The sequence below is a fragment of the Marinobacter sp. E2 genome (assembly GCF_055755345.1).
The window spans coordinates 519,045-576,715 of sequence record NZ_CM146911.1 but is presented as its reverse complement, the minus strand read 5'-3'; the positions used below and the strand labels follow the sequence as shown (position 1 = coordinate 576,715).

The 57,671-nt window shown below is 60.5% G+C and carries 49 protein-coding genes, 1 tRNA gene and 1 pseudogene (2 of these 51 cut by a window edge); 34 read left to right on the top strand and 17 right to left on the bottom strand.

Annotated elements, in window-relative coordinates; translation table 11 throughout:
• The 7 genes from AC0J1C_RS02525 to pgi all read left to right on the top strand — a co-directional run.
• Positions 1 to 2,592, top strand: the 3' portion of a protein-coding gene (locus AC0J1C_RS02525) for an ATP-binding protein (protein ID WP_473045492.1). Its footprint begins 372 nt before the window's first position; only the last 2,592 of its 2,964 coding nucleotides appear in the window; the start codon falls outside the window, past its left edge; the stop codon is at positions 2,590 to 2,592.
• Between the two features lie 7 nt (positions 2,593 to 2,599).
• Positions 2,600 to 4,003 (top strand): sigma-54-dependent transcriptional regulator, encoded by a 1,404-nt coding sequence (locus AC0J1C_RS02520; protein WP_473045491.1) that lies wholly within the window; start codon positions 2,600 to 2,602, stop codon positions 4,001 to 4,003.
• Positions 4,004 to 4,755: 752 nt separating this feature from the next.
• Positions 4,756 to 6,087: a polynucleotide adenylyltransferase PcnB gene (pcnB, locus tag AC0J1C_RS02515; RefSeq protein WP_375192541.1), complete on the top strand. Its 1,332-nt coding sequence runs from the start codon at positions 4,756 to 4,758 to the stop codon at positions 6,085 to 6,087.
• Positions 6,084 to 6,581: a 2-amino-4-hydroxy-6-hydroxymethyldihydropteridine diphosphokinase gene (gene folK, locus AC0J1C_RS02510; protein WP_473045490.1), complete on the top strand. Its 498-nt coding sequence runs from the start codon at positions 6,084 to 6,086 to the stop codon at positions 6,579 to 6,581. Before pcnB ends, folK (AC0J1C_RS02510) begins: the two co-directional genes overlap by 4 nt.
• A 61-nt stretch (positions 6,582 to 6,642) precedes the next feature.
• Positions 6,643 to 7,437, top strand: a complete 795-nt coding sequence (gene panB, locus AC0J1C_RS02505) for a 3-methyl-2-oxobutanoate hydroxymethyltransferase (protein WP_375192491.1) — start codon at positions 6,643 to 6,645, stop codon at positions 7,435 to 7,437.
• Positions 7,434 to 8,282, top strand: a complete 849-nt coding sequence (panC, locus tag AC0J1C_RS02500; RefSeq protein WP_473045489.1) for a pantoate--beta-alanine ligase — start codon at positions 7,434 to 7,436, stop codon at positions 8,280 to 8,282. The genes panB and panC overlap by 4 nt, the downstream gene beginning before the upstream one ends.
• A gap of 22 nt (positions 8,283 to 8,304) precedes the next feature.
• On the top strand, positions 8,305 to 9,966 hold the full coding sequence (pgi, locus tag AC0J1C_RS02495) for a glucose-6-phosphate isomerase (protein ID WP_473045488.1): 1,662 nt from the start codon (positions 8,305 to 8,307) through the stop codon (positions 9,964 to 9,966).
• On the opposite strand, the gene folK (AC0J1C_RS02490) is transcribed toward pgi, so the two are convergent.
• Together folK (AC0J1C_RS02490) and folB are read right to left on the bottom strand one after the other, a co-directional pair.
• Positions 9,949 to 10,473, bottom strand: a complete 525-nt coding sequence (gene folK / locus AC0J1C_RS02490) for a 2-amino-4-hydroxy-6-hydroxymethyldihydropteridine diphosphokinase (RefSeq protein WP_473045487.1) — start codon at positions 10,471 to 10,473, stop codon at positions 9,949 to 9,951. The two genes, pgi and folK (AC0J1C_RS02490), sit on opposite strands and share 18 nt — an antisense overlap.
• A complete protein-coding gene (gene folB, locus AC0J1C_RS02485) occupies positions 10,473 to 10,829 on the bottom strand; it encodes a dihydroneopterin aldolase (RefSeq protein ID WP_473045486.1) in 357 nt (118 codons plus the stop codon). The genes folK (AC0J1C_RS02490) and folB overlap by 1 nt, the downstream gene beginning before the upstream one ends.
• A gap of 140 nt (positions 10,830 to 10,969) precedes the next feature.
• On the opposite strand from folB, the gene plsY reads away from it, so the two are divergent.
• Positions 10,970 to 11,560, top strand: coding sequence for a glycerol-3-phosphate 1-O-acyltransferase PlsY (gene plsY, locus AC0J1C_RS02480; protein ID WP_473045485.1), 591 nt, complete (start codon positions 10,970 to 10,972; stop codon positions 11,558 to 11,560).
• Positions 11,561 to 11,571: 11 nt separating this feature from the next.
• Here the strand turns inward: plsY and tsaD are convergent, their stop codons facing one another.
• Positions 11,572 to 12,627 (bottom strand): tRNA (adenosine(37)-N6)-threonylcarbamoyltransferase complex transferase subunit TsaD, encoded by a 1,056-nt coding sequence (gene tsaD / locus AC0J1C_RS02475; RefSeq protein WP_473046491.1) that lies wholly within the window; start codon positions 12,625 to 12,627, stop codon positions 11,572 to 11,574.
• Positions 12,628 to 12,863: 236 nt separating this feature from the next.
• Between tsaD and rpsU the strand changes: the two genes are divergently transcribed.
• The 9 genes from rpsU (at position 12,864) to AC0J1C_RS02430 (ending at position 25,797) form a co-directional block, all read left to right on the top strand.
• On the top strand, positions 12,864 to 13,079 hold the full coding sequence (gene rpsU, locus AC0J1C_RS02470) for a 30S ribosomal protein S21 (protein ID WP_007153483.1): 216 nt from the start codon (positions 12,864 to 12,866) through the stop codon (positions 13,077 to 13,079).
• Between the two features lie 149 nt (positions 13,080 to 13,228).
• Positions 13,229 to 14,977 (top strand): DNA primase, encoded by a 1,749-nt coding sequence (dnaG, locus tag AC0J1C_RS02465; RefSeq protein WP_473045484.1) that lies wholly within the window; start codon positions 13,229 to 13,231, stop codon positions 14,975 to 14,977.
• A 109-nt stretch (positions 14,978 to 15,086) separates the two neighbouring features.
• On the top strand, positions 15,087 to 16,934 hold the full coding sequence (gene rpoD, locus AC0J1C_RS02460) for an RNA polymerase sigma factor RpoD (protein ID WP_473045483.1): 1,848 nt from the start codon (positions 15,087 to 15,089) through the stop codon (positions 16,932 to 16,934).
• A gap of 94 nt (positions 16,935 to 17,028) precedes the next feature.
• A tRNA-Ile gene (locus AC0J1C_RS02455) sits at positions 17,029 to 17,105 on the top strand.
• Positions 17,106 to 17,285: 180 nt separating this feature from the next.
• Positions 17,286 to 18,011, top strand: a complete 726-nt coding sequence (locus AC0J1C_RS02450; protein ID WP_473045482.1) for a choice-of-anchor N protein — start codon at positions 17,286 to 17,288, stop codon at positions 18,009 to 18,011.
• A gap of 284 nt (positions 18,012 to 18,295) precedes the next feature.
• On the top strand, positions 18,296 to 19,633 hold the full coding sequence (aupA, locus tag AC0J1C_RS02445) for an alkane uptake protein AupA (protein WP_473045481.1): 1,338 nt from the start codon (positions 18,296 to 18,298) through the stop codon (positions 19,631 to 19,633).
• Positions 19,634 to 19,645: 12 nt separating this feature from the next.
• The gene (locus AC0J1C_RS02440) at positions 19,646 to 22,867 is read left to right on the top strand and encodes an Ig-like domain-containing domain (RefSeq protein WP_473045479.1); all 3,222 of its coding nucleotides are present in this window, start codon (positions 19,646 to 19,648) and stop codon (positions 22,865 to 22,867) included.
• Positions 22,868 to 23,019: 152 nt separating this feature from the next.
• The gene (locus tag AC0J1C_RS02435) at positions 23,020 to 25,314 is read left to right on the top strand and encodes a molybdopterin-dependent oxidoreductase (protein WP_473045478.1); all 2,295 of its coding nucleotides are present in this window, start codon (positions 23,020 to 23,022) and stop codon (positions 25,312 to 25,314) included.
• A gap of 15 nt (positions 25,315 to 25,329) precedes the next feature.
• A complete protein-coding gene (locus AC0J1C_RS02430; protein WP_473045477.1) occupies positions 25,330 to 25,797 on the top strand; it encodes a DUF2489 domain-containing protein in 468 nt (155 codons plus the stop codon).
• A 349-nt stretch (positions 25,798 to 26,146) separates the two neighbouring features.
• Here AC0J1C_RS02430 and AC0J1C_RS02425 read toward each other — a convergent pair.
• The 3 genes and pseudogenes from AC0J1C_RS02425 to AC0J1C_RS02415 all read right to left on the bottom strand — a co-directional run bounded on the left by AC0J1C_RS02425 (position 26,147) and on the right by AC0J1C_RS02415 (position 30,705).
• A pseudogene (locus AC0J1C_RS02425) lies at positions 26,147 to 27,511 on the bottom strand (HDOD domain-containing protein).
• 150 nt (positions 27,512 to 27,661) lie between these two features.
• Entirely contained in the window at positions 27,662 to 29,737 is a 2,076-nt protein-coding gene (recG, locus tag AC0J1C_RS02420) for an ATP-dependent DNA helicase RecG (protein ID WP_473045476.1), read from the bottom strand.
• An 8-nt stretch (positions 29,738 to 29,745) separates the two neighbouring features.
• Positions 29,746 to 30,705 (bottom strand): hydrogen peroxide-inducible genes activator, encoded by a 960-nt coding sequence (locus tag AC0J1C_RS02415; protein ID WP_473045475.1) that lies wholly within the window; start codon positions 30,703 to 30,705, stop codon positions 29,746 to 29,748.
• Positions 30,706 to 30,781: 76 nt separating this feature from the next.
• Between AC0J1C_RS02415 and AC0J1C_RS02410 the strand changes: the two genes are divergently transcribed.
• Entirely contained in the window at positions 30,782 to 31,654 is an 873-nt protein-coding gene (locus tag AC0J1C_RS02410) for an NAD-dependent epimerase/dehydratase family protein (protein ID WP_473045473.1), read from the top strand.
• A 57-nt stretch (positions 31,655 to 31,711) separates the two neighbouring features.
• Here the strand turns inward: AC0J1C_RS02410 and AC0J1C_RS02405 are convergent, their stop codons facing one another.
• The 4 genes from AC0J1C_RS02405 to gmk all read right to left on the bottom strand — a co-directional run bounded on the left by AC0J1C_RS02405 (position 31,712) and on the right by gmk (position 35,445).
• Positions 31,712 to 32,098 carry a RidA family protein gene (locus AC0J1C_RS02405; protein WP_091990479.1) on the bottom strand — a complete coding sequence of 129 codons (387 nt, stop codon included), beginning with the start codon at positions 32,096 to 32,098 and terminating at the stop codon, positions 31,712 to 31,714.
• A gap of 78 nt (positions 32,099 to 32,176) precedes the next feature.
• Positions 32,177 to 34,318 carry a RelA/SpoT family protein gene (locus tag AC0J1C_RS02400; RefSeq protein ID WP_473045472.1) on the bottom strand — a complete coding sequence of 714 codons (2,142 nt, stop codon included), beginning with the start codon at positions 34,316 to 34,318 and terminating at the stop codon, positions 32,177 to 32,179.
• A 174-nt stretch (positions 34,319 to 34,492) separates the two neighbouring features.
• Entirely contained in the window at positions 34,493 to 34,705 is a 213-nt protein-coding gene (rpoZ, locus tag AC0J1C_RS02395) for a DNA-directed RNA polymerase subunit omega (RefSeq protein WP_305967263.1), read from the bottom strand.
• A gap of 83 nt (positions 34,706 to 34,788) precedes the next feature.
• A complete protein-coding gene (gene gmk, locus AC0J1C_RS02390; protein WP_375192509.1) occupies positions 34,789 to 35,445 on the bottom strand; it encodes a guanylate kinase in 657 nt (218 codons plus the stop codon).
• 150 nt (positions 35,446 to 35,595) lie between these two features.
• Here gmk and AC0J1C_RS02385 point away from each other — a divergent pair, with 150 nt between their 5' ends.
• A complete protein-coding gene (locus tag AC0J1C_RS02385; protein ID WP_473045471.1) occupies positions 35,596 to 36,426 on the top strand; it encodes an RluA family pseudouridine synthase in 831 nt (276 codons plus the stop codon).
• Between the two features lie 18 nt (positions 36,427 to 36,444).
• Here AC0J1C_RS02385 and AC0J1C_RS02380 read toward each other — a convergent pair whose 3' ends face one another.
• On the bottom strand, positions 36,445 to 37,311 hold the full coding sequence (locus tag AC0J1C_RS02380; protein WP_473045470.1) for a YicC/YloC family endoribonuclease: 867 nt from the start codon (positions 37,309 to 37,311) through the stop codon (positions 36,445 to 36,447).
• A 167-nt stretch (positions 37,312 to 37,478) separates the two neighbouring features.
• On the opposite strand from AC0J1C_RS02380, the gene rph reads away from it, so the two are divergent.
• On the top strand, positions 37,479 to 38,195 hold the full coding sequence (gene rph, locus AC0J1C_RS02375) for a ribonuclease PH (RefSeq protein WP_473045469.1): 717 nt from the start codon (positions 37,479 to 37,481) through the stop codon (positions 38,193 to 38,195).
• A gap of 289 nt (positions 38,196 to 38,484) precedes the next feature.
• On the opposite strand, the gene AC0J1C_RS02370 is transcribed toward rph, so the two are convergent.
• Positions 38,485 to 39,291, bottom strand: a complete 807-nt coding sequence (locus tag AC0J1C_RS02370; RefSeq protein ID WP_473045468.1) for an exodeoxyribonuclease III — start codon at positions 39,289 to 39,291, stop codon at positions 38,485 to 38,487.
• Positions 39,292 to 39,372: 81 nt separating this feature from the next.
• On the opposite strand from AC0J1C_RS02370, the gene pyrE reads away from it, so the two are divergent.
• Both pyrE and AC0J1C_RS02360 read left to right on the top strand, forming a co-directional pair.
• Positions 39,373 to 40,011 carry an orotate phosphoribosyltransferase gene (gene pyrE, locus AC0J1C_RS02365; RefSeq protein WP_375192514.1) on the top strand — a complete coding sequence of 213 codons (639 nt, stop codon included), beginning with the start codon at positions 39,373 to 39,375 and terminating at the stop codon, positions 40,009 to 40,011.
• A gap of 3 nt (positions 40,012 to 40,014) precedes the next feature.
• On the top strand, positions 40,015 to 40,671 hold the full coding sequence (locus AC0J1C_RS02360; protein ID WP_473045467.1) for a DUF4124 domain-containing protein: 657 nt from the start codon (positions 40,015 to 40,017) through the stop codon (positions 40,669 to 40,671).
• 130 nt (positions 40,672 to 40,801) lie between these two features.
• Here the strand turns inward: AC0J1C_RS02360 and AC0J1C_RS02355 are convergent, their stop codons facing one another.
• A complete protein-coding gene (locus AC0J1C_RS02355) occupies positions 40,802 to 41,224 on the bottom strand; it encodes a hypothetical protein (protein ID WP_473045466.1) in 423 nt (140 codons plus the stop codon).
• Positions 41,225 to 41,513: 289 nt separating this feature from the next.
• Between AC0J1C_RS02355 and AC0J1C_RS02350 the strand changes: the two genes are divergently transcribed.
• Positions 41,514 to 41,993: a fibronectin type III domain-containing protein gene (locus AC0J1C_RS02350; RefSeq protein ID WP_473045465.1), complete on the top strand. Its 480-nt coding sequence runs from the start codon at positions 41,514 to 41,516 to the stop codon at positions 41,991 to 41,993.
• Between the two features lie 7 nt (positions 41,994 to 42,000).
• Here the strand turns inward: AC0J1C_RS02350 and AC0J1C_RS02345 are convergent, their stop codons facing one another.
• The gene (locus tag AC0J1C_RS02345) at positions 42,001 to 42,339 is read right to left on the bottom strand and encodes a DUF2782 domain-containing protein (protein ID WP_473045464.1); all 339 of its coding nucleotides are present in this window, start codon (positions 42,337 to 42,339) and stop codon (positions 42,001 to 42,003) included.
• Positions 42,340 to 42,426: 87 nt separating this feature from the next.
• Between AC0J1C_RS02345 and polA the strand changes: the two genes are divergently transcribed.
• The gene (gene polA, locus AC0J1C_RS02340) at positions 42,427 to 45,198 is read left to right on the top strand and encodes a DNA polymerase I (RefSeq protein WP_473045463.1); all 2,772 of its coding nucleotides are present in this window, start codon (positions 42,427 to 42,429) and stop codon (positions 45,196 to 45,198) included.
• Positions 45,199 to 45,430: 232 nt separating this feature from the next.
• Positions 45,431 to 45,805: a hypothetical protein gene (locus AC0J1C_RS02335; RefSeq protein ID WP_473045462.1), complete on the top strand. Its 375-nt coding sequence runs from the start codon at positions 45,431 to 45,433 to the stop codon at positions 45,803 to 45,805.
• Between the two features lie 16 nt (positions 45,806 to 45,821).
• On the opposite strand, the gene AC0J1C_RS02330 is transcribed toward AC0J1C_RS02335, so the two are convergent.
• The 3 genes from AC0J1C_RS02330 to AC0J1C_RS02320 form a co-directional block, all read right to left on the bottom strand.
• Positions 45,822 to 47,204 (bottom strand): OmpP1/FadL family transporter, encoded by a 1,383-nt coding sequence (locus tag AC0J1C_RS02330; protein ID WP_473045461.1) that lies wholly within the window; start codon positions 47,202 to 47,204, stop codon positions 45,822 to 45,824.
• A 119-nt stretch (positions 47,205 to 47,323) separates the two neighbouring features.
• The gene (locus AC0J1C_RS02325; protein WP_473045460.1) at positions 47,324 to 48,445 is read right to left on the bottom strand and encodes a PilT/PilU family type 4a pilus ATPase; all 1,122 of its coding nucleotides are present in this window, start codon (positions 48,443 to 48,445) and stop codon (positions 47,324 to 47,326) included.
• Positions 48,446 to 48,639: 194 nt separating this feature from the next.
• Positions 48,640 to 49,674, bottom strand: coding sequence for a type IV pilus twitching motility protein PilT (locus tag AC0J1C_RS02320; RefSeq protein ID WP_058091364.1), 1,035 nt, complete (start codon positions 49,672 to 49,674; stop codon positions 48,640 to 48,642).
• 142 nt (positions 49,675 to 49,816) lie between these two features.
• Between AC0J1C_RS02320 and AC0J1C_RS02315 the strand changes: the two genes are divergently transcribed.
• From AC0J1C_RS02315 to hemW, 9 genes are all read left to right on the top strand, one after another.
• Positions 49,817 to 50,521 carry a YggS family pyridoxal phosphate-dependent enzyme gene (locus AC0J1C_RS02315; RefSeq protein ID WP_473045459.1) on the top strand — a complete coding sequence of 235 codons (705 nt, stop codon included), beginning with the start codon at positions 49,817 to 49,819 and terminating at the stop codon, positions 50,519 to 50,521.
• 61 nt (positions 50,522 to 50,582) lie between these two features.
• Positions 50,583 to 51,416: a pyrroline-5-carboxylate reductase gene (gene proC, locus AC0J1C_RS02310; protein ID WP_473045458.1), complete on the top strand. Its 834-nt coding sequence runs from the start codon at positions 50,583 to 50,585 to the stop codon at positions 51,414 to 51,416.
• 22 nt (positions 51,417 to 51,438) lie between these two features.
• On the top strand, positions 51,439 to 52,023 hold the full coding sequence (locus AC0J1C_RS02305) for a YggT family protein (RefSeq protein WP_473045457.1): 585 nt from the start codon (positions 51,439 to 51,441) through the stop codon (positions 52,021 to 52,023).
• 245 nt (positions 52,024 to 52,268) lie between these two features.
• Entirely contained in the window at positions 52,269 to 54,233 is a 1,965-nt protein-coding gene (locus tag AC0J1C_RS02300; protein ID WP_473045456.1) for a dynamin family protein, read from the top strand.
• 127 nt (positions 54,234 to 54,360) lie between these two features.
• On the top strand, positions 54,361 to 55,509 hold the full coding sequence (gene metX / locus AC0J1C_RS02295; RefSeq protein ID WP_473045455.1) for a homoserine O-succinyltransferase MetX: 1,149 nt from the start codon (positions 54,361 to 54,363) through the stop codon (positions 55,507 to 55,509).
• Complete coding sequence (gene metW, locus AC0J1C_RS02290; protein WP_473045454.1) at positions 55,506 to 56,111, top strand: methionine biosynthesis protein MetW; 606 nt, start codon at positions 55,506 to 55,508, stop codon at positions 56,109 to 56,111. The genes metX and metW overlap by 4 nt, the downstream gene beginning before the upstream one ends.
• Positions 56,108 to 56,563, top strand: a complete 456-nt coding sequence (locus tag AC0J1C_RS02285; RefSeq protein WP_473045453.1) for a DUF4426 domain-containing protein — start codon at positions 56,108 to 56,110, stop codon at positions 56,561 to 56,563. Before metW ends, AC0J1C_RS02285 begins: the two co-directional genes overlap by 4 nt.
• 6 nt (positions 56,564 to 56,569) lie before the next feature.
• The gene (gene rdgB, locus AC0J1C_RS02280; protein WP_473045452.1) at positions 56,570 to 57,181 is read left to right on the top strand and encodes an RdgB/HAM1 family non-canonical purine NTP pyrophosphatase; all 612 of its coding nucleotides are present in this window, start codon (positions 56,570 to 56,572) and stop codon (positions 57,179 to 57,181) included.
• 1 nt (position 57,182) lies between these two features.
• A protein-coding gene (gene hemW / locus AC0J1C_RS02275; RefSeq protein ID WP_473046490.1) for a radical SAM family heme chaperone HemW crosses the window boundary here: on the top strand, positions 57,183 to 57,671 show its start. The gene runs 651 nt beyond the window's last position; 489 of the gene's 1,140 nt are visible here — the first part of the coding sequence; it begins with the start codon at positions 57,183 to 57,185; the stop codon falls past the right edge of the window.

The window sequence follows — 57,671 nt, the reverse complement described above, 5'->3', positions numbered from 1 at the left end:
GGCGCCATCCTGGCGCTGCTGAGCATGCAGATACAGGCGGTGGTAACGTCGGCCAGCATCCTGGCGCCCGATACCTCGCCCAACGTTATTGGCGTTATGTTCAGCCTGATCGTGGTGCTGTTCGCCATGCTGTTCGGTGCCCGCCGGGGCCAGAACTCGGGCAACCACCAGGGCCTGGTGCTGGCCATCGCCTTTGATTCGATGGTCAAGCTTGTGGCCTTGCTTGTGCTTGGTGGCGTCATTCTCTTCGGCGTGTTTGATGGCATGGCCGGGCTTGAGCAATGGCTGGCCACCCGCACCTCACCCGCTACCACCATGACCCTGAGCATCGACGACGGCAGTTGGCGTGCGCTGATGCTGATGTCCTTCGCCGCCGCACTGGTGCTGCCCCACATGTACCACATGACGTTCAGCGAGAACCCGTCACCCAAGGGCCTGGCCAAGGCCAGCTGGGGCCTGCCCCTTTACCTGTTGCTCCTGGGGCTCCCGGTACCGTTGATTCTGTGGGGAGGCCAGCAACTGGAGGTCACCACCGGCCCGGCGTTCTTCGCCATTGGCGTTGCCCAGGCCCTGGAAAACCCCATGCTGACGCTGTTGATGTACATCGCCGGCCTGTCCGCCGCCAGCGGCCTGATGATTGTGAGCACCCTGGCACTGGCCGGCATGGCGCTTAACCATGTGGTTCTGCCACTGAAAACCCCGAAGGACCAGGGCGACATCTACCGCTGGCTCCAGTGGGTCAAGCGTGCCCTGATCGCCGTCATCATTTTCCTGGCGCTATTGTTCCATGAAACCGTGGGCCGCAACCTGGACCTGTCTATCCTGGGTGCCATTTCGCTGTCAGGCACGTTGCAGCTCCTGCCCGGGGCACTTGGCGTGATCTACTGGCCCGAGGGCAACCGGCGCGGGCTGATTGCCGGCCTGATTGTGGGGCTGACCATCTGGGCCGTTACCCTGGTGCTGCCATTTTCCCACACCGCCAACCTGCTGGCGTGGCTGGGCGCACCCCTGGTGCCGGATTACAGCAACTGGCACATCTTCACGTTTGTGAGCCTGACCGCCAACATTTCGGTCTTTGCCCTGGTGTCCATTCTCAGCACCAGCACCAGTGAAGAGAACAGTGCTGCCCAGGCCTGCTCCCTGGGCGCCCTGTCACGCCCCCAGCGCCGCGAGCTGCTGGCCACCTCATCCACCGATTTTGTGCGCCAGCTGGCGAAACCCCTCGGTTATGGTGTGGCCCGCCGGGAAGTGGAGCGGGCGCTGGCCCAGTTGAAGCTGCCCAACGTGGAGTATCGGCCCTATCAGCTGCGCCGCCTGCGCGACCAGGTGGAAATCAATCTCTCGGGACTGCTGGGCCCGTCAGTTGCCCGGGACATGGTAAAACGCCACCTCGGCTTCAAACCCATGGCCCAGGGCGGTACCGCCCAGGACATCCGCTATGTGGAGCGAGTCCTGGGCGATTACCAGAACCGGCTGACAGGCCTCGCCGGCGAGCTGGACAACCTGCGCCGGCATTACCGACAGACCCTCCAGAACCTGCCCATTCCCGCCTGCTCCGTGGGCGAGGATGGTGAAATTCTGATGTGGAACATGGCGATGGAGGCGCTCACCGGCATAACCGCAGACGACGTGGTCGGTGCCCGCTTGATGGCCCTGCCGGAGCATTGGCACGCATTGCTGGACGACTTCAACCGTGGCGAGGAACTGCACCGCTATAAGCACCGCCTGGATCTGCGCGGCAAGCCACACTGGCTGAACCTGCACAAGGCCGCCCTGAGCGGGCCGGACCATCCTGAAGGCGGCAGCATCATCCTCGTGGAAGACCAGACCGAAACCCGGTTGCTGGAAGACGAGCTGATGCACAGCGAACGACTGGCCTCGGTCGGCCGGCTTGCGGCCGGCGTGGCCCATGAGATTGGCAATCCGGTGACCGGCATCTCCTCACTGGCCCAGAACCTTAAGCTGGAAACCGACAATCCGGATATTCTCGACACCGCCGACCAGATCCAGCAGCAGACCCGGCGCATTTCCACCATCCTGCAGTCGCTGATGAACTTTGCCCGCACGGGAAACCATGCCCAGGCAAACCGGTACGAGCCCGTGCCCATCCGCCGCTGTGTCGATGAATCAATCAACCTGCTGTCCCTGAGTGACAAAGGCCTGGGCATCCGCTACGTCAACGATTGCCCGCCCTCCCTGCAGATCCTCGGTGACGAGCAGCGCCTGGTGCAGGTGTTCATCAACCTGCTTGCCAACGCCCGGGACGCCTCCCCTGACGGCGGCACCATCCGGGTCAGTGGAAAGGGCGACGGCTACTCCGCTATTATCGAAGTGGTTGATGAAGGCTCCGGCATTCCCGGAGACCAGCTCGACCACATCTTCGAGCCGTTTTACACCACCAAGGCCCCGAACCAGGGGACCGGCCTTGGCTTGTCGCTGGTGTACAGCATTATTGAAGAGCACTATGGCAACATTCAGGTGGAAAGCCCCGCCGATCCGCAAACGGGCACGGGCACCTGCGTAAGGCTCAGGCTGCCCGCCTACGAGCCGGAAAAAGAGATCGCCACCATCAGCCAGAACCAAAGGTCTTGAGATTTCTATGCCTCGCATTCTGATCGTGGAAGACGAAGACATCATTCGCTCGGCAGTGCGCAAACTGCTGCAGCACGCCGGTTACGACGTGGCCGATGCGGCGTCCGTCGAGGAAGCCGAACAGAACCATGACCCGGAACAGTTCGACCTGATCATTTCTGATCTGCGACTGCCCGGCGCGGCAGGCACCGAGCTGATCAACCGGGCCCCGAACACGCCGGTACTGATCATGACCAGCTACGCCAGCCTGCGCTCGGCGGTGGACTCCATGAAGATGGGTGCGGTCGAGTACATTGCCAAGCCGTTTGATCACGATGAAATGCTGGCCGCCGTGGCCAACATTCTGGCCCGCAAATCGCAGCCCGAATCGGGTACCGATGGGCAGGGGGTGGCACCTCAGAGTGCGGAAAGCAGCGACCCGGCAAGCATTATGTTCGGCCAGTGCGAGCCCATGCAGCGGGTGTTCACCCTGATTCGCAAGGTCGCCCCAACTGAAACCACGGTGCTGATCCAGGGCGAATCCGGTACCGGTAAGGAACTGGCTGCACGGGCGCTGCACCTGCTCAGCCCGAGGGCAGCCAAACCACTGATCTCGGTGAACTGCGCCGCTATCCCGGAAAGCCTGATCGAGTCAGAGCTGTTTGGCCATGAAAAAGGCGCGTTTACCGGCGCCGTATCGGCACGTACCGGTCTGATCGAAGCCGCCGACGGTGGCAGCCTGTTCCTCGATGAAATTGGCGAACTGCCTGCCGAAGCGCAGGCCCGTCTGCTGCGGGTACTCCAGGAGAACGAAATCCGCAAAGTCGGCTCAACACAGAGTCGCAAGGTAGACGTGCGCATGATTGCCGCCACCCACCGCAACCTCAAGGCAATGACCCGTACCGGGGAGTTTCGTGAAGACCTCTACTACCGCCTGAACGTCATGCAGATCCGGATTCCGCCACTCCGGGAGCGCCAGGGCGACATACTTGGCCTGGCCCGACGCTTCCTGAAGCGCCAGGGGGAGCGCATGGGCAAGCCCGACCTCAACCTGAGCCCGGAGGCCATGCGTGCACTGGAACGGCATCGTTGGCCCGGCAACGTCCGGGAACTCGAAAACGCCATCGAGCGGGCCACCATTCTGTGCGACGGCGATGTCATCACCCCTTCCCTGCTGGATCTGGACAGTGAGGGCGGCGACGAACACATCCCCGAAACCCTGGTCGAAGGTAACAACGAACAGGCCCGCACGCGGGAAGTGGACGCCTCCAACGACCTCTCCCTGGAAGATTACTTCCAGCATTTTGTGCTCGAGAACCAGGACCGTATGAGCGAGACCGAACTGGCCCAAAAGCTGGGCATCAGCCGCAAATCCCTGTGGGAGCGCCGGCAGCGTCTGGGCATTCCACGCAAGAAATCATCGGGCAACTGAAGAGCCATAGTGTGAACCCGCGCTCAGTTGTTACCCCATGTTCCTCACGGTAACACTCTTCACAGCGAGAACGTGATCTCAGTAACACTTAGGTAGAATACGGGGTAACACTTATGGGCTACAAAATCGTAAGGCACTGTTAATCATAGAAATTCAAAAACTGGCACACGGACTGCAACCTATTTGGCGCACAACAACAAAAACAAGAGTGACAACGCAGCGCCCAAACAAGAACAAAAAGCTGCAGGAAGACGTTCAGTAACAAAAACAACAATAGAACGTGAGCGAACTGAGTGTTTTGGGTACTTTGCTTTTTAGTGGTCCCACGGCACGTGCGAGTTGTAGATGTAGAGAAGAATCACCTTCCAGGTGACACTGCAGCTACCCCAGACCCGCCCGATGTCTCTGACCGCTCTGTGTATTCAAAGCTTTCCGTTTGCACTGCTCATTGCCCCGAAATTGGGGACATGCAGTGGGGCACAAAAACCAAGAAAAATCCCGGCAAAAACAACAACAATGCAGATCGTCAACGCTTTCAGGGCGGATTCGTGAAAACGGATCCGCCTTTTGATTTTCTGGCCACCGGAAAATCCTCAAATCACTCTCCCGGGAACCCGGAATCGAAGGCAAGCGTGTGCAAATCCTGCTCAAACCGTTAAACTCTCGGTTTTTGCTCATCGCAATCACGGATTTCAATGCCTAAATCAATTTTCACGTTCGTCGAGCAATCGGTCGAGAAGCTCCGTTCCATCATGCCCGGCAACGGAAAGAAGAAAGCCCATACCTACGAGCGTCGGGAAATTCCACGCGACCAGCACACCGTCTCTCGCTCTGTCATCAGCGAGCCGGCCAAAAAGGTTCTGCACCGACTGAACAAGTCGGGCTTCGAAGCCTACCTGGTTGGCGGTGGCGTTCGCGATATCCTCCTGGGCGGGCAGCCCAAGGATTTCGACATTGCCACCAACGCCACGCCCGAAGAGGTCCACGATCTGTTCCGGAACTCGCGCCTGATTGGCCGCCGGTTCCGGATCGTGCATGTGGTGTTTGGCCGCGAAGTCATCGAGGTCACCACCTTTCGGGGCAATGCCAACGAGGCCGACAACGACTCGGTGGATGATGACCGCAGGACCAACGAACACGGCCTGCTGCTGCGCGATAACGTTTACGGTACCCAGGAAGAAGATGCCCTGCGCCGGGATTTCACCGTCAACGCCCTGTACTACTGCATCCGCGACTTCACCGTTATTGACTTTGCCAACGGCATAGAAGATCTGCGCAACCGTCAGCTGCGCCTGATCGGCGATCCTGAAACCCGATACCGGGAGGACCCGGTGCGAATGCTTCGCGCCATACGGTTCGCCGCCAAGCTCGGCTTCGATATTGAACCGGAAACCGAGGCCCCCATTCGCGAGCTGGCGCCCCTGCTCAATCATATTCCGCCGGCTCGGCTGTTCGATGAAGTGCTCAAGCTGTTCTCCGCCGGCCACGGCGAGGCCACCTACGATCTTCTGAAGCACTATGACTTGCTGGCCCCGCTGTTTCCGGAAACAGCCCGGGCACTGGAGGCCGGCGAACCCGACGAACTGATTCGCCAGGCGCTTCGCAACACCGACGCCCGGATTGCCCAGGGCAAGTCGGTGACCCCCTACTTCCTGTTCGCCGCCATGCTCTGGCCGGCACTTCAGGCGGAGTGGCACCGTCGGCAGGATAACGGCGAACCGGTACAACCTGCACTGCACGGCGCGATTGGCAAGGTGATCGGGCGCCAGGTGCAGGCCACCTCGATCCCCAAGCGCTTCTCCGGCCCCATGAAAGAGATCTGGGAGCTTCAGATGCGCCTGCCCCGCCGGCAGGGCAAACGGGCCTTTGCCACCATGAGCCAGCCCCGCTTCCGCGCTGCCTATGACTTCCTGCTGGTGCGGGAAGCCGCGGGTGAAATCGAGCCGGGCCTGGGCCAGTGGTGGACCGACTTCCAACAACAAGATGAGCGTGGCCAGGAGCGGATGCTGTCGGAACTGAGCAGCGATGCGCCCAAAAAGCGCCGTCGCCGCCGCAAGCCGGTCAAGCGCCCCGCCCAGCAATGATGACCGACGCTTTTATCGGGCTCGGCAGCAACCTCAAGGAGCCTGCCGCACAACTGGCACGGGCGGTCGCCGAACTGGCGTCCCTGCCCGACTGCACCCTGGTGGCACAATCGCCTTTCTATGCCAGTCGTCCGGTAGGCCCCCAGGACCAGCCGGACTTTGTCAACGGAGCGGTCTGGCTCAGCACCGGGCTCAGCCCCCACCAGCTTCTGGACCAGTTACAAGCCATCGAACGGGCCCATGGTCGGGAGCGTCTGCGGCACTGGGGACCTCGCACCCTGGACCTCGACATCCTGCTCTTCGGCAACCAGGTCCTCAACGACGAACGGCTGACCGTGCCTCACAGGGAGCTTGCCAACCGGGACTTTGCCCTGCAGCCGCTGCTGGATCTGAAGCCGGACCTGCATCTGCCGGATGGCGAAACCATCGCCGAACTGCGGCGGCACTGCCCCGACAACCGCTTGCGCAAGCTTCCGCCAGCGGATTACCCTTAACACCTGATTGCCGGAAACCCCGGCCCGGTCTTGGCCCATCCACCCAAAAGGCAAGGATTCTATGGCTGTTACCATCAATACCCTGCGTGAATACAAGCAAAAGGGCGAAGCCTTTGCGGCCCTCACCTCCTATGATGCCACCTTCGCGCAGGTGGTCAGTGAAGCCGGGGTCCCCGTGATCCTGATCGGCGATTCCCTGGGCATGGTGTTGCAGGGCCACGACAGCACCCTCCCCGTCACCATGGACCAGATGGTCTATCACGTAAGCTGCGTGGCCAAGGGCAACCGGGGCTCACTGATCATGGCGGACATGCCGTTCATGAGCTACGGCACCGTGGAATCTGCCCTGGAGAACGCTGCGGAACTGATGCGTGCCGGCGCCCACATGGTAAAACTTGAGGGCACTGACTGGATGAAAGAGACCATTACCGCACTCACCGAGCGGGCGGTCCCTGTCTGCGCACACCTTGGCCTGACCCCGCAGTTCGTGAACAAGTTCGGCGGCTACAAGGTGCAGGGTCGGGACGAGAAAGCCGCAGAAATGATGATTGAGCACGCCTGCGAGCTCGAGGCCGCCGGCGCCGATGTCATCCTGCTGGAGTGCGTGCCCGCTCCTTTGGCCGCCCGCATCGCTCAGGCGGTGAAGGCTCCGGTCATCGGAATCGGCGCGGGCTCGGACACCGATGGCCAGATCCTGGTGCTGCACGACATGCTGGGCATCAGCACGGGTCGCAAGCCCCGCTTCGTGAAGAATTTCCTGGCAGAAACCGACTCGGTTCAGGAAGCCATCGAGGCCTATGTGAAGGCCGTGGCAGATCGCACATTCCCCGCTGAGGAGCACACCTTCAAGGCATGAGAACCGTACATTCCCTCAAAGAACTGCGAACCATACTCCGGGGCTACCGCCAGCAGGGCAAGACCATCGGCCTGGTACCTACCATGGGTAACCTGCACGAAGGGCATATATCCCTGGTACGCAAAGCTGCCGAAATGGCCGATGTAGTGGTTACCAGCATTTTCGTCAATCCCATGCAATTCGGGGCCGGCGAAGACCTGGACCGCTACCCGAGGACACTCGCCGAGGACCAGGACCAGTTGGCCGCCGCCGGCAACACCCTGGTGTTTGCCCCAACGGTGGCCGAGATCTACCCGGAGGGACTCGCCAGGCAGACCCAGGTGGTCGTCCCGGATGTCAGCGATGGCCATTGCGGCGCCAGCCGACCGGGGCACTTTGAAGGCGTGGCAACGGTAGTCACCATGCTGTTCAACATGGTGCAGCCAGACTTTGCCGTGTTTGGCGAGAAGGACTTCCAGCAGCTGGCAGTGATTCGCAAGATGGTGCGGGATCTGATGGTGCCCGTTGATGTGATCGGCTCGCCCACCGTGCGCGAGGACGACGGCCTGGCCAAAAGCTCCCGAAACGGCTTCCTCAGCCCCGAGGAACGGAAAGTTGCGCCGGCCGTCTTCCAGACGCTGCAGGCGGTTGGCAAGGAGATCGCCAATGGTCGTACAGACTTTCAGGCACTGGAAAGCGAAGCTGAGGCACAGCTCGCCAAAGCCGGGATGCGTCCGGACTACTTCAACATCGTGAACAGCCAGACGCTCAAACCGGCGACACCCGAAGACCGTGACCTCACGCTTCTGGTGGCGGCCTTCCTCGGGACAACCCGACTGATCGACAACCTGTCCCTGTCGCGATAGACCAGCAGAAAAGGAAACTCTGATGCCCGCACATCCTCACGTCCTGACCTCGACACCCGAATGGCAGACACTGAGGGAGCTCCGGGAACGCCTCGATACCGTTGCCATGAAAGACCTCTTCAGGGACGATCCCGGGCGGGCAAAGCGCTATTTCATCCAGGGGGCCGGTCTGTCCCTGGATTTTTCCAAGAACCGGATCACCGACGGGGTACTGGACGCCCTACTGTCCCTGGCCGACCGCTGCGGCCTTGCAGAGCGTCGCGACGCCCTGCTGCGGGGTGACCGTGTCAACGTAACCGAGGATCGCCCCGCCCTGCACACAGCCCTGCGCAACCCCGGCAGCGAGTCCATCCGGGTGGACGGCCAGGATGTGGTGGCGGAAGTCCAGCGCACTCTGGCTCGAATGGAAACACTGGTGTCGGGGGTACTGGACAAGAGCCGTACCGGCTATACCGGCAAACCACTCACCGATGTGGTCAGCATTGGTATCGGTGGCTCCTACCTGGGTCCCAAGCTGGTGGGTGAGGCGCTGCAGCCATACGCCCAGGGCGGCTTGAAATGTCATTACGTAGCCAACATCGACGGCACGGAAATTTGCGAGACGCTCCGACAGGTCGACCCAGAAACCACCCTGTTCCTGATCCAGTCCAAGTCCTTCCGGACCCAGGAAACACTGGAAAACAGCAAGGTGGCCAAGGCGTGGTTCCTGGAGCATGGCCAGGATTCCGATGCCATTTCCCGGCATTTCATGGCGGTGACCGCCAATGTGCCGGCGGCCCAGGATTTCGGCATTGACCCGGACAACGTGTTTCCCATGTGGGATTGGGTCGGTGGCCGCTATTCACTGTGGTCTGCCATCGGGCTGCCCATCGCACTGACCGTTGGCATGGACAACTTCCGGGAACTACTGGCCGGCGCCCATGCCATGGACCAGCATTTCCGGGACGCACCGGCACGGGAGAACCTGCCGGTGATCATGGCCATGCTGGGCATCTGGTACAACAATTTCTGGGGCGCGGAAACCCACGCCATCCTGCCCTACGATCATTACCTGCGGAGCCTGCCCGACCACCTCCAGCAACTGGACATGGAAAGCAATGGCAAGTGCGTGACCCAGACCGGTGAAGCGCTGGGCTGGCAAAGCGGCCCGGTGATCTGGGGTGGTGTTGGTGCCAACGGCCAGCACGCCTACCATCAACTGATTCACCAGGGCACCCGACTGATTCCGGCCGACTTCATCATTCCCCTGACCACCCACAATCCGGTGGCCACCCACCACGCGGACCTGTTCGCTAACTGTCTGAGTCAGTCCCGGGCCATGATGGCCGGTAAGTCCCTGGAGGAAGCCACCGCGGAATTACGAGCGGAAGGAATGCCGGAGGCCGAGGTGGCGCGGCTGGCCCCGCACAAGGTCATCCCGGGCAATAAACCCAGCAACACCCTGACCATGGCGAAGGTAACGCCTCGCACGGTGGGCGCCCTGATTGCACTTTACGAGCATCGGACCTTCGTGCAGGGGGTTATCTGGGATGTCGACTCCTTCGACCAGTGGGGGGTGGAACTCGGCAAGCAGCTCGGCAAGGGGATCCTGCCACGACTTCTGGGCGAAGACTCTGGCCAGCAGGCCAGCGACAGCTCCACGGATCAATTGATCGAGATGTTCCGCTCAGCCGGCGGCGCTTGATATTCGCCGGCCACGCCAGTGGAAGTCCACCGGCCAGAGCTTCTGACCCGCGCTGTACTCACGCCACAGCTCACCGTAAGTTTTGCCGCACACCGGATGTACGTCATCCGGTGCGATGTCCGCAAGCGGCCGCAAGACAAAGGCATTCTTGAGAATCTCGCCCCGGGGCAGCTCCACGCCATCAATCGGCCCGGCCGCATTGCCGTATGTGAGGATATCAAGATCCAGGGTTCTGGCGCTGAATTTCGGCACGTCACGACGTCGGCCATTCTCAGCCTCCAGCTGTTTGAAGCGCCGCGACAGTTCTGCAACGGACAGCTCGGTATCCACGCCCACCACCAGGTTAAGGAAGGGCGAACCGTTGAAACCCACAGCCTCGCTGTCGTACACCGGCGATATCGCGAGCTCGTCGAACCACTTGTCCAGCGCCTCGAGGGCAGCTGTCACGTAATGTTCGCGGTCCACATTGCTACCAATGCTCAGGTAAACACGAACTGGGTTCGACACTACCGCACTCCCCGTTCAATTCGGACACCCACCGCGGCCGCACCCGGAACGGCACCTGGCTTACGAATGGCAAGCCGCAACCAACCCACACCAAACTCGGCCTGCAGAACTGCGGCAAGCTCTTCGGCGGCACGCTCAAGCAATTGCGGCTGGAGCCGCTTCAGGCAGGCTTCCACACGTTCGCTGACGGCGGCGTAATCCAGAGCATCGGCAACGTCGTCCGAGCGGCCCGGCACCCGGTTATCCCAGGCCATTTCCAGGTCAATAACGAGGCTCTGGGTGACTTCCCGCTCCCAGTCGTAGACGCCAACCACGGTTTCCACCACCAGGCCTTCAATAAAAACGGTATCTGCCACGGGGACTCCCGGGTTCTTCCACTGATTGGTGATTGAATAACGCACAACCTGCGGATACTGTGACTTTGCTGGCCGGCATTTTCAGGGCCGGCATTTTCGCACATTTTGACCAGGGACGTCTTTGCTTCCGAGCCTGCCACATGATTCCGAGTGACCCGGTATTGACCGTACTGCTCTGCGCTGCCGCCTACCTGGCGGGTTCGGTGCTGTTCGCACTGCCTGTGTGCCGGGCCTGGCAACTGCCGGACCCCCGAGCCCAGGGCTCCGGCAACCCTGGCGCCACCAACGTTTACCGCACCGGCGGTTGGGCGCCCGCGTTGCTGACCCTGGCACTGGATGCTGCCAAAGGCTGGCTACCGGTCTGGCTGGCCCACGAGGTGGGGCTGTCGGTGATGGTTCAGGCGGTGGTTGCCCTGTGCGCGGTGACCGGCCATATGATTCCGGTATTCTTCCGCTTCAAGGGTGGAAAAGGCGTGGCAACGGCACTGGGCGCCGGTCTCGCCCTGGCACCCCTGACCACCCTGTTAATGGCGGGCATCTGGGCGCTGGTGATCTGGCGCTGGCGGATCTCGGCGCTGGCGTCACTGATTGCGGTGGTTAGCGGCCCGCTGATCAGCGCGCTGTTGGAGCCAGAAACACTGCCGCTGTTCGGCCTGCTCGCCATCCTGATTGTGGTTCGCCACCGGAACAACCTGATTCGGCTGGCCCAGGGCCGCGAAGCCGGCCTCTGATCAACCCGGATTCAATCCACCAGGCCGGATGACCGGGGCTGACTCAACGGTGGCAGGGTATTCATAGGCCAGCGCGGCACAGCCACGATGCGCTCTCCGTCTTTCTGGCCCGCCAGCATCCGCTGGGCGCCCGCGTAGGCAATCATGGCACCGTTATCGGTGCAGAATTCTGGCCGGGCGTAGAATACGCGGGCTTTCAGCTTACCCGTCATGGCTTCCAGCGATGCCCGCAGGCGTTTGTTGGCACTTACGCCCCCGGCGATCACCAGGCGCTTGCAGCCGGTGTGCTCCAGTGCCCGCCGACATTTGATCACCAGGGTATCCACAACCGCCGCCTCAAACGCCAGCGCGATGTCGGCCCGAGTCTGCTCATCGAGCTCGCCCGAGTCCCGTGCAGCGTTGACAGTGTTCAGAGTGAACGTTTTGAGGCCGCTAAAGCTGAAATCCAGACCCGGCCTGTCAGTCATTGGCCTTGGGAAGCGGTAGCGGCCCTCGGTACCCTTTTCCGCCAGGGCTGCAACGCGGGGGCCGCCCGGGTAATCGAGGCCGAGCATCTTGGCGGTCTTGTCAAACGCCTCGCCGGCGGCATCGTCCACCGACTCACCCAGCATTTCATATTCGCCGATGCCGTCCACCCGTACCAACTGAGTGTGACCACCCGATACCAGCAAAGCCACGAAAGGAAATGCTGGCGGGTTGTCTTCAAGCATGGGCGCCAGCAAATGCCCTTCCATGTGATGTACCCCGAGGACGGGCACGCCCAGGGCAAAGCCGAGAGCGTGCGCCACGGAACCGCCCACCATCAGCGCGCCGACCAGGCCCGGGCCCGCGGTGTAGGCAATTCCCTCGATGTCGGAGCGGCGCCGGCCGGCATCGGCGAGCACCTGATCGCACAGGGGCAGCAGTTTGCGAACGTGATCCCGGGAGGCCAACTCGGGGACCACGCCACCGTAGTCTGAGTGCATGTCAATCTGGCTGAACAGCGCATGGCCCAACAGCCCCTGTTCGGTGTCAAACAGCGCCACGCCGGTTTCGTCACAGGAGGTTTCAATACCAAGAATCAGCATAGTCCGGGCCACATCGGTCGTCATAAATGAAAACGGCGCGTAGTTTAGCAGAAACCCGAAACCGGCAGGCAGAATCATCGAACAAACATTGACCTCGCCATCTGCCAGGCGCTATTATTGCCGCCCTAAATATGCACTGGTCGAGTTTTAGCCAATCTGACCAGGGATCGAGAACCGTCCTGGCGCGGCCAGGCGGACAACATTGAAACCGAATCTATCAGGTAGGTGATTTCCGAATGCCAGCTGTTAAAGTGAAAGAGAATGAACCGTTTGACGTAGCACTGCGTCGCTTCAAGCGTTCCTGCGAAAAAGCGGGCGTACTCTCTGAAGTACGTCGTCGTGAGCACTACGAGAAGCCCACCGCTGTTCGCAAGCGCAAAGCAGCCGCTGCCGTCAAGCGTCATCTCAAGAAGCTTCAGCGGGAACAGCGCAAGTTCGAGCGTCTGTACTGAGTTTCAGCAGACGCCGCTTGACTGCAAAGCACTGATTGCCTGTTCAGCCGCAGGCTGCACAGAGCGACTCAAAAATGCCGCCGAGGCCTGGCTTCGGCGGCATTTTTGGCTATTGGCCAACCCCGATGACGGCCTGATGTGGAGCCACCATGAGCGGACTGATTCCCCAACCGTTTGTTGAAAACCTGCTGGATCGAATCGACCTGGCAGAGTTGATCGGTTCGCGGATCACCCTCAAGAAGGCGGGCGCCAACTACAAGGCCTGTTGCCCGTTCCACGACGAGAAAACACCCTCGTTCAATGTCCGGCCCGACAAGGGTTTCTACCATTGTTTCGGTTGCGGCGCCCACGGCGATGCCATCAGCTTCGTGCGTGAGTTTGACGGCCTGGGCTTCACCGAAGCTGTGGAGGAACTGGCCAAGCGGGTGGGCCTGGAAGTGCCTTACGACCGGGCAGCGAAACAGGAAATCCAGCAGGCGCGGACACTGACCGATGCGCTGGATTTTGCCAGCCGCTTCTACCAGTCCGCCCTGAAAGGGCAACAAGGTAACTTTGCCCGGGACTATCTGAAGGAACGCGGCCTGGACAGCGCCATCATTGAGCGCTACCAGGTGGGATTTGCGCCCGGCACAGGCACCGCGCTGTTCGATGCCGCCAGCAAGGACCTGAAAGGTCCGTTGATAGAAACCGGGACAGTATCGGATCGATATGGCCGGCCTCGGGACCTGTTCCGAAATCGGGTCATGTTCCCGATCCGCAACAGCCGGGGACGAACCGTCGCGTTTGGCGGTCGGACTCTGGGAGACGACAAGGCGAAATACATCAACTCTCCGGAGTCGGATGTGTTTCACAAGAGCCGGGAGATCTACGGCCTGTTCGAAGCCAAACAGGCGATCCGGCAGCTCGACAAGCTGCTGGTGGTGGAAGGCTACATGGACGTGATCGCCCTGGCCCAACACGGCATTCACTATGCGGTGGCAACCCTGGGCACCGCCACCAACCAGGACAGCCTGCAAGCGCTGCTGAAACAGGTACGACACATCGTGTTCTGCTTCGATGGCGACCAGGCCGGATTTCGGGCGGCAGACAAGGCGATGGAAAACGCGCTGGAGTTGATGGCAGATGGCCTGCACCTGCAGTTCCTGATGCTGCCTGAGGGCGAAGATCCGGACACACTGGTGCGCAAGGAAGGCCCGGACGCATTCCAACAGCGCATAGACAGCGCCACGCCGCTGTCCCGGTTCCTGTTCGACCGCCAGAGTGAGGGCCTTGACCTTCAACTGCCGGAGAATCGCGGCGAACTGAGAGCCCGAGTGGAGCCCCTGCTCAACAAGATGCCCCGAAGCACGCTTCGGGACGCCATGTGGCACGAGATGCTCCGCCTGTGTGGCGGCCGCAATCAGTGGCAGCAGCGGGACCAGCAGCCAGGGCGCTGGCGGGATCCGCGCCGGGACCGCGTTACCGAAGAGCGCATTGACGTGAAACTGAGCAAGGACAGCATTCTGTGCCTTGGCCTGCTGGAAGCGCCAGAGCTGGCCACGGAGGTGGTGGAACTGGCTCGCAGCTCGCGGCAATTTGAGCAGGCCCGGGAATTCGCCGACTGGATTCTTGCCAGCGATATCAGTGACCGCAGGGCGCTGACACGGGCACTGGCGCTCGATACCACCGCGCGCCAGAGGTTTTTCAACCTGTTCGACGGGATTGAGCATATACCGGCGCGGGACAAGACCCTGGCAAATGCCCAGGAGATTCTTGCGCCGGAAAACGAAACCAAGCTGATCCAGCGAAAGCTGGCCATGGTTCGCAGCGGCGAGATTGATTTGAAGAGCCTGTCTGATGACGAGCGACAGGCGCTGAAACGGCAACTCACCCTTAACCGGGCCGAGGATGCCACTTGAAACTTGGCGGGCTGATCACCATCTAACCATTCGGTGGCAGCGCGTCCACGCGACAGCTATAATGGCTGTTTAACTTTTTTCCTCTTAAAAGCGAGTTCACAGGGTGTCTATGTCAGGCAATTCGCAAAAATCACGTTTGAAAGACCTCATTGCCAGAGGCAAGGAACAAGGTTACCTGACTTACGCCGAGGTAAACGATCACCTCCCGGAAGACATCGCCGACCCGGATCAGGTCGAAGACATCATCCGCATGATCAATGACATGGGTATCCAGGTGTGCGAAGAAACGCCGGACGCGGATACCCTGCTGATGACCGAAGGCGACTCCACCGCCGACGAAGCTGCCGCCGCCGAAGCCGCCGCCGCCCTTGCCGCCGTAGAAACCGATGCTGGCCGCACCACCGATCCGGTGCGCATGTACATGCGCGAGATGGGTACCGTTGAACTGCTGACCCGCGAAGGCGAGATCGTGATTGCCAAGCGCATCGAGGAAGGTATCCGCGATGTCATGGCTGCGGTCGCCCACTTCCCCGGTACCGCCGGCACCGTCATTCAGGCCTACGAGCGCATCATCGAGAACGAAGGCCGCATCAGTGACATTGTGACCGGCTTCCTCGATCCGGACGACGCCGAACCGTTCATGGGCGAAGACACCAGCGACAGCTCCGACGACACGGATTCCTCCTCCGACGATGACGACGACTCCTCTTCCAGCGAGGAAGAGACCGACAACGGTCCGGATCCGGAAGAAACCCGCCTGCGTTTCGAATTGCTGCGGGAGAAACTGGATGCCGCCGACAAGGCCCTGGCCAAGCATGGCCGTGCCGACAAGAAAACCCAGGACGCGCTGAACGAACTGGGCCAGGTGTTCGCACCGTTCAAGCTCGCCAACAAGGCCTTCGATGAACTGGTCAACGTGGTTCGCTCCACCAACGACCTGGTGCGGGAAAACGAGCGGGCGATCATGCAGATCTGTGTTCGCGACTGCAAGATGCCGCGCAAGGACTTCATCAAGTCCTTCCCGGGCAACGAAGTGAACCTGGACTGGGCCGACAAGATTGCCAAGAGCAAGAAGCCCTATGCTGCCCCCATGGCCGAGCGCATTGACGAAATTGTCCGTCTGCAAAAGCGCATCCTGAACGTGCAGACCGAAGTGGACCTGGACGTCGCCGATATCAAGGAAATCAACCGTCGGGTGTCCATCGGCGAAGCCAAGGCCCGTCGCGCCAAGAAGGAAATGGTCGAAGCCAACCTGCGTCTGGTCATTTCCATCGCTAAAAAGTACACCAACCGTGGCCTGCAGTTCCTGGACCTGATCCAGGAGGGCAACATCGGCCTGATGAAGGCCGTAGACAAGTTCGAGTATCGCCGGGGTTACAAGTTCTCGACCTACGCCACCTGGTGGATTCGCCAGGCCATCACCCGCTCCATTGCGGACCAGGCCCGCACCATTCGTATTCCGGTGCACATGATCGAGACCATCAACAAGCTCAACCGGATTTCCCGCCAGATGCTGCAGGAGATGGGCCGTGAGCCAACACCGGAAGAGCTCGGTGAGCGCATGGAGATGCCCGAGGACAAGATCCGCAAGGTGCTGAAGATCGCGAAAGAGCCGATCTCGATGGAAACCCCGATCGGCGACGACGAAGACAGCCATCTGGGCGACTTCATCGAGGACATCCAGGCCCTCTCCCCGGTGGATTCCGCCACCGCAGAAGGTCTGCGCGAAGCCACCCGCTCGGTCCTGGCCGGCCTCACCGCCCGGGAATCCAAGGTGCTGCGGATGCGTTTTGGCATCGAGATGAACACCGACCACACCCTGGAAGAAGTCGGCAAGCAGTTCGACGTAACCCGGGAACGGATCCGTCAGATCGAAGCCAAGGCCCTGCGCAAACTGCGTCACCCGTCACGCTCCGACCACCTGCGCGGCTTCATTGACGACCAGGGCAACGGATAATCCCGCAACAGTAGCGGGCGCCACACCTCACCGGTATAATGGCGCCCGCTTTGTTTCCCCCCGGAAACACCTCTCAAGACAGCGTTCGCTGAACGGGCCTATAGCTCAGTTGGTTAGAGCAGGGGACTCATAATCCCTTGGTCGCTGGTTCGAGTCCAGCTGGGCCCACCATATCTCCATTACGTAGCCGTCGATTTATTTTACACCCCCGCCGACGCCCCCTCTCCTGTCGTGATTCCATACCCATGAAAAGCTGGGGAAATCGGATTCTGGCCGCGCTTTTGCTTTGATCCAATCGGTACCTGACATTTTCGCTCAGGCTAAGCATGGAGAACTGCGAGGGACGTCGCTATGAACATGAAAACGTTGGCGGCTTTGACAATTGGAATGCTTGGGGCCGGCTCTGCCTTGGCGGTGCCTACCCTGCAACTGGATATTGATGGCGGGACTTACGTCGGGGGCTCAGAAGAAAGCACCGTGACAAACTCGCCGACCTTTGACCTGTGGGCACTTGGTGTCGTGGGCGGTGTCGACACCTCTGTCGACTACTACCTGTCGATCGCTCTGCTGCCACAGACCGAAAATGTCGGAGATCCGGCCGGGCTTGGCAACGTCACGGTAAATGGCGTGACTCTGTCATCGCTCGGGCTCTCGGAATATGGCACACCGCCCGTCGAGACGGTATCGAATGGCGGTGAGCTGGGCTCACATGGCGTCTACGACACCTTCTATTACGAGCTGATGTTCAGCTTTGCCGGTCTGCCGACCATTGCCTCCTACAACGTACAGGATGGCACTGCAGGCCCCGTCGGCGAAGAGCTGTACAAAAAGGTGTTTCAGATTGATGCGTCATCACTGGCCTTTGGTTATGGTCTGCACTTCGACCTTTACACCTATGGCGAGACCAATGGCAGACGGACAGCAATCACCGATTTTGCGCCGTTCTCGAAAGACGCTGCCTACTGTACCAGCCTGGAATGCGACCCTGTCAAAGTCGCAGAGCCATCAACCATCGCGCTGTTCGGTATTGGTCTGATGAGCCTGGTTGCAATCCGCAGACGCGCCGCTGCCAAGTGATGTCGAAAAAGTTGACACATTTTTAACATTCTAAAAGGTCCCGCTCCCGGGACCTTTTTTTGCCAATAAATTCAGCACCAGGAACAACTTAGAGCATCGCTACCGCCCTGAGCCTGTTCTGTACCCCCTCCACGCTGGTTTTACAGACGCCATTTCATGTCAAAAAAGCCAACGTCCTAAAAAGACAAGCTGAATACACTATCCCTGAACCACAATAATCGCCATGCGCCAATCACCCATCGCATGACGTCAGTACAACAACAAAGAAGTACAGGAGTGTATCAATGGCTATGCCTTCCCGGTTCTCAGTACGGGCCCTGTCCGTTGCCATCGTTTCAGTCGCAGCAGGTCTTCCGTTTACAGCCACCGCCAGCATGGGCAACCTCGGCACCACCTACGGCGTCATGCCTGTCGATGTCGCGACCGCCCAATCCCTGTCCATGTTCAACGATCAGGTGTCTGCCACCTATTACAATCCGGCCTACCTGACCAAAGACACGCGCGGCGAGCTGACCACCGGCATTCTCCACGCCGAGCAGGAGCTACGTTCCGCCAACCCCAACGCCAACGGCGATGTACTTTCGAATTCTCCGAGCCAGCACGTGCTGATCGGCATGAAGACCAACCTGGGCTCACTGACCCGTTTCAAGCATCCCCTGTACCTGGGCTTCATTGCCGGCGTTGAAAAGTACGGCAAGGAAATGCTGGCGTTCGACTCGCGCACTACCGAGAGTGGCCAGTTCCTGCAATACGGCAAGGAGCCGCTGTTCCTGAACGTGGGCGGTGCCACCCAGATCTGGCGGGGCATTTCCGCCGGGGCGTCTGTCCGGGTGACCCTGGACGCGCAGGCCCAGTTGGATGCGGTGTCCACCCTCGGCGGCGAAACCAGCCGTGAGCGACTGGCGGTCAACGCAGAGCCGTCGCTGAAAACGATCCTGGGCACCAACATCGACCTCGGCAGCACCTTCTGCCCGGACAGCGACTGCTTCCTGAACGGCTGGGAAACCGCACTGACCTATCGAACCAAGTCTTCGGCTTCTACCTCGGTCAACTCCAAGATCATCGTTACCCAGACCATTCCAGAGCCCGGCCTCAGCCTCGCTGTGACCACCATTGACTCCTTCCAGCCAGAGACCATTGGCATCGGCGCCCAGTACAAGGGCGAGAACTGGCGCGTGGGCGGCAGCATTGAGCAGCAGAACTGGTCTGAGCTGGAAAAGGAATTCGCCGCTGACACCATTAAGGATCAGCAGTCTGCAGCCCCGGCCAACCGGATCGGCTTTGACGACATCCTGATCCCCCGCATTGGTGCCGAGTACACACTGAACGAGCACTTCGCCGTTCGCGGCGGCATTGCCTACGAGGAGTCACCCCTCAAAACCACGCGCAACCCGGAAATCAACTACCTGGATACCGACAAGATCGTGGTTGGCCTTGGCATCAGCGCCACTTACAACCGCACGCGCCTGCTGGCGTACCCTGTGCGACTGGACGTTGGATACCAGTACCAGCAGTTGCAGGAGCGTGATTTCACCCTGGTTGATTTCGAAGGCAACGAGACGCCGGTTACCGCCGACGGCGATGTTCATGTCATCAGCGGTTCCATTACCCTGAAGTTCTGAGGAGGGTTCGCCATGAATTACAACAAGACACTGGCACTGATTCCCGCACTCCTGCTGGCTGCCTGTGGCGGCGAAGAGCAGGCCATGAAACCGGACCTCGGCCCCGGCTCCGTGGTGTACACCTACCCGTCGGATGGGCAGGAGGGCATCAGCCCGACCGCCGATGTCGTGCTCCGGTTCTCTCACGCCATTACCGATGACGAAGCGACCATTCGCGACAAGATTCGACTGTCTGGCGATGCCGGCGCCGTCGATTACACCGTGACCAAAGTGGATAACGGTCGCAGTCTCAAGCTGTCACCTAGAGCCAATCTCAACGTGGGCTCCGGCTACTCCGTTACTTTCACCTCCCCCTTGGTCACCTCCGGATCCAACCCGGTGGGCACGCCGAATGCCCAGGGGCCTGACGGGATCCAGTTCACCACACGGGGCGGTTTCAGCGGCATCGCAGGCCTCGACAACCTGGCCACGGACTTCGCTGTGGCCCGGATGATTCCGGCACCGGACGGAGAGCTGCGCCCCACCGACTTCTCCACTTTCCGACTGCAACTCACCCAGCCAGTGCACCCGGACTGGCGGGCCATGGGCGGGCAGATCGTGCTGGAGGACAGCAGCGGCGCTACGGTACCGGCCGAAGTCATTGTTGATCAGCGCCGGATCACCCTCGATCCATGCCTGACTGACGAGCCGGTCGATTGCGGTTCGAAGACTGACGAACTGACCGCCGGCGCTACCTACACCCTGAAGGTGAAGGATCTGCCAAGCCTCACCAGCCCGGGCACCACGCTCAACTTCGAGAAGAGCTTCACCGCCCGGGAAACCGGGCCCACGGTTGTGCTGTTCCAGGAAGTGGTCGACTCTGGCCTGCTGTCGGGCCAGGAGGCACGAACCTCCAAGCTCAACGGCCAGATCATCAACGGTGTCACTCTCAACTCGGTACTCCAGGGCAATGCCGGCCCTTCCCAGCAGACCGGCGGCCTGTACGCCGAGCTGGCCTACGCACCATCGTTTGAAGCCAGCGAGCCGCTGCCGCTGCGGATTCCCAAGGGCAGCGTGCTGTCGAGCAGCAGCCTCGATGTGAAGATCAATGGTACCGTGCCGGTACTGAATGCCGAATCGGGCCAGCTGCAAACCACGGGCGACATCAAGGTCACGATGATCTCCGACGCCACCGGGTACTTGCTGCCGAACCCCTACACCGACGATCTCAGCGCCCCGCGCCACGTGAAGCTGTTCATGGATGTGTCCATGAACACCGAGAATGCGCAGCCCAACGCGTCGCTGACCCAGGATCTGCTCGGCGTTGAACTGAGCGGTATCGCCATCGTCGAGAACGGCATGTTGACCATCGACGCCATTGGCATTGTCGAGCCGGAGCTGCTTGGCCAGGAATACACTGATTCCACCATCGCCTTCCGGATTGAAGCAGCCACCGATGCCGATTCCGTACTGGACGCCGCCGAGTTGCGCACCCTGGACACCACAGGCCCACAGTTGGTGAGCTGGATGCCCGGTCCGGACAGCGCAGCGCCCGGTAATCGCGACCAGATGCAGCGCCCCGGCGATCCGATTGTGCTGAACTTTGACGAGCCGATTGATGAGGATTCCCTGGCCGATGGCCTGACCCTGGATGAGGGAGGCACGCCGCTGACGATCTCCGAAGGTACGCTCGAAGCCTACGTGGATGGAACGGCCGTGGTTATTAACCCGACCGGCGGTCTCGAACATGACATTGCCTACTCTCTAAACATCAGCGGGAGTCTAACGGATCTGGCGGGTAATTCCGCCATGAGCCAGTCCCTCGACTTTGCACTGCCTGCAATTGACAACGGTGCATCTGACTTGTCCGTTGCGTCTCCTCTGGCACTGACGACCTACCCTGGTTTCCCCTGCGTAACCACAGGTGTTGATCTGGACGCGGGTACCCACGGACAGTGTGTTGATGCCGCACCTGACGGCCCACGAGGCCAGGTATTGCCTGTAACAACTCTGCCGGAAGATCGTCCTATCGTCGTCGTGTTCTCCCAATCGATGGATCTGGGAACAATCCGGAAGGGTGAGACCTTCAAGGTAGAAAAGGTTAACAGCGACGGTACTTTCTCCGAAGTCGCCGGGCGCCTTGAAAAAAATAACCAGCGAATTCGCTTCTATCCAGATGAGCCATGGCAGGTTGGCACCCATTACCGCTATACCATGGCCTCAGTGGGTAGTCTTGATTGCGCCAGCGCTATTTGCTCCACCAAAGGCTATCCGCTGCAGACGGACTTGCTGGTTGATCCAGAGGACATTGGTGGTCCCAATATGGAGATCTACTTCAGGGGCACCGAAGCTACCAGAACCGTCTATACACCGCTGAGGAACCTGCCGATACGGGATGTGAATGCCAACTTCGTCGTCGATTGCACAACGGCAGGCGGGCAGGATTGCTTGGAACCTTTCGATCATGCGTCGGATGGCCAAGGTGGTTTCCTGCCTTCAGCAAACGCAGCCAAACTCATGGTTGTCGGAAAACAGGCAACGGCCCTCGGTGTTCCTGTTGGCGCAAGCGTTGGGTGCTCTGCATCCGAACAGTGCCCCGAGAGCAAATTCATCTATCAGACCTACGCGCTCAACACGGAAATCCTGGGCCCAACGACCGAGGAAGGAACCGGAAAGCCAGGCGTGCGGGTCTTGCTTTACCCCACTATGTTGGCAACAACCTCTGCTAGCGTGTTCCTTGACGGGTTCGGCGAACAGGCCACTGGCCCTCAAATCCTCCGCATGACTTATGGGGAACCCAGTGAAGGCAACCCATTGGGCCTTGTTGAAGGGATTATCGTCGAGGGTGAAGATGGAAAGCCAACGTTTAAAACCAAGACGACCGCAGATCTGACACTGGATGCACCCAACCTGTCACTGCCTCTGGCCTCTGCTCTTTCGCATGACCTTTATAGCAAAGAGTTCAGTCTCGATCTGGAGGGACCGATAACCTTCTTCGACGATGGGCGAATGCAGATCGAACAACGGAATAGCAACGTTCCGCCAATCGATGTGAACGTTGAAGTCGAAATCCCTCTGCTGGGTGGTTTCATCGACTTTCTCCAGTGCATCAATGGTGGCAACTCGCTTACTGAATGCCTCAGCGGATCTGGGACTGATAGCGGTGACATCAATATTCCATTGGAGATCCCGCGAGAAGGCGTTTATTTGAACTTCATCTCCAACCCCATCAAAGAGATTCCTGCCGAGCAGTAACTAGTAATCTCTCCACACAAGGCCAGTCTGCGGACTGGCCTTTTTTCCTTCAGAGTGGGAACCAGATTTTTCACCTGAACCACCAAACCTGTTAATCTGGTTGCACAACGAAACCGCAAACCAAAACAACAAGCCATCTGGAGAGACCCGTCATGGAAAACGGCACCCACTACCGCACCTGTCACCTTTGCGAGGCTATGTGTGGGGTAGCAATCGACGTGAAAGACGGCCGTATCGCCTCAATCAAGGGTGATGACAAGGATCCCTTCAGTCGCGGCCATATCTGTCCCAAGGCCGTTGCCCTGCAAGATCTGCACGAGGATCCGGATCGCCTGCGCAAACCGGTTCGCAAAACGGCGGCCGGCTGGCAGGAAATGGAGTGGGACGAGGCCTTCGACCTGGTGGCAGACAAGCTCCACCAGACCCGGAAAGACCACGGCCGGAACAGCATTGGCGTGTACCTCGGTAACCCCAACGTTCACAACCACGGTTCCCTGGTGACCACCATGCCGTTCCTGCGCGCCATCGGCAGCCAGAACCGGTTCTCCGCTACGTCCAACGATCAGTTGCCCCACATGCTGGCCAGCCTGGAAATGTTCGGGCACCAGATCCTGTTCCCCATTCCGGATATTGATCACACCGACCTGTTTATCTGCATCGGCGCCAACCCCATGGCCTCCAATGGCAGCCTGATGACCGTGCCGGATTTCCGGGGCAGGCTGAAGGCGTTGCAGCAGCGGGGTGGGCGCATGGTGGTGGTGGATCCGAGGCGCACCGAAACCGCCAAGCTGGCAGACCAGTTCCATTTTATCCGGCCGGGCACAGATGCCCTGATGCTGATGGCGATAGTTCATACCCTCTTCGAGGAGGACCTGGTGGACCTGGGGCCGGCGGAGCGACTGGTGAAAGATGTCGACCTGCTCCGTTTGGCAAGTCTGCCCTACACGCCGGAGGCGGTCAGCGATCATACCGGCGTGAGTGCAGACGACATTCGTTCCCTGGCCCGGGACCTGGCCACAACCCGCAAGGCGGCCCTGTATACCCGTATGGGCACCAGCACCCAGAGCTTTGGCGGTGTCACCACCTGGCTGGCCTACTGCCTGAACATTCTCACCGGCAAGCTCGACGCCCCGGGCGGCGTGCTGTTCACTCAACCGGCCATCGACCTCGTCGAACTGGGGGCGATGTCTGGCCAGAACGGCCATTTTGGCAAACGTTACAGCCGGGTGCGGAGCCTGCCGGAGTTCGCCGGCGAATACCCGGCCAGCACCATGGCCGATGAAATGCTGGCCCCCGGCGATGGCCAAATCCGCGCTTTCGTGACCGTGGCCGGCAATCCGGTGCTGTCGAGCCCGAACGGCCGCCGACTGGAAGAGGCTCTTGGCGGTCTGGAGTTCATGGTCTCTGTGGACTACTACCTGAACGAGACCACGTGCCACGCCGACGTGATACTGCCTCCCACGGCGGCGCTGGAACGGAGCCATTACGACCTGATTTTCAGCATGTTTGCGGTGCGCAATTTTGCCAAGTACAGCGAGGCGCTCTTCGATGCCGGCCCCGACAGCCGTCACGACTGGCAGATTTTACTGGAGTTGGCGCATCGCCTGGAGAAACGTCGCAAGGGCGGCCAACTGCCTCTGCGCGCCGAATTGGGCTGGCGCGCGTTCAAACAGATTGGTCCAGACCCGATCCTGGACATGTTGCTCAGGGCGGGCCCCTACGGTGCAGATGTCGGCCGGGTCCGTGGGGCCTTGCAGCCGGCGGTCGACCTGGCCATGGATATTCTGCCCAAACGGCACCCCCTGCGAGGGCTGGCCCAGCTCAGCCCGCTGAATCGTCGCTGGCAGGAGCTGCCAAAAGGCCTGTCGCTGAAAGCGCTGAAGGACAATCCCAATGGCGTGGACCTGGGTCCGCTGCAACCGTCACTCCCGGATCGCCTGTACACCCGCGACGGCAAGATCAACCTGGCGCCACGACGCTATCTGGAAGATCTGGGTCGCCTGCACGAGGCATTGACCGCCCCGTTCCCCGGGGCGCTGCAGCTGATCGGGCGGCGCCACGTTCGCAGTAACAACTCCTGGATGCACAACAGCCATCGCCTGGTGAAAGGCAAGGACCGCTGCACCCTGATGATCCACCCGAAAGACGCCAGCCGGCTGGGCCTGCAGGCATCCGACTCTGCGCAGATAAGCGCGGAGTCGCGGACAATCACCTTGCCTGTGGAAATCACCGAAGACATTATGCCTGGGGTAGTATCGATACCCCACGGCTGGGGGCACGATCGCGACGGCACCGGCCAGCGGATTGCTGCCGATCACGCCGGCGCCAGCATCAACGACGTACTTAGCGACGATAACGTTGATCCACTGTCCGGTACGTCCGTACTGAACGGGCAAACGGTGAACGTGAAGGTCTGGCGGCCGGAACGTCAACGCAAACGCGCCTGAACCGGGAGGAACAGCATGCCCCAGTGGCTGCAATGGAGTCTGATCATCGCCGGCCTGATGGCCATCGTTCTGCTGCTGGTGTTTATCCGCCGCCACGCGGCCCTGATTTCCGAGGGGCGTAAGCGGGAGAGCAAGGCGCGGGCGTTTCAGGCCAAGCGCCGCCAGGAGATGATCGAGAGCGTTCAGGTGATTGCGATGGCCATTGAGGCGGACCAGGTCGAATACTCGGAGGCGTGCCTCAGGCTCAAAGGCCTTCTTGACCACATTGAGCCCGAACTGCTTGAGCAGTCACCGTTTCATGTGTTTCAGCAAGTGCATGACCAGCTCCAGCACATGCCCACCCACCGGGCTAGACAGGCCACCGAAACCCGCTTTGTGGAGAAGATGGATCGTGAGCGCTTTGAGGTGGAAAAGCAGCACGCCGACGAGATTCGACGCGCGGCCACCGCCCTGCGTCTGCACCGGTTTCCTGCCGATCATTAGACGGGCAAGACCGACTGGTCAGACCGGCTTTTTGTAATTTTTTGTAACCAGAAGGCACGAGTCAGCGCTTCCTTTTTATTCAAAAACAGACAGTTGCGGTGCCCCAAAAAAGTGACGACACGCTCACGATGCGTTGCCCGCAACTATTGACTTTTCTTTTCTCCCGCAGGGTCTAACTTAAAAAGTAGGGCAGCATCCAGATCTCTGCGGCGGACGCAGCCCTACGTTGTTTTCTCCTGATACGTTTGGACGACTCTGCGATAAGCGGGTGAGCTTGCCGGCCATTTGGCCGGCTTTTTTAGGTTGTGCTGCGGGGATTTTGACTCGGGTGAGCAGGAGCGATCAGGGGTTACTGGCTCATCATGCCGGCCATGGCCATGACACTGTCCTTGCTCAGCACCAGCTCGTCGAATTGCTCCTCCACCTGCTCACGATTCAGGCCCAGGCGGTCGTAAACGCTCTGGCTCACGTCTTCGCCGGCGCCAAGGGCCACGCCTCTGGCGGTCAACAGCTGGCGTCCAAGCCACAGCAGTCTGGCATAAACATTCTGGTCACCGCTGTATTCGGGGTTCTTCTGGTAGCGAATGGCCAGGGTCACTTCATCGGGCATGCCCCAGTTTTCCATCAGTTGAGCGGCAATCTGCTCACGGGTGACTCCCAGCAGGTAGTGCTCAATCACCGAGGAATCGATGTCGGGATTGACTTCCAGGGATCGACACACCAGCTTGAAATGCGGTGGAAACACCTGCGCCAATACCAGGTGCCCGAAATTGTGCAACAGTCCCGCCAGGTAGGCGAGCCCGAACACCGGGCGCTCTCCCCGGGGCATCATGCTGGCCAGGATGCCGGCGGACTGGGCCTGCCAAATGGCCTGCTGCCAGTAGTCGACGTAGCCATCGGGGTGATCCTGAGGCTGTTTCAGGGCTCGGCCAAGAGAGAGCCCCATGGCCAGGTTCATCACCAGATCAAAGCCGAGCACACGTGAAACCGCGTCATGCACCGAACGGACCTGACCGGCTGCCGCATAGAACGAGGAAGAGGCCCAACTGACCACCTGGGCCGCCAGGCTGGGGTCGCTCTCGACGATATCCACCAGGTCTCCCATGACCGCGTTCGGGTTTACCCGAAGATGAATGATTCGCTGAGCGGTCTCCGGCAACGGGGGCAGTTCGAGCGTGTCTTCCAGCCGCTGCTGGATTCTCATGCCGGTGAATTTCTTGATGGCTGAATGGAGCTGGTCCCGGTCGCGGCCGTGGTCGGTGAGGTTCACGGCGATGGACTCGGGCGGCACCACAAAGCTGAAACGGTCCGCCTTGGCAGTAAGCAGCCGGAAATCCTCAGCCGGCATTACCATGGCCAGATTCTGCTCGCCCAGCTCCAGGGCCACTGCCGGTAACTCGTCCACTCGCGTGTCTACCACGGTGGGCCAGCCGGTCAGGGAGGGCAGCGCTGGCAAGGCCTTGAGCCCCGCCCGTTCACGCACGCGCACCTGCTCCCGACGCTTCATCAGGCGCAAATCCCGACCAAGCCTCTTGTTCAACTATTCCAGGTCAATCATATCGTCCTTGCGGCAGATGACCTGGAGGTTGCCCTGTCCATCGCTCAGCAGGACCATTCGAAGCAGTTCGCCGTGACTGGCCTGGCCGGCATCGCGCAATGATACCCCGGACGCGGAATCACCCAGTGCCTGCTGAACCGCAACAGGTAAATCCATAGTTCTCTCCCGAATGTTGCTGTTTTCTGTCGGAAATTCCGTTCCTGATCGGTTTCTTTATGCTCAGTATAGGGCAAACTCACCACCCGGGTATTGATCGAACTCCATTTCCAGACTCAAATTACGCCCCGGAATCGGAAACAGACGACCTCAGACGTCACCGTAACGGGTTTTCTCGCCCAACCAGCGGCGTACCAGGGCACGCACTACCTCCGGCTGCGCCATGAGCTCAGGCGCCATCTTCCGGACCGGCTCAATCCAGCCCTTGTCTCGCTCGAAATCCGCCAGCCTGAACTGCATCATACCGGTTTGCCGGGTGCCCAGAACCTCGCCCGGCCCCCGGATCTCGAGATCCTTCTCAGCAATAAAAAAGCCATCCTGACTGTCCCTGAGCGCCTGAAGCCGCGCCCGGCCATTCTCAGAGAGCGGCGGATGGTACATCAGCACGCAGAAACTCGCCTGCTCGCCACGGCCCACCCGGCCGCGCAGCTGATGCAGCTGGGCCAGACCGAGTCGCTCCGGATTCTCGATGATAATCAGTGAGGCATTGGGTACATCCACGCCCACTTCAATCACGGTCGTCGCCACCAGGAGGTCCAGATCTCCAGCCTTGAACTGATCCATCACCGCCGCCTTTTCCTGAGCCTTGAGCCGGCCATGCACCAGACCGACGTTCAGCTCTGGAAGCCGCTCCGCCAGCTCACCGGCGGTCACCTCTGCCGCCTGGCATTGCAGGGCTTCGGATTCTTCGATCAGGGTACACACCCAATAGGCCTGCCGTCCGTCGCGGCAGGCGTTCCGAACCCGGTCGATCACATCTTCCCGGCGGCTGTCGGGTATCACAATGGTCTCGATGGGCTTTCGGCCCGGCGGCAATTCGTCAATCACCGAAGTGTCGAGGTCGGCATAGGCACTCATCGCCAGCGTACGGGGAATCGGCGTTGCTGTCATGATCAGCTGGTGCGGCGCCAGGGCTCCTCCCACGCCTTTCTCCCGAAGGGCCAGCCGTTGATGGACCCCGAACCGGTGCTGCTCGTCGACAATCACCAGCGCCAGGCGCTGGAACGCTACCTCATCCTGGAACAGTGCATGGGTGCCGATCACCACCGCCGCCTCGCCGGAACTGACAGACGACAGGGCCTCGGTCCTCGCCCTGCCCTTGACCTTACCTGACAGCCACGCCAGCCGTATGCCCAGCGGCTCCAGCCAGGCCCGGAAATTCTGGAAGTGCTGTTCGGCGAGAATTTCCGTTGGCGCCATCAGGGCCACCTGGGCGCCAGCGCCAATGGCCTGCAGGGCCGCCAGGGCCGCGACCACGGTTTTACCGGAACCGACGTCGCCCTGCACCAGACGAAGCATGGGCAGGGGCTGACTCAGATCCTGCCGGATATCCGCCAGCACGTGGCGCTGGGCGCCGGTGAGTGAAAACGGCAGGGCATCGAGAAAGCGTTCCGGCAGGTCGCCGGTGGGCAAGAGCGGCAGGGCCTCACGGGCCTGGATCTGTTCACGCACCTGGAGCAGGCTCAACTGGTGCGCCAGCAGCTCCTCCATGACGAGCCGTTGCTGGGCGGGATGGCGACCCTCCATCAGCAGGTGAACCGGAGCATTTGCTGGCGGGGCATGCACCAGTTGCACGGCTTCTGTAATGGCTGGCAGTTGGTACTCGGCCAACAGGTGTTCCGGCAGCCAGTCCCTGATCGGATAGCGCTGCAGATAGCCCAGGGCCTGCTGGCACAGGGAGCGCACCCGGGGCTGCTGAATGCCTTCGGTCAGGGGGTAGACCGGTGTCAGCGTGGCCTGACCTTCCGGCGACATGGGCGGCGGGTTAACCTGGTACTCCGGGTGATAAAATTCGTAGCCTGCCCGGCCTGGCCGAACCTCACCGAAGCAGCGCACTCTTGCCCCCTCGCTCAGCTGGTTCTTCTGGGCGGCGTTGAAATGAAAAAACCGCATGACGAGGAACCCGGAACTGTCTCTGAGTGTTACCTGCAGGCTGCGGCGCCGACCCATCACCAGGTCGGCCTTCATTACCTCCCCTTCCACCACCGCCACATCGCCGATACGCAGACTGCCCATGGGCACAACCCGGGTCCGGTCCTCATAGCGATGCGGAAGATGAAAAAGGAGATCCTGAAGCGAGTCGATACCCAGCTTGGCAAGCTTCTCCGCCAGGGCGCTTCCTACGCCCTTGAGCTGGGTGACCGGGATGTCATCCAGTGACGTCATGGGAAGACTCAGGCACTTTCGGCCACGGCAGGTGTATCCGTCTTGGCTTTTTCGATCACCCGGCACTGGCTCGCTGCCAGTGAGAGCACGTCAATCGCCTTGGGCCGTGGGAAGGTTACCCGCCACGCCAGAGCCACCGTGCGGAACGGCACCGGCGGGGCAAACGGGCGCACCGCCAGGATATCCTCGTGGTACTGCATGGCGGTAGCCGCCGACAACGGCAGCACGGTAATGCCGAGGCCGGACGCCACCATGTGGCGAATGGTTTCCAGGGAGCTACCCTCAGTAACCAGTGCCGGCGAGCCGGTATCGGCACGGTGGGTCACGGCTTCCACCAGCGGTGGGCAGGACTCCAGCACCTGGTCACGGAAACAGTGACCGGGACCAAGCAGCAGCAGCTGTTCACGGGCCAGTTCATCGGCGGTCAACTGGTCTTTCGCGGCCAACGGATGCCCCGCCGGCAACAACACCACGAAGGGTTCGTCATACAACGGCAGTGTCACCACCTCTGGCTCTTCGAAGGGCAGCGCGATGATGATGGCATCCAGTTCCGACTGGCGGAGCTTCTGCCGCAGGTTGGCCGTGTAGTTTTCCTCGATGTACAAGGGCATTTCCGGCGCCGCCCGCCTCAGTTCCGGTAGCAGGTGCGGGAACAGATAGGGACCGATGGTGTAGATGGCACCGACTTTCAAAGGCGAGTTGAGCTGATTCTTGCCGTCCTGGGCCATGTCCCGGATCAGGCCGACCTGGTCCAGTACCCGCTGGGCCTGCTCAATGATCCGCTGGCCCGTCTCGGTGACCCGGATGCTGCTCTTGCTGCGTTCAAACAGGGGGATGCCCAGCTCATCCTCAAGCTTTTTCACGGCAACGCTGAGGGTTGGCTGGCTGACATGGCAGCGCTCGGCGGCCCGGCCAAAATGCCTTTCACGGGCCAGCGTAACGACGTATCGTAACTCGGTGAGAGTCATGGTGAGCTCCGGTCAGATCGATGCGGGTCGAAGTTTCACTTATTTATGAGCTAAAGCATAAGGATTGAAATTGTCTATGGCAATCACTGAACACAGCGAGCGCCCCCGAATCCTGATTGCCGGCTGCGGCAAGCTCGGTGGGGCCATCGCTTCCCGCCTTGCGGGCGACGCCGACGTATTCGGCCTGCGCCGGAATCCCGATCAGGTACCGGCCGGAGTGACCGGTATTGGGGCCGACCTGACCCGACCGGAAACGCTCGCCGGAAGGCTGCCCGATCGCCTGGATATCATTCTGTACTGCCTCACGCCGTCGAGCTATGACGAGGAAGGGTATCGCAATGCCTATGTCACCGGCCTGAAAAATCTGCTCGACGCCCTGGGCGGCCAGTCGCTGCGACACCTGTTCTTTATCAGCAGCACCAGCGTCTACGCTCAGGATGATGACAGCTGGGTGGATGAATCCAGTGCCACAGAGCCGGCACGCTTCAGCGGCCAACTGGTACTGGCCGGCGAACAGGTGGCCCTTGAAAGCGGCCACCCGGCCACGGTGATTCGTTTCAGCGGTATCTATGGCCCGTCGCGCCGGCGCTTCCTGGAAGAGGTGATTGCCGGACGGATGGACCCGCAGTCACCGGCGCCATTCAGCAACCGCATTCATGAGCAAGACGCGGCCGAGGCCGCCGCGTATCTGATCAGGCAGTCGCTTGCAGGCAAACAGCTTGAACCCCACTATATCGCCAGCGACTGTGAGCCAGTGCGGCTGGACGAAGTGGTCCGCTGGGTGCAGCAACAAACGCCATGCGCGGAGCCTACTCCCGATGCTCGAAAAGGCGGCAGGGCGGGCAGCAAACGCTGCTCCAATACCCGTCTCCTGGCCACCGGCTTCACCTTCCGCTATCCGGATTTTCGGGCGGGCTACCGGCCAATGATCGATAACCTCACCGGCTGAGAACGCAAAAAGGCGGCCAGGGCCGCCTTTTCTGTCTGCTGGAACCGGAATCCGGAATCAGCTGAGCACCATCACCGCTTCCATTTCAATGGGCACGCCCTTGGGCAACGCGGCAACACCCACCGCGGCACGGGCCGGGTAAGGCTCCTGGAAGTAAGTCGCCATGATTTCATTCACGGTGGCAAAGTTCGCCAGGTCGGTCATGTAGATATTGAGTTTTACAATATCCTTGAGTTCGCCGCCCGCTGCCTCACAGACCGCCTTGAGGTTGTCGAACACCTGACGGGTCTTGGCGGAGAAATCACCGGGTACCACCTCCATGGTTTCGGGCACCAGAGGAATCTGGCCAGACAGGTACACCGTGTCACCGGCTTTTACTGCCTGGGAGTAGGTACCAATCGCCTGGGGGGCATTCTCGGTCTGGATTACGGATTTGTTGGTCATGACCCTAGTATTCCTCGTTTGCAAAACGCCAATCGTCACCCCTGGGCTGTGCGACTGTCAACCGGGCTTTGGTCGCGGTCAGTGCCGTACTCGACTGATGTGAGTGATGGCCCGGATGTTACGAATCCGCCGCATCACCCGTGCCAGGTGCTTGCGCCCGTTCACGTGGACCACAAGGCTGACAACCCCGAAGCGGGCGTTCTGCTCCTCCACGTTGATGCGCTCGATGTTGCCGTCGGCCATGGCCACCGCATTGGCCATCTCGGCAATCACTCCACGCTGGCGCTCAAGCTCAACGCGGAGTTCCACGGAAAACTCGTCGGTAATATCCTTGGCCCACTTGAGGTGCGTCAGGCGGGCCCGCCCCTCATCGTCCTCCGGCAACCGGGAACAGGTGTCCGAGTGGATAATCATGCCACGACCGGAATCCATCACGCCCACTACCGGGTCGCCCGGGATAGGCTTGCAACAGCTGGCGAAACGCACCAGCAGCCCTTCCGTGCCCCGAATAGTAACCGGACTATGGTTGCCACCCTCGATATCCCGGGTTTCTCCGCTGGTTTCAGCAGCTTCGGAGCCGGTCACCAGTTGCCGCGCCACCAGATACGCCATACGGTTTCCGAGTCCGATATCGCTGATCAGGTCGTCAAAGCTGTTCACCTGGTTGTGATTGACCACCGCCTGCTTCTGGGCATCACTGATCTCGGAAAGCCGGGTGCCAAAGCCCTTCAGGGAGCGCTTGAGCAGCGTGCGACCCAGTTCCAGGGATTCCGCCCGCTTCTGGCTCTTGAGGACATGGCGGATGCTGCTTCGGGCCTTGCCGGTGACCACGAAGCTCAGCCACGCCGGGTTCGGACGGGCTCCCGGAGCGGTGATGATCTCGACGGTCTGCCCACTCTGCAGCGGCTGACTCAGGGAGCCCAGATTACGGTTGATCCGGCAGGCAACCGTGGCGTTGCCGATGTCGGTGTGGATAGCGTAGGCGAAATCCACCGGCGTCGCGCCGCTGGGCAGCTCCATGATGCGGCCCTTGGGCGTGAACACGTAGATTTCATCGGGGAACAGATCCACCTTCACGTGCTCGATGAACTCCATGGAGTCGTCGGCCCGCTCGCGCATCTCCATCAGCCCTTTCACCCAACGGTCCACTCGGGCCTGATTCACGCTGGTGACACTGCTTGGCTCGTTCTTGTACATCCAGTGGGCGGCAATACCATTGTTGGCAATGTGCTCCATTTCCTCGGTGCGGATCTGGATCTCGATGTTCACATGCATGCCAAACAGCGTGGTGTGCAGGGACTGGTAGCCGTTTGCCTTAGGCATGGCGATGTAATCCTTGAAACGGCCCGGCAGCGGCTTGTACAGGCTGTGCACCGCACCCAGGATGCGATAGCAGTCATCCTCGGTATCGGTGATGATCCGGAAGGCATACACATCCATGATTTCGTGGAAGGATTTCTGCTTGAACTTCATCTTGTTGTAGATGCTGTTCAGGTGCTTTTCCCGGCCCAGGATCCGGCCAGGCAGCCCCCTCTCCTCGAGCTTTTCCTGCAGTTTGCCGCGGATATCTTCAATAATTTCCCGATGGCTCCCCCGCAGTTTCTCAACTGCCTTGGAGATGTATTTGGAGCGCATGGGGTACAGGGAGGAGAAACCCAGGTCCTCCAGTTCGGTGCAGATGGAATGCATGCCGAGCCGGTTGGCAATGGGGGCATAGATGTCCAGGGTCTCGTTGGCGATGCGCTGGCGTTTCTCGTAGGGCATGGGCCCGAGGGTGCGCATGTTGTGCAGGCGGTCCGCCAGTTTTACAAGGATCACGCGGATGTCCCGGGCCATGGCCAGGGTCATTTTCTGGAAGTTCTCGGCCTGGGCTTCCGCCCGGGACCGAAACTCAATCTGGGTAAGCTTGCTGACGCCATCCACCAGTTCCGCCACATCCTCGCCGAACTGCTCGGCCAGGGCATCCTTGGGAATGCCGGTGTCTTCGATCACGTCGTGAAGCATGGCGGCCATCAGGCTCTGATGGTCCAGTCGCAGATCGGCAAGAATATGGGCAACGGCCAGGGGGTGAGTAATGTAGCGGTCGCCGCTTTTGCGCATCTGGCCCTCGTGGGCCTGTTCGGCGTAATAGTAGGCCCGTCGCACCTGATTGATGCGATTGGTATCCAGATAGGAGCTCAGCTCCCTGGCCAGCCCTTCAACCGTCGCCTCTGCCGACACCGCGCCTCCACAAGCTCATGAAATTCAGGGACAAAAAAACCCGAATGCACGCATCCGGGTCCTTCCATAGTCCTTCCAGCAACGCTCTATAGCTACACTATAAAACCGCGGGGACAGATTTCAATGCGTCTCACTTGCGCACAGGTACTTATATACCTGTTTTGCGCAGATCGCTTACTCGTCGTCGTCTTCCTTGAGCAGATCCCGAGTAATCTTGCCTTCGGCGATTTCGCGCAGGGCAATCACCGTCGGCTTGTCGTTCTCTTCGGCCACCATCGGCTCGGCGCCCTTGGTCGCGAGCTGACGGGCACGCTTGGTAGCCAGCATGACCAGCTGGAAGCGGTTATCAACGTTTTCCAGGCAATCTTCTACGGTAACTCGTGCCATAACTTCCCCGACAAATAAAATGACTGATTCAGCAGACTGCACAGTTTACTGTGACCGGTGCAATTTGTATACAGGAAAACCCCCTACTGCGCCGGGTCCGAGAGTCCCGCCAGCAGATCCCGGTGCCTTGTTTGCTGCACCGTCATACGAAGGCGCTGGGCCCGCACAATGGCCAGCAAATCCGCCAGGGCGGTGGCAAAATCATCGTTGACCACCAGGAAATCAAACTCCACCGCGTGGCGACATTCTTCCCTGGCCTCGGCAAGTCGGCGCTCCACCACGTCCGGCGCGTCGGTCCCGCGACCCACAAGTCGCTCACGCAACACTTCCGGCGACGGCGGGACGATAAAAATACAGACACATTCGGGCATCAACCGGCGAACCTGGGCCGCGCCCTGCCAGTCGATCTCCAGGATGACATCCTGCCCCCTGGCCAGAGTCTCACGAACCCAGATGTGGGAGGTGCCGTAGTAGTTGCCAAACACGTCGGCGTGCTCCAGGAAATCACCCCGGGCGATCATGGCCTCGAACTCGGCGCGATCAACGAAGTGATAATTCACCCCGTTCTGCTCACCCGCGCGCATGGCCCGGGTGGTATGGGAAATCGACACGCCCAGCTGGCTATCATTGCGAAGCATTTCCGCCACCAGGCTGGTTTTGCCGGCGCCGGACGGCGCCGAAATCACATAGAGGGTACCCTTCTCAGCTGCCTCAACTGCGTGCTCAACTGCCTGACTCATAAGGCGAGAACTCCAAAACTGGCTCCAACGGCCGCCCCTGCGCCAGCCGCTAAAACACGGAATTATACGGACTTTGGCAAATCACCGCACCCCGGGGCGCCGTCAGCTGATACTATTGCCACCACTGACACCGGACCCAGAAACCAAGCCATGCGCACCACCATCGACATCACTCTCACCGAACCGGGCAAGGCGATTGATGCCCTGAGCCAGGCCCCGGGGCTGCCGAAGGAGCTTTCAAAGCAGAAACTCAAGGACGCGATGACCAAAGGGGCCTGCTGGTGGACCCACAAGGGCAAACGACTGAGGCTGCGACGAGCGACCAAAGAGCTCAAGCCAGGCGTTCGCCTGGAGTTATTCTACGATGAGTCGGTGCTGGCCCGGAAACCGGCCGAACCGATGCTGCTTGCGGACTTCGGCCGCTACACCGCGTGGTTCAAACCCCACGGCGTGCTGGCCCAGGGCTCCCAGTGGGGTGACCATTGCAGCCTCCTGCGGTTGGCCGAAACCCGACTGAACAAACCCTGCTTTCTGGTCCACCGGCTGGACGCCGATGCGGCCGGACTGATGCTGATAGCCCACGACCCCAAGGCGGCGGGGGCGCTCTCAAAGCAGTTCAGCGAACGATCCATGACCAAGCACTATCGGGCCAGGGTGAGCGGATTACTGGACATCAAGGATCAGTCTGTCGATGCGCCAGTCGAGGGAAAGCCCGCACTCAGCAGGGTCTCAACCCTGGAAACCGACCAGGAGAACCAGACATCCTTGCTGTCCGTCACCATTGAAACCGGGCGCAAGCACCAGATTCGCCGCCACCTGGCGGGCCTGGGACATCCCATCATCGGCGATCGTCTCTACGGACGCCCCGCCAAACAGCCGCTACAGCTGCTGGCCGTTTATCTCGCCTTCGACTGCCCGCTGACCCGGCAGAAACGCGAGATCGAACTGCCCGGGGAACTGGACACGCTCGAGGGTAACTGAGGCCCGGGCAAGCCTGCGTCACTCCAGGTTCTGCACCTGCTCACGCATCTGCTCGATCAAGACCTTCAGATCAACCGCAACACGTGTCACGCCGGCATCAATGCTCTTGCTGCTCAGGGTGTTGGCCTCCCGGTTCAGCTCCTGCATCAGGAAATCCAGCCGGCGACCGATGGCATCGTCGTTCTTGAGGGTGTCCGTCACTTCGCCGATGTGGGCATCCAGACGATCCAGCTCCTCGGCCACGTCGCTCTTCTGGGCCAGCATCACCATCTCCTGGGCCACCCGTTCGGCATCGAGCTCAACGCGGGCTTTTTCAAAGCGTTCCCGCAGATTCTTTTCCTGGGCTTCCAGCAACTCCGGCATACGCTGGCGCACGTCCGCCACCAGCTTCGCCATGGCGTTCAGGCGATCCTCGAACAAAGGCCTCAGCCGTTCGCCCTCGCGCTCGCGCACCGAGGCAAGCTCGGCCACGGTTTGCTTGAACAGTCCAACGGCGGCCTCTTTTGCAGGACCATAGTCCTGCTCCGGCACCGAAAGCACGCCCGGCCATCGGAGAATATCCAGCGCGTTGATGTGCGCCGGGTTATCGAGCATCTTGTTGATGTGGTTGGCGGCTTCATTGACCGCCTGGGCCATATCCTCACTGACCTCGAAACTCTGGACGCCTTTCTCAGCGGACTGCAGGCGCATGGACACATCCACCTTGCCGCGTTTCAGATGGGTACGCAGGGCCTCCCGAAACCGGTTTTCAAGCTCCCGGAAGGCGTCCGGCAACCGGAATGAGGGCTCCAGGTAGCGGTGGTTAACCGTCCGGATTTCGCAGGTGAGCGTGCCCCACTCCCCCTGGACATCCTTACGGGCAAACGCTGTCATACTTCGGATCATTTCAGTGCCGCTCCTGTTTGCAACATGCACTCGAGTTTAACAGGCTCTTAACGTCATCCGCGAACCGGACAAACGGCACAGGCCATCGTGTTATACTCACGGGCCTTTTCGACAAACCACCGACCGGGTCGCGGCCCGGACATTCAATACAGACTTCAGGAAATACTATGCGTCCAAGCGGCAGAACGCCCGAGCAACCGAGAGATGTTCGAATCACCCGCAACTACACCCGACACGCCGAAGGTTCCGTACTGGTGGAATTCGGCGACACCAAGGTTATCTGCACCGCGTCCGTCGAAAACAAGGTTCCCCCGTTTCTGCGGGGCGAAGGCAAGGGCTGGATCACCGCGGAATACGGCATGCTGCCCCGCTCCACCGGCAGCCGCATGGGCCGGGAAGCCGCTCGCGGCAAACAGGGCGGGCGCACCGTTGAAATCCAGCGACTGATTGGCCGCTCCCTGCGCGCTGCGGTGGATCTCGAGGCCCTGGGTGAGCACACCATCACCGTTGACTGCGACGTCATTCAGGCCGACGGCGGCACCCGAACTGCGGCCATCACAGGTGGCTGCGTGGCACTGGTGGATGCCCTCAACCATCTGGTTGCCGAGAAGCGGCTGAAGAAATCCCCCCTCAAGCAGATGGTCGCGGCTCTGTCCGTTGGCGTCTACAAGGGCACACCGGTGGTGGACCTGGACTATCCGGAAGACTCCGAGGCGGAAACCGACATGAACGTGATCATGACCGACCGGGGTGGCTTTATCGAGATCCAGGGAACTGCTGAAGGCGCGCCGTTTGATCAGGCGGAGCTGGACAGCATGCTGACTCTGGCGAAGCAGGGTATTGAAGAGTTGTTCGGGATTCAGAAGGCGGCTTTGGAGAGCTGATTACTGCAGAGCAGGTCGCCCGCGTGCCCGGAGGGGGAAGCCTTTCCGGGACACGCTACAAGCACATCCCTGTGCGCTCGGCTCCTGCCTTCCCTGGCCGGAGACGGTCCCGGAAAGGCTTCCCCCTCCGAACCCGCTACGTTTCGGTGACACTCCAAGGCTCGGGGCGTCTATCTGGCTTCGTTTTCCCAGACTGTAGAGGGCCATGGATGGCCCGATGCAAGCGCACAGGGATGTGCTCGTAGCGTGTCTGGGGAAACGGAGCCAGATAGGCGCCCTTCCCCAAACCTTAAAAGCCGATTTCTATATCGTAGTCCATAATCACGGGCGCGTGATCGGAGAAACGGGTGGCGTCGTCGATCCAGCCGTCGAGAATGGTCTTGCGGATACCTGGTGTCAGCAACTGGTAGTCGACACGAATGCCGGCGTTCTTGCGGGAACCTTCGGCCTGCTCGGGCCACCAGGTGAACTGGTTGCTCTGCTTGTTGATCTCACGGAAGCCATCCACGCAGCCCATCTCATCGAACAGACGATCCAGCCACGCACGTTCGTGGGGCAGGAAGCCCGAGAAATCCAGCTTGTGGTACAGGGGGCTCGCGTCGGTCACGTGATGGGCAGTCTGCAGGTTGGCGCAGAAGATGAACTGGCGGCGCTTGCGCAGGGTCTTTTGCATGTGCAGGCCAAAGGCCTCCATAAACTCGTCCTTGTGATCCAGCACCGTGAGGTCGTCTTCACCGACGGGCTCTTCCTCGCGCCCCAGGGCGCAAGGGGCCAGCACACAGGCCACAGAGACCTTGTCGAAATCGGCCTGGATGAACCGGCCCTCGCGGTCTGCCTGCTCGTTGGCAAAGCCGTACATGATGGCCTTCGGGAAATGCCGGGTGTAGATGCCTACCCCACCGTCCTCGTTCTTCTCGCCATCGATGAAATAGGCCTCGTAGCCCTCGGGAATCAGATTGTAGTCCTCAATCTCGTACGCCCGCATGCGGTGGTCCTGCACGCAGACGACATCAGCATCCTGCCGCGCCAGCCAGTCGAAAAAGCCTTTTTCAACGGCCTGAGCGAGGCCATTGACGCTGATTGATACTACCCGCATACGTGTTCCCTGATTCGGTTTGTGTGTATGATACCGTTTTTACGCGCTAATTAAAGACGAACACCCGCCAGAAGCCTTGCCATGCACGACTATCAGCAGACATTTATCGAATTCGCCATCCGCCGGAACGTTTTGCGATTCGGCGAGTTCACGCTCAAGTCTGGCCGTACCAGCCCGTACTTTTTCAACGCAGGCCTGTTCAACACCGGGGACGACCTGCTTCAGCTAAGCAAGGCCTATGCCGCTGCCATAGAACGCAGCGGGCTGGATTATGACATCATTTTCGGTCCTGCCTATAAGGGCATTCCGTTGGCCACCGTCACCGCCATGGCCCTGGCTACAGACGGTAACAGCAAACCCTTTGCCTTTAATCGCAAGGAAAAGAAAGATCATGGTGAGGGCGGCAACATCGTAGGTGCACCCTTGCAGGGCAAGGTGCTGATTGTCGACGATGTGATTACCGCCGGAACGGCTATTCGGGAGTCCATTGACCTTATTCGCGAGGCCGGTGCCGAACCCGCCGGCGTGCTGATTGCTCTGGACCGCCAGGAGCGGGGCAACGGCGAACTGTCCGCCATACAGGAAGTGGAACAGGAGTTCGGAATTCCGGTGGTCAGCATCATTTGCCTGGATCAGGTTCTGAACTACCTGCAGTCCAACACCGGGTTTGCGGAGCACGCCAGCAGGGTAGCCAGTTACCGAGACCGTTACGGAGTCTGACTGATGACCAAACGCCTGACTGAACGCTCACTGAAAGCAACGGTGCTGGCGCTGGCCCTGGGATTGTCTACCCAGGCTGCGGCCAACATGTACCGTTATACGGATGAGAACGGCCAGGTGGTGATCAGCAACACCATTCCCCAGGAAGCCACCAAACGCGGATACGACATCCTCGGAACCAATGGCCGGGTGATTGAAACCATTCCGCCGGCGCCCACCGAAGAGGAAATCGCCGCCCGGGAGGCGGAAAAGCAGCGTCAGAAGGCCCTGGCGGAGCAGCGGGAGCAAGACCGCCTGCTCCTCAAACGGTTTAGCCACCCGGATCAGGCAGTTAAGGCCATGTACCGCAAGATCCGCGAGCTTGAGGGCCTTATCCAGCTCAAGCGCGGCAATATCTCGGTCATCTCCAGCCAACTGGATGCCGAGCAGAGCCGTGCCGCAGACCTGGAAAGGGCCGGACGGGATATTCCAGAGGCAACCCTGGAAAAAATTCGGCGCCTCGAAGCACAGATTCGGGACATTGAGCGCGAAATTGCTGCCCAGACTCAGGAAATCGAAGCGCTGCGGGACGCCTTTGAGGCCGACATCGAACGTCTTGAGGAAATCACTGAACAGGCCCGCACCCTTCCACTTGATCCGGAAGAAGCCAACGAGCAATAGCAGAGGACATCCCGGGCAACGCGAAGTCCAGGGGAGATTCACGGAAAGATGAGACACAAAAAAGGGGCTCCGCATCACGGAGCCCCTTTTTTATCCCGGCGGACTGTCTGTGACAGTCGCCTTACCTCATTCAGGCAGAAGCAGTGCTCTTCTTGGCTGTGGAGGTGGATTTGCGAGCGGTGGACTTGCGAGCCGCCGGCTTCTTGGCTTCCACGGACTTCTTGGCGTCCTGGGCAGCTTCAGACACATCTTCCGCTGCTTCAGAAACAGCGTCTGCGCCTTCAGCGGCTTCTTTTTCCAGCTTGGCCACCAGCTCTGCGGCAAAGTTGCCGAAGCGGCTGTTCAGGCTGCGCAGCTGATCGAACAGGCTGTCACTGTAGCCGTTGTAACGCTTGCGCAGGGTCTTCACGCTGTATTCACGCGCCTCGGACTCCAGCTTCTCGGCGTAATCGAACGGCTTGGAAGACAGCTTCTTCTGCTGCTCTTCAGCGGCGTTGATGCCCTTCTCTACGATGTCCTGCAGTTGTTCCTGATAGCTCTTGAGCTTACCCATGTTGGTTCTCCTTGATTACCTGAAAGTTCCAAGGCCGTATGGGTTGATCCGCACCGGCCTTTCTTCAATTTCAGGATCAAAGTTACGGGTAAAAATTAGAATGTTCATACTAAAACCCGAAATCGGGTTTAAACGGGGCCATACGCGGTTTTACGGATTATTCACTTGAACCGTTGAGCGCGGCTGGCATAATTGCGCACTGGTTCGAGGCCCGTCTCCCCGTTTTATTCAGGCTCCATACGTTGTCAAACCGTTCGCCGGCCCCGTGCCGCCCGTATGTGAGTAGTCGATGCTTTACGCTACAACCTTTGATCGCCGTACCGTCCTGTCTGCCCTGACACTGCTGGCCTGCCTGATTCTGTCCGGGTGCCAGGAAGATTCGAGGGCCACGAAAACCAGCACCCAGCGGGCTTCAGAGCTGGCGGATTCGCGACTGGATCAGGCGACCGATGGCCTGCTCAACACACTAGGACAAGCCCGCACCCATGCGGGCGACGCGTCCATTTCGCCAAGAGAATTGCGTTGGAATGCACCGCTGACCAGGGAAGACGGCTCAGCGTTGGCGCCGGGACAGATTGCCGGCTTCCGGATTTACTTCCGGCTGCGGCACCAGGCCAGCTACCAGGTGATTCGCATCGACAGCCCCTCCATTACCCGGTACGCCCTGGACGGGCTCCCGGCCGGAGCCTACGAATTCACCATTACCACCGTAGACAACGAAGGCCTGGAGAGCCGGCGCTCCGAGCCCGTGGCCGTCGATCTCATCTGAGATTGGACTACCAGCGGAAAATGACCCAGCTCGGCACCAGCATGTCGGACTCGGTTTCGCGGATCCAGCCGCCGCCGTCAGCCGGCACCAGATAGTATTCCGCCCCCACGTCGGGCACCACCTTGATTTCCATAAGCTGGCCGTTGACCCGGTATTCATAGAAGACTTCGTTCTCACCGGGCCGGATCACGATCTGCGGACCCTCACTGGCCGGCTGATAGTCCGAAATCACCACCGGTTCCTTCGGCGTTGCCACAGGTGTCTCATCAAGCGCGCCGGAATCCTGGGCGAGCGCGGCCAGAGGCAGGCTGGCGAGCAACAGAGCCGGGCAGGCGATTCGTTTCATTTTCGTGATACCCTCTTGTCCATTCATTTGATCACAGAGTTGCACAAGCCATTCCACGCTTCAATCAGATTCCGGACCTGTTTTGACATGACCAGCAAAAACACTCCCCCAGTGGTTCTTGTGGACGGATCGTCCTATCTTTTCCGCGCTTATCACGCACTGCCGCCGCTGACTACAAGCAAGGACCACCCCACCGGAGCCATCAAGGGGGTGATCAGCATGATCCGCCGCCTGGAGCAGGATTTTCCCGGCTCCAAGATGGTGGTGGTGTTCGACGCCAAGGGCAAAACTTTCCGTCATGAGATGTACGAGGAGTACAAGGCCAACCGTCCGCCAATGCCGGACGACCTGGCCTGCCAGATCGAGCCGATTCACGAGATCGTGAAGGCCATGGGGCTGCCGATGCTGATCGTCAGTGGCGTTGAGGCCGACGACGTGATCGGCACCCTGGCTAACGAAGCCACCAGCAAGGGCATTGATGTGGTGGTGTCTACCGGCGACAAGGACATGGCGCAACTGGTCAGCGATCATGTCACCCTGATCAACACCATGACCGAGACCCGCATGGACCGGGACGGGGTGGTGGAAAAGTTCGGCGTCACCCCTGAGCAGATCATTGATTACCTGGCCCTGGTGGGCGACAAGGTGGACAACATTCCGGGGGTCAACAAATGTGGCCCGAAAACCGCAGTAAAGTGGCTGCAGACTTACGACAATCTGGACAACCTGATCGAGCATGCCGATGAGATCAAGGGCAAGATCGGGGAATACCTTCGTGAAGCCACCGATACCCTGCCCCTGAGCCGGGAGCTGGCCACCATCCGCACCGATGTCGAGCTGGATTTTGGCCTGGAAGATCTCAAGCTGCGGGAACAGGACGATGACCAGTTGCTTGAACTGTTCCGGGAATACGAATTCAAGAGCTGGATTGCCGAACTGGAAAACGGCGAGGGCCACCCGGGCAACGCCAGTCATCCCGCAAACGGGGAGGAGTCAAGCCAGAAAGCGGGGTCCACCTCTGGGCAGACCGGCGGTAACGCTTCGCGCTCCCGCAACTACAGTGTTGTGACCAATCAGAAAAGCCTAGACAGCTGGCTCAAGAGGCTCAGGGAGGCTGACCTGTTTGCCTTCGACACCGAAACCACCAGCCTGCGCTATATTGATGCCGAGATTGTGGGCGTGTCCTTTGCTATAGAACCGGGCGAGGCAGCCTATGTACCGCTTGCGCACGACTACATGGGGGCTCCCGAACAGCTCGACCGGGACGAGGTCCTCAACCAGCTGAAGCCGTTACTGGAAGACCCGAAGCTCGCCAAGGTGGGACAGAACCTCAAGTACGACAAAAACGTGCTCGCCAACCACGGCATCAACCTCGAAGGCATTGCCGAGGACACCATGCTCGAGTCCTACGTGCTGAACTCGGTGGCCACCCGCCACGACATGGACAGCCTGGCGATGTATTACCTGAATGAGAAGACCATCAGCTACGAGTCAATCGCCGGCAAGGGTGCCAAACAGTTGACCTTCAACCAGATCGAACTGGAACAGGCCGCGCCATACGCCGCGGAAGATGCCGATATCACCCTGCGGCTGCACCAGGCCCTGAAACCCAGACTGGAAGAGACCGGCAAGCTGGCCTCTGTTTACCGCGAGATCGACCTGCCACTGGTGCCGGTGCTGTCCCGCATGGAGCAGCGCGGCACCCTGATCAGCGCCAGCACCCTGCGCCAGCACAGCCAGGAACTGGCCGAGCGCATGGCGGAACTGGAAAAAGAAGCCCACGACGTGGCTGGTGAGACCTTCAACCTCGGCTCCACCAAGCAGCTGCAAGCCCTGTTCTACGACAAGCTTGGCCTGCCGGTGATCAAGAAAACACCGAAGGGCGCTCCGTCCACGGCCGAGCCGGTGCTGCAGGAACTGGCCCATGAGCACGAGTTGCCGCGCCTGATCCTGGAACACCGGAGCCTGAGCAAGCTCAAGTCCACCTATACCGACACCCTGCCAGAGCTGATTCACCACCGCACCGGCCGTGTGCATACCTCCTACCACCAGGCGGTCACCGCCACCGGTCGGCTGTCCTCCTCCGAACCCAACCTGCAGAACATTCCCATTCGCAGTGAACAGGGGCGGCGCATCCGCCAGGCATTCATCGCGCCGGAGGGTTTCAAACTGGTGGCGGCGGATTACTCACAGATCGAGCTGCGGATCATGGCCCACCTGTCCGGCGACAAGGGTCTGTTGAAGGCGTTCGAGAAAGGCGAGGACATTCACAAGGCCACGGCCGCCGAAGTCTTTGGCGTGAGCCTGGACGAGGTCTCCGCCGATCAGCGGCGCAGTGCCAAGGCCATCAACTTCGGCCTGATCTACGGCATGTCGGCCTTTGGCCTGTCCCGCCAGCTGGATGTGGAGCGCAAGCTGGCCCAACAATACATCGACCGTTATTTCGAGCGCTACCCCGGCGTGCTCAAGTACATGGACAACATCCGCAAGCAGGCCCACGACGACGGCTTCGTGGAAACCCTCTTTGGCCGGCGCCTGTACCTGCCCGAGATCAACGCCCGTAACAAGCAGATGCAGCAGGCGGCCGAGCGCACCGCCATCAACGCGCCCATGCAGGGCACGGCGGCTGACATCATCAAACGTGCCATGGTCGAGGTGGAGAGCTGGCTGCTGCGTGAGCACGCCGATGATGCCCGCATGACCATGCAGGTGCACGACGAACTGATTCTGGAAGTTCGGGAATCGGCCCTCGACAAGATTCGTGATGGCCTGGTGCAGCGCATGTCGGCAGCCGCTGACCTGCACGTGCCTCTGCTGGTGGAGGCCGGCGCGGGGGACAACTGGGACGAGGCCCACTGACCCGGTCCAAATGAGGGCATGGACGCCCGTTTACGCACCGAAAAAGGCCAAACTCGGAGCGCGCACGCGCAGGCTGACAGCCCTCAAACGACCGAGAGGCCCCGCAGGGCTCCCGCATCACCACATTCCTGACGGTGCGGCACGATATTCGCTTCACCTGGAGAGTCGGCGCTCGTCCCGTGTTTACCGCCGGACAGCGCCATGCGGTGACACTTTCTCCGAGGCTCACACCATGACTTCTCTGGCATCTGAACGTAGCTGGTTGCTGGACCCCAGCGTGCTGAAACTGGTTCACCAGTGCCGACGTCTGATTCAGACGGAATTCGGCGTCAAACTGCATCTCACGGATGGGCACCTGGAACAGCAGCTTGCGGAGTATGCGGGCAAAACCCGCTCCAGCCACCTGATTCGCACCTGGGAAACGCTCAAGCAGCAGGTTCCACAGCTGAACATCGAGCCCGATACCGACGACGACGGCCTGAAACGGACGTACCGTGGCCAGGTGATCGCCGATGCGCCGGCGGCTTCATCGGCCCCCGAGGCAAACGAGGCATTCCACCCGCCGCGAAAGACCAAAGTGATCTACCGCGGCCAGGTGGTGGGCTGACACAGCGACTGACGGATCAGAACGCCTTGCTGACTTCAAGCGCCGCGCTCAGGGCGCTCAGGTCGTAGCTGCCCTGGTAACGGGCGGGGGTGGCCGGCTGTGTGGGGTTCTGGTGGGTGTATTCCCGGTCATCAACGTCGGCATCTCCGGAAAACAGCAGGGTGCCGACAGCCGCATCAACGGTCCAGCCGGTGCTGACATCTTTCCACTGGGCGCCGAGGGTCAGCCAGTGCCGGTCCTCTGAGGGAATCCGCGCCGTCACGTACTGCTCGTTCACCGGCGATTCATCCCAGGCATAACCGGCTTTCAGCGCCCACTCCGGGGTTGCCTGCCAGATGCCGCCCACGTTGAACTGCCAGGTATTCTGCCACTTTTCGGTGACATGATTGATGTAGGGATACCCGGAAACCGAAGACACCTCACCGGGCGACTCCCGACGGCTGATGATGTCCAGCTCCTCGAAGCGGCTCCATTTCGCATAAGTAGCGCCGGCCAGAACGGTGAACTCGTCGTTGAAACGGTGGCGCAGACCCAGAGTTGCGCTCTCGGGAATGGCCAGGGGCACTCGCACCTTTTCTGTGAGCGTGGTGGTCTGGCCTGGAGAACTCAGCACGGGAAAATCGGAGATGGTAGCGTCGCCTTTGAGATCCAGTTCGGTGCCGGTCTGCGCGCTCAGGCCAATCTGGGTCCTGTCCGAGATCTCGTACAGAAAGCCCACCCGGAAGGTCGCGCCAATGTCATCGCCTTCGATATCGGCATACGGCTCATCCAGCGCGAGCGCGGCGGGGCCCGCAATGCCACTCAGATCCTGATACCGGGAGAGGCGACCCTCGGCATAGATCACGTTGATCCCCGCGCCCATCGACAGTCCGTTACCGTTGCTGACAGAGATTGAAGGCGTGAAGGCAATGGCCGTCAATTCGGTCTTGTCGGCAAAGAACCGGCCGGCAAAACCGTCGTCGTAGTCTGCAGCCAGACCGTAAGGAGCGTGAATACCAAAGCCGACATCAACAGTGTCGCTGACTTCGTGGGTAAGGTAGAAATTGGGGAGCACGGCCGGGTCGGCAATGTCGCCGCCGGTTGTCGCTGGCTGCACAGGAACCGCCGGGTTTTGCCGCGTGGATGAGATGGTGTCTTCCCGGGCCTCGGCATCAATATCCAGAACGGCGGCACCGAAGGAAATGTTGGTGCCTGACAGCTGGCTCATACCAGCGGGATTGAACAGTACCGTGGTGGCGTTCTCGGGGTTGGCAGCGGCACCGGCGTTGGCGGTGCCCATGGCACTGGCACTCTGTTCATTCAGGGAAAAGCCACCTGCCAAGGCGGTGGCGGGGGCTGCAACGGCAGCCAGGGTGGCTAGGCGTATGGCACGTGCAAGCATTGGCGATGTCTGGCGCATGGTATCTCCTTGTTGATTTGCGCGGAGTATACGCACCACGACCAATTGGCCTCAAATGCCATCACTAACCGTTCAGATCACTAACTTTCTACAACTAAAGTCGAACCTTTCAGTAACCCTCAGTCATCCTGAATCGACAGCTTGTCCACCGTGGACGACAGTTTGTCAGCCCCCTGGGCGTCGGCACCCAGCTTGATCATCAGACGCAGGTCGTTGGCGGAATCCGCGTGAGCCAGCGCATCTTCGTAGGTGATCGAGCCCTCGGCGTAGAGCTGGTAAAGCGCCTGGTCAAAGGTCTGCATGCCGGATTCGTTGGATTTGGACATCAGTTCCTTGAGCCGGTGCACTTCGCCTTTACGGATCAGGTCCGCCACCAGCGGGGTGTTGATCAACACCTCGATAACCGCCTTGCGGCCCTTGCCGTCCGGTGTGGGTACCAGCTGCTGGGCCACAATGGCCCTGAGGTTCAGGGACAGATCCATCCAGATCTGGTTGTGCTGCTCAGGCGGAAAGAACTGGATAATCCGGTCCAGCGCCTGGTTGGCGTTGTTGGCGTGCAGGGTGGCCAGACACAGGTGGCCGGTCTCCGCAAACTGCACCGAGTATTCCATGGTCTGGCGCGTACGCACCTCACCAATCAGGATAACGTCAGGAGCCTGCCGCAGGGTGTTTTTCAGGGCCACTTCAAAGCTCTCGGTGTCGATGCCCACTTCCCGCTGGGTCACGATGCAGCCCTGGTGCTGGTGCACGAATTCAATTGGATCCTCGATCGAGATAATGTGACCGCGACTGTTGCGGTTACGGTGCCCCAGCATCGCCGCCAGAGAGGTGGACTTGCCGGTGCCGGTGGCACCCACGAACATGATCAGACCGCGCTTGGTCATCGCCAGGTCCTTGATGACTCCCGGCAGGGCCAGGTCGTCGATCTGCGGAATCTTGACCTCAATGCGGCGCAGTACCATGCCGCACAGGTTGCGCTGAAAGAACGCCGACACCCGGAAACGGCCAATGCCGCGAGCGCTGATGGCAAAGTTGCACTCGTGGGTTTCCTCGAATTCGGCGCGCTGCTTGTCGTTCATGGCGCCGTAGACAAACTCCCTCGTCTGCTCCGGCGTCAGCGCGTTCTTGGTGACCGGCAGAACCTTCCCGTTCACCTTCATGCTGGGTGGAACACCTGCGGTAATAAACAGGTCTGAACCGCCCTTTTCCACCATCAGCCGCAGCAGCTTTTCGAATTCCATTTGTCCACCTATCACATTTTGTCTTGGCTATGCTGACTCCCCGAACATTGTCCGGGGAGCGGGGCGGGTGGCCTTCCCGGGACTGTCTGCAGCATGGATGCTGCAGTCAAGCGTACAGGGACGTATTTACAGCGTGTCCCGGGAAGGCCACCCGCCCTGCTCCTTCCTCCAGGGTCGAAGCAAGGAGTCCGACGTTAAAAGTTATCCGGCATCTTCGCCTTGGCCCGCGCCGCTTCACGGGAAATCAGCCCCTTCTGCAGCAGCCGTTCCAGGCACTGGTCCAGGGTCTGCATGCCCAGGGAACCACCGGTCTGGATCGACGAGTACATCTGGGCGATCTTGTCTTCCCGGATCAGGTTCCGAATCGCCGAGGTGCCGATCATGATCTCGTGGGCCGCAATCCGCCCGCCGCCCATTTTCTTCATCAGGGTCTGGGAAATAACCGCCTGAAGAGATTCGGACAGCATCGAACGCACCATGGACTTTTCCTCTGCCGGGAACACATCCACCACCCGGTCGATGGTCTTGGCTGCCGAGGTGGTGTGCAGGGTGCCGAACACCAGGTGGCCGGTTTCCGCGGCGGTCAGTGCCAGACGGATGGTCTCCAGGTCCCGGAGCTCGCCTACCAGGATGATGTCCGGGTCTTCCCGCAGGGCCGAACGCAGGGCTTCGTTGAAGCCAAGGGTATCCCGGTGCACTTCCCGCTGGTTGACCAGACACTTCTTGGAGTCGTGCACGAATTCGATCGGGTCCTCGATGGTGAGGATGTGCTCGTACCGGGTGTCGTTGATGTAGTCCATCATCGCCGCGAGGGTGGTGGACTTACCGGAACCGGTAGGCCCGGTTACCAGCACCAGGCCCCGGGGTACCGAGGAGATGTCCTTGAACACCTGTCCCATGCCCAGGTCTTCCATGGTAAGAACCTTGGAGGGGATGGTCCGGAACACAGCGCCAGCGCCCCGGTTCTGGTTAAATGCGTTCACACGGAAACGGGCAACGCCGGGCACTTCGAACGAGAAGTCGGTCTCCAGAAACTCCTCGTAATCCTTCCGCTGCTTGTCGTTCATGATGTCGTAGATCAGCCCGTGGACTTCTTTATGCTCCATGGGCGGCAGGTTGATGCGGCGCACATCACCATCCACACGAATCATCGGGGGCAGACCGGCAGACAGGTGCAAGTCAGACGCGCCCTGTTTCGCCGAGAAGGCAAGCAGTTCAGTAATATCCATAGGAGTCCTCGGAAGGCGTTTTTTCTTTTATCCCGGTTGCTTCCGCCCGGCGGGGACCCGGCGCGGTTCACTTGGCATTTCAGTGACCTGCGGGTAACGTGTCACCGTACAAGTGACAGACCGGGCGTGGCGATTTCACACTATGAGCAGCATAGCAGACAACATCGGGAGCGTAACCCGACGCATACAAAAAGCAACATTGCAGGCAGGCCGCTCGCCGGGCTCGGTGCGGCTGCTCGCGGTCAGCAAGACCCGACCCGCCGAAGACCTGCGCGAGGCCTTTGCCGCCGGGCAGGTAGCGTTCGGGGAGAACTACCTCCAGGAGGCTCTCGACAAACAGGAGGCCCTCGCCGACCTCCCGGACATGGAATGGCACTTCATCGGCCCGATCCAGTCCAACAAGACCCGCCAGATTGCGTCATCGTTCGATTGGGTCCACAGCGTCGACCGTCTGAAAATCGCCCGACGGCTGAGCGAGCAGCGGGATGCCACCCTGCCCCCATTGAATATCTGCCTGCAGGTCAATATTAATGAAGAAGAGAGCAAATCCGGGTGCCAGCTGGACCAACTGCCAGAACTGGTCGAAGCCGTGGGCGAGCTGCCCAACCTCAGGCTGCGGGGCCTGATGGCCATTCCGGACCCGTCGCAACCGGAGGCCGAACTCAGGGCGAGCTTCCGCAAGCTGGCCAACACCCTGAAAGCATTGAAAGGCGAATACCCCGATGCCGGACCACTGGACACCTTGTCCATGGGTATGTCGGGGGATCTGGAGCTGGCGATCGCCGAAGGAGCCACCTGGGTGCGCGTGGGCACCGCACTGTTCGGCGAACGCCCGGCGAAGAGCTGAACCGGCCGGTTCCTGCTATCATCAGGGCCGGACGTTTAACCGATCAACCCGGGAGTGAATCTTGAGCACATCACCAACCATTTCGTTCATTGGTGCCGGCAACATGGCCAGCGCCATCATTGGCGGTATGCTGGATAACGGCTACAAGGCCGGCAACATCTGGGTCAGCGCACCGGACGACGCGCACCTGCAGACCATTCGCAAGCGCTTCGGGGTGAGCGTCACCACCGACAACCGCTACTGCGCCCAGCAAGCCGACATGGTGGTGCTTGCCGTCAAACCCCAGGTTATGGCGGATGTCTGTCGCGATATCGCGCCGGTGGTACAGAACACCCGTCCGCTCATGGTATCCATTGCTGCCGGCCTGACCGCCGATACGCTCGACGGCTGGCTCGGTGGCGGATTGCCGTTGGTCCGGGTCATGCCGAACACCCCATCGCTGGTGGGTAAAGGCGCAGCAGGGCTCTACGCCAACAAGGACGTAAAGGACAAACAGAAGAAGATGGTGGAGTCGGTCTTCGAAAGCATTGGCTCTGCCCTGTGGGTTGAGGACGAGAACCTGCTGCATGGCGTGACCGCCCTGTCCGGCAGTGGGCCGGCCTATTTCTTCCTGATGCTCGAAGCGCTCGAAGAGGCCGCCACCGAGGCCGGCATCGCCGCCGACACCGCCCGGGAACTGGCCATCCAGACCATGGCCGGCGCCGCCGAAATGGCGGCCCGCAGCGAACACGACCCGGGACAGCTCAAGCGCAACGTGATGTCTCCCGGCGGCACCACCGAACAGGCCATCAACACGTTTGAAGACGGCGGCATGCGCGACCTGGTGCGCAAGGCCTACAAGGCCGCCTTCAAGCGCTCCGAAGAAATGGCCAAAGAACTGGCTGGCAAACAGTAACCGATAACGGAGACACGGCTTCATGCTGGCAGACATTCTGATTACCATCCTGCTGATCGCATCCACCTTCTACATGACCATTGTGCTGTTGCGCTTCCTGCTGCAGCTGGCCAGGGCGGACTTCTACAACCCGATCTCCCAGTTCGTAGTGAAGGCTACCAACCCGCCGCTGCGGCCACTGCGCCGCTTCATCCCCGGCTGGGGCGGCATCGACGGCGCCTCGCTGGTGCTGGCCGTGGTCATACAGGCCATCACCTTCTTCCTGATCCTGGTGGCGCTGAACGGCGGCATTCCCTCGGTGAATCCCGTCACTCTGCTGGTGTGGGCCGTGCTCAACGTGCTGGATCTGATCGTAAAGATCTATTTCTGGTCGGTGATCGCCATTGTGGTGGTGAGCTGGATTGCGCCCCAGAGCGGGCACCCGGCGATTCAGCTGGTGGCCCAGATTACCGAGCCGGTCATGCGCCCGGTCCGCAATATCATGCCCTCCATGGGAGGCCTGGACCTGTCGCCGATCATCGTCTTCCTGATCCTGAACGTCATTTCCGTGGTTATCGAGCACATGAAACTGGCCGCGGGGCTCGGCTCCATCGGCCTGGGACTGTAAACAGTGTCTCAAATATACACTCTGTAACACTTGTCCACGAAATACTTCACTCGAGGGCTTCGAATCTATCATGATGATTTCAAAGCCCTTTTTTATTTTTCCCTGCCCCGGAAACGGATCTGCCGTCGCAGGCCTCGCCGCAAACATTGAAAGAACAGGATAGTATTACCGGTAATTAATCCGTCACCCGGGCGCAGCCCCTCCTGCCCCCGGAATACCCGGAAGTCGCGCAGAAGGAAAATCCGATGAATCAACAGGGAACTCTGTCGCAGCAGGTAGAGGCTTATCACAACTGGAAGAAAGAGCTGATCCGGCAGATCGGCCGGTACCGGTTGTGGCTGCAGGATAACGATCTGTTTTCCGACGATGTCAGCACCCGTATCCGCCACGGGCTGGAACTGCTGATCGAGGACGAGTTGACCATCGCCTTCGTAGGGGAATACTCCCGCGGCAAGACCGAGCTGATCAACGCCCTGTTTTTCTCGGAATACGGCCAGCGCATGCTGCCCTCCCAGGCGGGGCGTACCACCATGTGCCCCACCGAGCTCTTCTTCGATCGCAGCGCCAATGAAAACTACCTGCTGTTGCTGCCCATTGAGACCCGCACCGGCGAACTCTCGCTGCAGCAATTGCGCAAGCAGCCGGAACGCTGGGTGAAGCACGAGCTCGACGAACGCGATCCGGAAATCATGCGCGAAGTGTTGGCGGAAGTGGCTCGGGTAAAGAGCGTGTCGCCGGAGGAAGCGCGGGGACTGGGCTTCGACGAAGGCATGCTGGAGCACGACCGCAACAATCCAGGCAACGTTCTGGTACCGGCCTGGCGCAACGCCCAGATCAGCATCCGGCACCCGCTGTTCGAGCGTGGACTGCGCATTCTCGATACCCCGGGCCTGAACGCCCTGGGTTCGGAGCCTGAGCTGACCATCAGCATGCTGCCCCGGGCCCATGCCGTGATCTTTGTGCTCAGCGCCGACACCGGCGTGACCGCCAGCGACATGACCATCTGGAAAGAGCACATCGACACCCAGCACGCGGATCACCGGGCTGGTCGCTTTGCCGTGCTGAACAAGATTGACGTGCTCTGGGACGACCTCCAGGGCGAACGCCATACCCAGGAAGCCATCGACCGGGTTCGCACTTACACCGCCGATCATCTGGGCATGCGCCAGCATGACGTTATTCCGGTCTCTGCCAAACAGGGACTGCTGGCCCGGGTGCGCAAGGACGAGCCTCTGTTCGACAAATCCAACGTCGGCCAGCTTGAACAGCTGATCATCCAGCGCATCCTGATGCACAAGGAACAGTTGATCACCCAGAGCCTGATCAACGACCTGCTGGGCATGCTGCAGAACAGCCAGGCAGCCATGCAGTATCGACTGGAATCCCTCGAGGAGGAACTACAGGCCTGCTCCGGCGTGACCATGGACAAGGCCGCCCTGAGCCGCCTTGCCGAGCGGGCGCAGAAGGATTACGACTTTTACTACAAGAAGCTGATTACCCTGCGCTCCAGCCGTCGGCTGATGGATTCCCAGGGCGACATGCTGAAAAAGCTGGTCAGTGAGGAGCGCTTCGAAAATCACGCCGAGCGGGTGCGGACCAGCATGTCCAAGAGCTGGACCACCGCCGGCATGAACCGCGCGATGGATCAGTTCTTCGAGCTGCTGGAAAGCGATCTGACCAACCTGCTGAGCGAAGGCCACCTGGCGGAGAAGATGGTGGGCGCCATTTACCGACGCTACAACGAGGACAGCCGGGCCCGCCATCTGGAGCCGATTCCTCTGCGCGCTGGTCGACATGTGATTGCCATCCGGGAACTGCGCAAGAAGGCCCGTCGCTTCCGGATCAGTCCGAAAAACCTGCTCACCGAGCAGTCGGTACTGGTGCGCCGCTTCTTTAACGTGATGGTGAGCGAGGCCCGCACCCTGCACGCCCGGGTACGCCAGGACGTGGAGCGCTGGCCCTCGGAGGCTCTGCTGCCCATCATGCAGTACTCCATGGAACAGAAGCAGCTGCTGGAACACCAGATTCGCCGGCTGCGGGACATGGTTCGCAACGACCGGGACAGCCGGGCAGAGCGCCAGCGTCTCAACAACACCATCGCCGATCTGCGCCGACAGCTGGAACTGGCCGATGCCATGCAACGCCAGATCCGCAAGCCGGCTCCCACCCTGATCCAGCAGAAAGTGGTGAATATCTCCGGGGCGGTCTGAGCCCCGTCAGAGCAACCTTGCAGGCGGTTGCAGCCATCCCGCCCCGGCTTTAAACTGCTGGGCTGGCGATGGCTTTGTCATTGCTTTTCCAGACACTTACGGATCGAACCAGGAACCACGCGCGCCGATGCCCGATTCCCTGCCTGCGGACTCTGTTGGGATTGTCACCCCGCAGACCTATCATTTCGACGCTCCCATCGATCTGGCCTGCGGTCAGACCCTGGAAAGCTATGACCTTGTGGTGGAAACCTATGGCACACTGAACGCCGACGCCAGCAACGCCGTGCTCATATGCCACGCCCTGAGCGGGCACCACCATGCCGCCGGCTACCACACACCCGACGACCGCAAACCGGGCTGGTGGGACAGCTGCATCGGCCCTGGCAAGCCCATCGATACCAACCGTTTTTTTGTGGTCAGCCTGAACAACCTGGGCGGCTGCCACGGCAGCACGGGCCCCAACAGCACCAATCCCGCCACGGGTAAACCCTACGGCCCGGAGTTCCCGGTTATCACCGTGGGCGACTGGGTGAAGAGCCAGGCTCTGCTGGCCGACCGGTTGGGCATTGAGTGCTGGGCCGCCATAGTCGGCGGTTCCCTCGGCGGCATGCAGGCGCTGCAATGGAGCCTCGATTACCCCGACCGGCTCCGGCACGCCGTGGTCATTGCCTCCACCCCCAGGCTGACTGCCCAGAACATTGCCTTCAACGAAGTGGCCCGCCAGGCCATCACCACCGACCGGGAATTCCACGACGGGCGCTACTACGACCATGACACTGTCCCCCGCCGGGGCCTGATGCTGGCACGGATGGTGGGGCACATCACCTACCTGTCCGACGCTTCCATGGGCGAGAAATTCGGCCGGGAGCTCCGGGACCAGGCCTACAAGTTCGGCTACGACGCGGAATTCCAGGTCGAGAGCTATCTGAGGTACCAGGGCGAGCGGTTCTCCGAGTCGTTCGACGCCAATACTTACCTGTTGATGACCCGGGCACTGGACTACTTCGACCCCGCCTACGATTTTGGCGGCGACCTCTCAAAGGCGCTGGCGTCAGCCCGGTGCGAATACCTGGTGCTGTCCTTCAGCACCGACTGGCGCTTCACCCCCGCCCGCTCGGAGGAAATGGTCAACGCCATGATTGCAGCCCGCCGGAAAGTCAGCTACGCCGAAGTCGATGCCCCCTGGGGCCACGATGCCTTCCTGATTCCAACCCCGCGGTACACCGACATTTTCACCGCCTATATGGATCGGGTGGCCAGGGAGGTGGGCGCATGAGACCGGACCTTGAGATCATCCAGCAGTGGGTGCAGCCCGGCCAGCACGTGCTCGACCTCGGATGCGGCGATGGCACCCTGCTCGACTTCCTGCAGCGGGAAAGGGGCGCCAGTGGCTTTGGCCTCGAAATCAACCCGGACCACATCACCACCTGCATGGGCCGGGGCGTTGCTGTGATCGAGCAGAACCTGGACACCCAGGGGCTCGGCAACTTTGACGATGGCAGCTTCGATATTGTCCTGATGACCCAGGCCCTTCAGGCCGTACGGCGGCCAGACAAGGTCCTGGACGAAATGCTGCGGGTGGGCCGCGAAGGCATTGTCACTTTCCCCAACTTCGCCCACTGGCGTCTACGCTGGGGGTTGACCCTGAGCGGTCGCATGCCCGAATCCGAGGCACTTCCGTATAAATGGTACAACACGCCCAACATCCGGCTGTGTACCTTCAAGGACTTCGAGGCGCTGTGCCGACAGAAAGGTATCCGGATCAAGAGCCGTCGGGTGGTGGACGGACAGCACCAGAACAGTTGGCTGGCGCGGCTCTGGCCGAACCTTCTCGGCGAGATTGCCATATACCGCATAACACGGGAGAGCAAGCAATGACTGCAAAACGCTTTACAACCGTATGCACGCTTCTGGCGGCCCTGATTCTGGCGTCGCTGAGCCTTCACGCCCGGGCAGGCTCCAAGGATTTCGGCGACTACACCGTGCTGTGGAGCGTGCTGCCAAGCACGTTTCTGGCTCCCGAAGTGGCCAGGGCCAACAATCTGCAGCGCAGTAAGGGCATCGGCATCGTCAATATCTCTATCATGAAGGAGAACGGCAACGGCGGCATGACACCGGTGACCGGCCAGGTTGAAGGCCGGGTTTCCAACGATGTCCAGCAGGTAAATTTCCTGGCATTCCGCCGCATCCAGGAGGGTGAATCTGTTTACTTCATTGCCGAGTACCAGTACAGCTCGGGTGAACTGATGACGTTCAACATCACCGCGCGCCCGACCGGCTATCAGGAAGACCTGGCCGTGCGTTTTGCCCACACACTGTTCAGCGACTGAGGCGATATGACGGAAAAACTGGTCATTGCCAGCAACAACAAGGGCAAGATTGCGGAGCTTACAGAGCTACTGGCGCCCCTGGGCATGACCCCGGTGGCCCAGGGCGAACTGGGCGTCGGCGAAGCCGATGAGCCTGCAGTTACCTTCGTCGAGAACGCCATCCTGAAAGCGCGGCATGCGGCACGCGCTACCGGTCTGCCGGCCCTGGCCGACGACAGCGGCCTGGCGGTGGATGCCCTCGGCGGGCGGCCGGGCGTCCGCTCGGCCCGTTTCGCCGGAGATGAGGCCTCCGACGAGGACAACGTGCAGGCCCTGCTGGAAGCCCTGGCCGAGGTGGAGGACGAACGCCGGGGCGCGCAGTTCCACTGTGTCCTGGTGTACCTGCGCCACGCCGACGACCCGACCCCAATCATTTGCCACGGCCGCTGGCCCGGGACCATTTTACGGGCGCCCCGGGGCGACGGCGGGTTTGGCTACGATCCGGTGTTCCTGGCACCGGAACATAACTGCAGCGCCGCCGAACTGTCGCGGGCGGAAAAGGGCCGTATCAGTCATCGTGGTCGTGCCCTTGCGCTCCTGCTTGAACAGCTCCGTGGCGGATCCCCGGTCGGTGGCTGACATGCCGGTGCAGGCCTTACGGCCACCTTTGAGTCTGTACATCCACATCCCCTGGTGCGTGCGCAAGTGCCCCTACTGCGACTTCAATTCCCACGCTCTGCAGGGGGAGCTCCCGGAATCCGCCTACCTCGACGCGCTACTGGAAGACCTGGAGCAGGACCTGGCGCTAGTGAACGGTCGGGAGATCTCGACCGTGTTTATTGGCGGAGGCACGCCGTCGCTGATGAGTGGCGGGTTTTACCAGGCGCTGTTTAGCCGCCTGCGCGAGAAGCTGGCCCTGGCCTTGGACGCCGAAATCACTCTGGAAGCCAACCCCGGCACCCTGGAAGCAGGCCGCTTCGAGACCTTCCGCAAGGCCGGCATCAACCGGCTGTCCATAGGCGTACAGAGCTTCGACCCCGACCACCTGACGGTACTGGGGCGAATCCACGACAGCGAGTCCGCCCATCGGGCGATTCAGGCAGCCCGGAAGGCCGGGTTTGATAACTTC

Coding starts and splice junctions, on each gene's coding strand:
- AC0J1C_RS02520 (WP_473045491.1), top strand. CDS start 2,600: ATGCCTCGCATTCTGATCGTGGAAGACGAAGACATCATTCGCTCGGCA.
- pcnB (WP_375192541.1), top strand. CDS start 4,756: ATGCCCGGCAACGGAAAGAAGAAAGCCCATACCTACGAGCGTCGGGAA.
- folK (WP_473045490.1), top strand. CDS start 6,084: ATGATGACCGACGCTTTTATCGGGCTCGGCAGCAACCTCAAGGAGCCT.
- panB (WP_375192491.1), top strand. CDS start 6,643: ATGGCTGTTACCATCAATACCCTGCGTGAATACAAGCAAAAGGGCGAA.
- panC (WP_473045489.1), top strand. CDS start 7,434: ATGAGAACCGTACATTCCCTCAAAGAACTGCGAACCATACTCCGGGGC.
- pgi (WP_473045488.1), top strand. CDS start 8,305: ATGCCCGCACATCCTCACGTCCTGACCTCGACACCCGAATGGCAGACA.
- plsY (WP_473045485.1), top strand. CDS start 10,970: ATGATTCCGAGTGACCCGGTATTGACCGTACTGCTCTGCGCTGCCGCC.
- tsaD (WP_473046491.1), bottom strand. CDS start 12,627: ATGCTGATTCTTGGTATTGAAACCTCCTGTGACGAAACCGGCGTGGCG.
- rpsU (WP_007153483.1), top strand. CDS start 12,864: ATGCCAGCTGTTAAAGTGAAAGAGAATGAACCGTTTGACGTAGCACTG.
- dnaG (WP_473045484.1), top strand. CDS start 13,229: ATGAGCGGACTGATTCCCCAACCGTTTGTTGAAAACCTGCTGGATCGA.
- rpoD (WP_473045483.1), top strand. CDS start 15,087: ATGTCAGGCAATTCGCAAAAATCACGTTTGAAAGACCTCATTGCCAGA.
- AC0J1C_RS02450 (WP_473045482.1), top strand. CDS start 17,286: ATGAACATGAAAACGTTGGCGGCTTTGACAATTGGAATGCTTGGGGCC.
- aupA (WP_473045481.1), top strand. CDS start 18,296: ATGGCTATGCCTTCCCGGTTCTCAGTACGGGCCCTGTCCGTTGCCATC.
- AC0J1C_RS02440 (WP_473045479.1), top strand. CDS start 19,646: ATGAATTACAACAAGACACTGGCACTGATTCCCGCACTCCTGCTGGCT.
- AC0J1C_RS02435 (WP_473045478.1), top strand. CDS start 23,020: ATGGAAAACGGCACCCACTACCGCACCTGTCACCTTTGCGAGGCTATG.
- AC0J1C_RS02430 (WP_473045477.1), top strand. CDS start 25,330: ATGCCCCAGTGGCTGCAATGGAGTCTGATCATCGCCGGCCTGATGGCC.
- recG (WP_473045476.1), bottom strand. CDS start 29,737: ATGACGTCACTGGATGACATCCCGGTCACCCAGCTCAAGGGCGTAGGA.
- AC0J1C_RS02415 (WP_473045475.1), bottom strand. CDS start 30,705: ATGACTCTCACCGAGTTACGATACGTCGTTACGCTGGCCCGTGAAAGG.
- AC0J1C_RS02410 (WP_473045473.1), top strand. CDS start 30,782: ATGGCAATCACTGAACACAGCGAGCGCCCCCGAATCCTGATTGCCGGC.
- AC0J1C_RS02405 (WP_091990479.1), bottom strand. CDS start 32,098: ATGACCAACAAATCCGTAATCCAGACCGAGAATGCCCCCCAGGCGATT.
- rpoZ (WP_305967263.1), bottom strand. CDS start 34,705: ATGGCACGAGTTACCGTAGAAGATTGCCTGGAAAACGTTGATAACCGC.
- gmk (WP_375192509.1), bottom strand. CDS start 35,445: ATGAGTCAGGCAGTTGAGCACGCAGTTGAGGCAGCTGAGAAGGGTACC.
- AC0J1C_RS02385 (WP_473045471.1), top strand. CDS start 35,596: ATGCGCACCACCATCGACATCACTCTCACCGAACCGGGCAAGGCGATT.
- AC0J1C_RS02380 (WP_473045470.1), bottom strand. CDS start 37,311: ATGATCCGAAGTATGACAGCGTTTGCCCGTAAGGATGTCCAGGGGGAG.
- rph (WP_473045469.1), top strand. CDS start 37,479: ATGCGTCCAAGCGGCAGAACGCCCGAGCAACCGAGAGATGTTCGAATC.
- AC0J1C_RS02370 (WP_473045468.1), bottom strand. CDS start 39,291: ATGCGGGTAGTATCAATCAGCGTCAATGGCCTCGCTCAGGCCGTTGAA.
- pyrE (WP_375192514.1), top strand. CDS start 39,373: ATGCACGACTATCAGCAGACATTTATCGAATTCGCCATCCGCCGGAAC.
- AC0J1C_RS02360 (WP_473045467.1), top strand. CDS start 40,015: ATGACCAAACGCCTGACTGAACGCTCACTGAAAGCAACGGTGCTGGCG.
- AC0J1C_RS02355 (WP_473045466.1), bottom strand. CDS start 41,224: ATGGGTAAGCTCAAGAGCTATCAGGAACAACTGCAGGACATCGTAGAG.
- AC0J1C_RS02350 (WP_473045465.1), top strand. CDS start 41,514: ATGCTTTACGCTACAACCTTTGATCGCCGTACCGTCCTGTCTGCCCTG.
- AC0J1C_RS02345 (WP_473045464.1), bottom strand. CDS start 42,339: ATGAAACGAATCGCCTGCCCGGCTCTGTTGCTCGCCAGCCTGCCTCTG.
- polA (WP_473045463.1), top strand. CDS start 42,427: ATGACCAGCAAAAACACTCCCCCAGTGGTTCTTGTGGACGGATCGTCC.
- AC0J1C_RS02335 (WP_473045462.1), top strand. CDS start 45,431: ATGACTTCTCTGGCATCTGAACGTAGCTGGTTGCTGGACCCCAGCGTG.
- AC0J1C_RS02330 (WP_473045461.1), bottom strand. CDS start 47,204: ATGCGCCAGACATCGCCAATGCTTGCACGTGCCATACGCCTAGCCACC.
- AC0J1C_RS02325 (WP_473045460.1), bottom strand. CDS start 48,445: ATGGAATTCGAAAAGCTGCTGCGGCTGATGGTGGAAAAGGGCGGTTCA.
- AC0J1C_RS02320 (WP_058091364.1), bottom strand. CDS start 49,674: ATGGATATTACTGAACTGCTTGCCTTCTCGGCGAAACAGGGCGCGTCT.
- AC0J1C_RS02315 (WP_473045459.1), top strand. CDS start 49,817: ATGAGCAGCATAGCAGACAACATCGGGAGCGTAACCCGACGCATACAA.
- AC0J1C_RS02305 (WP_473045457.1), top strand. CDS start 51,439: ATGCTGGCAGACATTCTGATTACCATCCTGCTGATCGCATCCACCTTC.
- AC0J1C_RS02300 (WP_473045456.1), top strand. CDS start 52,269: ATGAATCAACAGGGAACTCTGTCGCAGCAGGTAGAGGCTTATCACAAC.
- metX (WP_473045455.1), top strand. CDS start 54,361: ATGCCCGATTCCCTGCCTGCGGACTCTGTTGGGATTGTCACCCCGCAG.
- metW (WP_473045454.1), top strand. CDS start 55,506: ATGAGACCGGACCTTGAGATCATCCAGCAGTGGGTGCAGCCCGGCCAG.
- AC0J1C_RS02285 (WP_473045453.1), top strand. CDS start 56,108: ATGACTGCAAAACGCTTTACAACCGTATGCACGCTTCTGGCGGCCCTG.
- rdgB (WP_473045452.1), top strand. CDS start 56,570: ATGACGGAAAAACTGGTCATTGCCAGCAACAACAAGGGCAAGATTGCG.